At 72.5% G+C, this 53,366-nt stretch carries 42 protein-coding genes, 1 pseudogene and 1 riboswitch; of the genes and pseudogenes, 30 read left to right on the top strand and 13 right to left on the bottom strand.

From position 1 onward, the window contains the following. The first annotated feature begins 996 nt into the window (after positions 1–996). From GT045_RS00705 to GT045_RS00680, 6 genes are all read left to right on the top strand, one after another. The gene (locus GT045_RS00705; RefSeq protein WP_161332954.1) at positions 997–2,937 is read left to right on the top strand and encodes a glycogen debranching N-terminal domain-containing protein; all 1,941 of its coding nucleotides are present in this window, start codon (positions 997–999) and stop codon (positions 2,935–2,937) included. A 151-nt stretch (positions 2,938–3,088) separates the two neighbouring features. Next, on the top strand, positions 3,089–3,847 hold the full coding sequence (locus GT045_RS00700; protein ID WP_161293610.1) for an NUDIX hydrolase: 759 nt from the start codon (positions 3,089–3,091) through the stop codon (positions 3,845–3,847). A 185-nt stretch (positions 3,848–4,032) separates the two neighbouring features. Further along, on the top strand, positions 4,033–6,600 hold the full coding sequence (locus GT045_RS00695; RefSeq protein WP_161332953.1) for an ATP-binding cassette domain-containing protein: 2,568 nt from the start codon (positions 4,033–4,035) through the stop codon (positions 6,598–6,600). A 162-nt stretch (positions 6,601–6,762) separates the two neighbouring features. Next, positions 6,763–7,650, top strand: a complete 888-nt coding sequence (locus GT045_RS00690; protein ID WP_161295817.1) for a FadR/GntR family transcriptional regulator — start codon at positions 6,763–6,765, stop codon at positions 7,648–7,650. Between the two features lie 449 nt (positions 7,651–8,099). Next, positions 8,100–9,641 (top strand): RNA polymerase sigma factor, encoded by a 1,542-nt coding sequence (locus GT045_RS00685; RefSeq protein ID WP_161332952.1) that lies wholly within the window; start codon positions 8,100–8,102, stop codon positions 9,639–9,641. Positions 9,642–9,762: 121 nt separating this feature from the next. Next, the gene (locus tag GT045_RS00680) at positions 9,763–10,620 is read left to right on the top strand and encodes a serine protease (protein ID WP_161297561.1); all 858 of its coding nucleotides are present in this window, start codon (positions 9,763–9,765) and stop codon (positions 10,618–10,620) included. Positions 10,621–10,719: 99 nt separating this feature from the next. Here the strand turns inward: GT045_RS00680 and GT045_RS00675 are convergent, their stop codons facing one another. Continuing rightward, the gene (locus tag GT045_RS00675) at positions 10,720–10,950 is read right to left on the bottom strand and encodes a hypothetical protein (RefSeq protein ID WP_161297560.1); all 231 of its coding nucleotides are present in this window, start codon (positions 10,948–10,950) and stop codon (positions 10,720–10,722) included. 441 nt (positions 10,951–11,391) lie between these two features. Here GT045_RS00675 and GT045_RS00670 point away from each other — a divergent pair, with 441 nt between their 5' ends. From GT045_RS00670 to GT045_RS00645, 6 genes are all read left to right on the top strand, one after another. Then, positions 11,392–13,515, top strand: coding sequence for a DNA topoisomerase IV subunit B (locus GT045_RS00670; RefSeq protein WP_161332951.1), 2,124 nt, complete (start codon positions 11,392–11,394; stop codon positions 13,513–13,515). A 461-nt stretch (positions 13,516–13,976) separates the two neighbouring features. Further along, positions 13,977–14,498 (top strand): DUF1453 domain-containing protein, encoded by a 522-nt coding sequence (locus tag GT045_RS00665; RefSeq protein ID WP_161332950.1) that lies wholly within the window; start codon positions 13,977–13,979, stop codon positions 14,496–14,498. After that, positions 14,495–15,646: a histidine kinase gene (locus GT045_RS00660; RefSeq protein WP_161332949.1), complete on the top strand. Its 1,152-nt coding sequence runs from the start codon at positions 14,495–14,497 to the stop codon at positions 15,644–15,646. Before GT045_RS00665 ends, GT045_RS00660 begins: the two co-directional genes overlap by 4 nt. Continuing rightward, positions 15,643–16,332: a response regulator transcription factor gene (locus GT045_RS00655; RefSeq protein WP_161332948.1), complete on the top strand. Its 690-nt coding sequence runs from the start codon at positions 15,643–15,645 to the stop codon at positions 16,330–16,332. Before GT045_RS00660 ends, GT045_RS00655 begins: the two co-directional genes overlap by 4 nt. Before the next feature lie 69 nt (positions 16,333–16,401). Then, positions 16,402–16,950 (top strand): DUF485 domain-containing protein, encoded by a 549-nt coding sequence (locus GT045_RS00650; RefSeq protein ID WP_202526731.1) that lies wholly within the window; start codon positions 16,402–16,404, stop codon positions 16,948–16,950. Next, positions 16,947–18,542: a cation acetate symporter gene (locus GT045_RS00645; protein ID WP_161297555.1), complete on the top strand. Its 1,596-nt coding sequence runs from the start codon at positions 16,947–16,949 to the stop codon at positions 18,540–18,542. The genes GT045_RS00650 and GT045_RS00645 overlap by 4 nt, the downstream gene beginning before the upstream one ends. A gap of 43 nt (positions 18,543–18,585) precedes the next feature. Here GT045_RS00645 and GT045_RS00640 read toward each other — a convergent pair whose 3' ends face one another. The 4 genes from GT045_RS00640 to GT045_RS00625 all read right to left on the bottom strand — a co-directional run bounded on the left by GT045_RS00640 (position 18,586) and on the right by GT045_RS00625 (position 23,416). Continuing rightward, complete coding sequence (locus tag GT045_RS00640) at positions 18,586–19,266, bottom strand: response regulator (RefSeq protein ID WP_161332947.1); 681 nt, start codon at positions 19,264–19,266, stop codon at positions 18,586–18,588. Next, complete coding sequence (locus GT045_RS00635; RefSeq protein ID WP_202526729.1) at positions 19,266–20,948, bottom strand: sensor histidine kinase; 1,683 nt, start codon at positions 20,946–20,948, stop codon at positions 19,266–19,268. Before GT045_RS00635 ends, GT045_RS00640 begins: the two co-directional genes overlap by 1 nt. A 210-nt stretch (positions 20,949–21,158) precedes the next feature. Next, complete coding sequence (locus tag GT045_RS00630; protein WP_161332946.1) at positions 21,159–22,100, bottom strand: sucrase ferredoxin; 942 nt, start codon at positions 22,098–22,100, stop codon at positions 21,159–21,161. Between the two features lie 53 nt (positions 22,101–22,153). Then, a complete protein-coding gene (locus tag GT045_RS00625; RefSeq protein ID WP_202526727.1) occupies positions 22,154–23,416 on the bottom strand; it encodes a citrate synthase in 1,263 nt (420 codons plus the stop codon). Between the two features lie 113 nt (positions 23,417–23,529). Between GT045_RS00625 and GT045_RS00620 the strand changes: the two are divergent. Both GT045_RS00620 and GT045_RS00615 read left to right on the top strand, forming a co-directional pair. Continuing rightward, positions 23,530–24,695: pseudogene (locus GT045_RS00620) on the top strand (citrate synthase/methylcitrate synthase). Positions 24,696–24,783: 88 nt separating this feature from the next. Further along, on the top strand, positions 24,784–25,857 hold the full coding sequence (locus GT045_RS00615; RefSeq protein WP_161332944.1) for a GTP-binding protein: 1,074 nt from the start codon (positions 24,784–24,786) through the stop codon (positions 25,855–25,857). Between the two features lie 189 nt (positions 25,858–26,046). On the opposite strand, the gene GT045_RS00610 is transcribed toward GT045_RS00615, so the two are convergent. Continuing rightward, complete coding sequence (locus GT045_RS00610) at positions 26,047–28,506, bottom strand: DNA topoisomerase IV subunit A (protein ID WP_161332943.1); 2,460 nt, start codon at positions 28,504–28,506, stop codon at positions 26,047–26,049. A 317-nt stretch (positions 28,507–28,823) separates the two neighbouring features. Between GT045_RS00610 and GT045_RS00605 the strand changes: the two genes are divergently transcribed. The 4 genes from GT045_RS00605 (at position 28,824) to GT045_RS00590 (ending at position 33,632) form a co-directional block, all read left to right on the top strand. Then, on the top strand, positions 28,824–30,221 hold the full coding sequence (locus GT045_RS00605) for a pitrilysin family protein (protein ID WP_161298055.1): 1,398 nt from the start codon (positions 28,824–28,826) through the stop codon (positions 30,219–30,221). Beyond that, complete coding sequence (locus GT045_RS00600; protein ID WP_161298056.1) at positions 30,218–31,606, top strand: pitrilysin family protein; 1,389 nt, start codon at positions 30,218–30,220, stop codon at positions 31,604–31,606. Before GT045_RS00605 ends, GT045_RS00600 begins: the two co-directional genes overlap by 4 nt. A 212-nt stretch (positions 31,607–31,818) precedes the next feature. Beyond that, positions 31,819–31,979: riboswitch (cyclic di-AMP (ydaO/yuaA leader) on the top strand. 12 nt (positions 31,980–31,991) lie between these two features. After that, positions 31,992–32,747: a M23 family metallopeptidase gene (locus GT045_RS00595; RefSeq protein WP_161298057.1), complete on the top strand. Its 756-nt coding sequence runs from the start codon at positions 31,992–31,994 to the stop codon at positions 32,745–32,747. 198 nt (positions 32,748–32,945) lie between these two features. Then, the gene (locus GT045_RS00590; RefSeq protein ID WP_161332942.1) at positions 32,946–33,632 is read left to right on the top strand and encodes a GntR family transcriptional regulator; all 687 of its coding nucleotides are present in this window, start codon (positions 32,946–32,948) and stop codon (positions 33,630–33,632) included. 166 nt (positions 33,633–33,798) lie between these two features. On the opposite strand, the gene GT045_RS00585 is transcribed toward GT045_RS00590, so the two are convergent. Beyond that, a complete protein-coding gene (locus tag GT045_RS00585; protein WP_030563197.1) occupies positions 33,799–34,080 on the bottom strand; it encodes an HPr family phosphocarrier protein in 282 nt (93 codons plus the stop codon). 179 nt (positions 34,081–34,259) lie between these two features. Here GT045_RS00585 and GT045_RS00575 point away from each other — a divergent pair, with 179 nt between their 5' ends. From GT045_RS00575 to GT045_RS00560, 4 genes are all read left to right on the top strand, one after another. After that, positions 34,260–37,076, top strand: a complete 2,817-nt coding sequence (locus tag GT045_RS00575; protein WP_161332941.1) for a bifunctional GNAT family N-acetyltransferase/acetate--CoA ligase family protein — start codon at positions 34,260–34,262, stop codon at positions 37,074–37,076. 96 nt (positions 37,077–37,172) lie between these two features. Next, the gene (locus GT045_RS00570) at positions 37,173–37,769 is read left to right on the top strand and encodes a DUF5998 family protein (RefSeq protein ID WP_161286859.1); all 597 of its coding nucleotides are present in this window, start codon (positions 37,173–37,175) and stop codon (positions 37,767–37,769) included. Then, positions 37,769–38,959: a nucleotide pyrophosphatase/phosphodiesterase family protein gene (locus GT045_RS00565; protein WP_161286858.1), complete on the top strand. Its 1,191-nt coding sequence runs from the start codon at positions 37,769–37,771 to the stop codon at positions 38,957–38,959. The genes GT045_RS00570 and GT045_RS00565 overlap by 1 nt, the downstream gene beginning before the upstream one ends. A gap of 48 nt (positions 38,960–39,007) precedes the next feature. After that, positions 39,008–39,658 (top strand): thymidine kinase, encoded by a 651-nt coding sequence (locus tag GT045_RS00560; protein WP_161286857.1) that lies wholly within the window; start codon positions 39,008–39,010, stop codon positions 39,656–39,658. A 4-nt stretch (positions 39,659–39,662) separates the two neighbouring features. On the opposite strand, the gene GT045_RS00555 is transcribed toward GT045_RS00560, so the two are convergent. After that, on the bottom strand, positions 39,663–40,454 hold the full coding sequence (locus GT045_RS00555; protein WP_161332940.1) for a VOC family protein: 792 nt from the start codon (positions 40,452–40,454) through the stop codon (positions 39,663–39,665). Between the two features lie 319 nt (positions 40,455–40,773). Between GT045_RS00555 and GT045_RS00550 the strand changes: the two genes are divergently transcribed. Continuing rightward, positions 40,774–41,625, top strand: coding sequence for a sulfurtransferase (locus tag GT045_RS00550; protein WP_202526725.1), 852 nt, complete (start codon positions 40,774–40,776; stop codon positions 41,623–41,625). Between the two features lie 60 nt (positions 41,626–41,685). Here GT045_RS00550 and sepH read toward each other — a convergent pair whose 3' ends face one another. After that, the gene (sepH, locus tag GT045_RS00545) at positions 41,686–42,726 is read right to left on the bottom strand and encodes a septation protein SepH (RefSeq protein WP_161332938.1); all 1,041 of its coding nucleotides are present in this window, start codon (positions 42,724–42,726) and stop codon (positions 41,686–41,688) included. A gap of 480 nt (positions 42,727–43,206) precedes the next feature. Here sepH and GT045_RS00540 point away from each other — a divergent pair, with 480 nt between their 5' ends. Beyond that, complete coding sequence (locus GT045_RS00540) at positions 43,207–43,989, top strand: hypothetical protein (protein WP_161332937.1); 783 nt, start codon at positions 43,207–43,209, stop codon at positions 43,987–43,989. Here the strand turns inward: GT045_RS00540 and GT045_RS00535 are convergent. Both GT045_RS00535 and GT045_RS00530 read right to left on the bottom strand, forming a co-directional pair. Beyond that, positions 43,913–45,241, bottom strand: coding sequence for a D-arabinono-1,4-lactone oxidase (locus GT045_RS00535; RefSeq protein ID WP_161297288.1), 1,329 nt, complete (start codon positions 45,239–45,241; stop codon positions 43,913–43,915). The genes GT045_RS00540 and GT045_RS00535 overlap by 77 nt on opposite strands. Further along, positions 45,201–46,439 (bottom strand): MFS transporter, encoded by a 1,239-nt coding sequence (locus tag GT045_RS00530; protein ID WP_161297290.1) that lies wholly within the window; start codon positions 46,437–46,439, stop codon positions 45,201–45,203. Before GT045_RS00530 ends, GT045_RS00535 begins: the two co-directional genes overlap by 41 nt. A gap of 182 nt (positions 46,440–46,621) precedes the next feature. Between GT045_RS00530 and GT045_RS00525 the strand changes: the two genes are divergently transcribed. Both GT045_RS00525 and GT045_RS00520 read left to right on the top strand, forming a co-directional pair. After that, a complete protein-coding gene (locus GT045_RS00525) occupies positions 46,622–47,749 on the top strand; it encodes a ferrochelatase (RefSeq protein ID WP_161297292.1) in 1,128 nt (375 codons plus the stop codon). 8 nt (positions 47,750–47,757) lie between these two features. Continuing rightward, positions 47,758–48,573, top strand: a complete 816-nt coding sequence (locus GT045_RS00520; protein ID WP_161332936.1) for an inositol monophosphatase family protein — start codon at positions 47,758–47,760, stop codon at positions 48,571–48,573. A gap of 74 nt (positions 48,574–48,647) precedes the next feature. Here GT045_RS00520 and GT045_RS38705 read toward each other — a convergent pair whose 3' ends face one another. Next, on the bottom strand, positions 48,648–48,821 hold the full coding sequence (locus tag GT045_RS38705; RefSeq protein WP_167381439.1) for a hypothetical protein: 174 nt from the start codon (positions 48,819–48,821) through the stop codon (positions 48,648–48,650). Between the two features lie 413 nt (positions 48,822–49,234). Here GT045_RS38705 and GT045_RS00515 point away from each other — a divergent pair, with 413 nt between their 5' ends. From GT045_RS00515 to GT045_RS00500, 4 genes are all read left to right on the top strand, one after another. Continuing rightward, a complete protein-coding gene (locus GT045_RS00515) occupies positions 49,235–49,888 on the top strand; it encodes a response regulator transcription factor (RefSeq protein ID WP_161297296.1) in 654 nt (217 codons plus the stop codon). Between the two features lie 5 nt (positions 49,889–49,893). Continuing rightward, positions 49,894–51,141, top strand: a complete 1,248-nt coding sequence (locus GT045_RS00510) for a HAMP domain-containing sensor histidine kinase (protein WP_161297298.1) — start codon at positions 49,894–49,896, stop codon at positions 51,139–51,141. A gap of 393 nt (positions 51,142–51,534) precedes the next feature. After that, entirely contained in the window at positions 51,535–51,831 is a 297-nt protein-coding gene (locus GT045_RS00505) for a DUF4193 domain-containing protein (protein WP_005481602.1), read from the top strand. Positions 51,832–51,844: 13 nt separating this feature from the next. Beyond that, complete coding sequence (locus GT045_RS00500) at positions 51,845–52,759, top strand: hypothetical protein (RefSeq protein WP_161332935.1); 915 nt, start codon at positions 51,845–51,847, stop codon at positions 52,757–52,759. A gap of 5 nt (positions 52,760–52,764) precedes the next feature. Here the strand turns inward: GT045_RS00500 and GT045_RS00495 are convergent, their stop codons facing one another. Then, positions 52,765–53,229, bottom strand: coding sequence for a DUF3093 domain-containing protein (locus GT045_RS00495; RefSeq protein WP_161332934.1), 465 nt, complete (start codon positions 53,227–53,229; stop codon positions 52,765–52,767). Positions 53,230–53,366 lie beyond the last annotated feature (137 nt).

Genomic DNA, 53,366 nt, shown 5'->3' with positions numbered 1-53,366 from the left:
GGCCGACTCCCGTCCCCGCTCGTCGTCCGCCACGGAGACCGCCCGCCGCGGCACCCCTGGCCCGGTCGACGCGCGCACACGAGCGGTGGACCACCGTGACGCCACGACCGGCGGCGCCCCGTCGGACAGCGCACGCTCGCAGTCCGAGAGGGACGGATGAACACCACCGGGGCCGCCCCCGCCCGGAACCTTCACGGACACGGCCACGGGCCCGCGCACCTTCCCCGGCCGGTCACGCCGCCCGGCAGCCGGCTTCCCCGGCGCGAGCCGTGACCCGGACGAGTTTCCTTCCGTTCACCTGAGTGGCGGAACGCCTGGACGGGTCCCGCCGCCACACTTTCCCTGCTCCAGGGACGACCCACCGGCCGCGCAGCGCGTACGAGCCAGCCGCACCGAGCACCGAAGAAGAGCCACGCCATGCACGAGCAGCCGACTCCGCCAGCCGCCGGCGCCCCGCCACCCCGGGGCCCGCACGAGCCGTTCGAGACGGACGGCGCCGGCCCCCGCCCACCCGGCGCCACCGGCCGCCCACCCGGCGCCACCGGCCGTCCATCCGGCGCCTCGGGCCGCTCGTCCGATGCCTTGGGCCGTCCATCCGGCGCCTCCGGCCGCCCACCCGATGCCTCCGACCGCCCACCTGTACCGTTCGCGATCCCACCCGCCCAGCGCGCAGCCGCTGACGGCGATCGGCCGTCCGCGGATCCGCACCCTCAGGGTCAGCCGTCCGCGGATCCGCCCCGTCACTCCCGCACCGTCAGTGGTCGGCCGTCCGCCCTTTCACCTCCTCGATCCACAGCCGCTGACGGCGGCCAGCCGTCCGCGGATCCGCCCCTTCAGCCCCGCGCCTCCAGTGGCCGGCCGTCCGCGAGTCCGGCTCCGCACCTTTCCGCTCACCTCTCCGCGGACAGCGTCGGTCCGCCCGCCGTCTCCCTCCGCTCCCGGGAGCCGGCTGCGGCCCCACCGCGCACGCCCCCGGGTGGGCGCTCGGCGACCGGGTTGCCGCCGACGCACACGGCGCTGATCTGCGTCGCCCTGCCGGGTCTTGCCATCTCCGACGAGCGGGGTCAGCTGTCCGGTCGGGGGCTGGACGGCTTCTACCGAGGTGGCAGACGACTGCTCTCCCGGTGCCAGGTCCGTGTGGCGGGACGCGAACCTCTGCCGGTGCAGGGCAGGATGACCGGGGCCTCAAGCGCCCGTTTCGTGGGTACGCTGCGGGTTTCGCCGGCCGCCGGCCCCGACCCCGATGTCCTCATCGAACGAACGCGCCATGCCGACGGGACCGAGCGGCTCACGCTCCGCAATACCGGGATGCGTGCGCTGTGCCTGCCTCTCGAGGTCGCGCTCGGCACCGACCTGGCGGAACTCGCCGCCATCGCCGCAGGTGCGGCAGGTCCGGAACTACCGGCCACTGTCCACGCCTCGGGTCTGCGCTGGGCCACCGCCGACGCCACCGCGTGCGTGCTCGCCCAACCGCCGCCGTCCGACTCCCTGGCCTCCGCCGGACTGCTGCGCTGGCAGCTGGAACTGCCGCCGGGCGGGGCGGCAACCGTGGAACTCCGGGTGCGGCCTGCGGGGGCGGGCCCCTTACGGGCCGCCGGGCACGCCGCCACCAGCCCCTTCGCCCCCGCGCAGGCGGAGGGCGACGACTCCCGGGCGGCCCCACTGCTGCGCTCGGCCGTCGCCGACCTCCAGGCACTGCTCCTGCGGGATCCCGCACACCCCACCGACCTCTACCTCGCGGCGGGCGCGCCCTGGCGCTGTGGCATGGCCCCCGCCGAGGCCCTGGCCGCCGCCCGCATGACGCTGCCCCTGGGCACCCGCCTCGCCGCGGGCACCCTGCGCGCTCTGGCCCGTACCCAGCTCCCGGGCCCCGGCCCCCGGGCCGGCCTCATCCCCGGCCCACGGCGCGACGCCGGCCCCCACCTCCCCCCGAGCTGCACGGGAACGGAGGCGACACTGCTCTTCCCCGTCCTGCTCGCCGAGGCCCGCCGGTGGGGGTTGCCCGACCAGGAGACGGAAGAACTGCTGCCCACGGCCGAACGCTGCCTGACCTGGCTGCGGACCACCGTCGGCGACGGCCCCTATCTGTCCGACTCACCCCAGGGAGGCCCAGCGCGCTGCGAGACCCAGGCGTACGCGCACCGCGCCGCCCTGCTCGGTGCCGATCTCCTCGACGCCTATGGCAGACCGGGCGCCACGGAGTTGCGCCAGTGGGCTCAGACCCTGCGGACGGTCTTCCAGACCGGCTTCTGGGTCGAGGACCGCAGCGGCGGCCGCCCGGCCGCGGCCCTGGAACCGGACGGCAGACCCGTTCCCCACCTGACCGCCGGCGCCGTCCACCTCCTCGACACGGGCCTGCTCGGAGCCGGCCGGCTCGCCCCGGGCCTGCTCGACAAGGTGCACACCCAGCACCTGGCCCGGCTGCTCGGCGCCCCCGCCATGGACACGGGCTGGGGACTACGGGGGCTCGGTACCAAGGAGGCGGGACACAATCCGTTCGGCCACCGGGCCGGAGCGGTGCGGGTCCAGGAAACCGCACTGGCGGTCGCCGGACTGGCGGCGGCCGACTACGAGAAGGAGGCCACCGGCCTGCTGAAAGGCTTGCTGGACGCGGCGGAGCACTTCGGACACCGATTGCCGGAGATGTTCGCGGGTGAACAGCGCACCGCCGGTTCCGCACCGGTTCCGCACCCCGCGGCCTGCCGCCCGGTGGCCACCGCGGCGGCCTCTGTGATCCTGCTGCTGACGGCCCTCGCCGGGATCCGCCCCGACGTTCCGGCCCGCACGGTCACCCTGCGTCCCGTGCGGAGCGCCCCGCTCGGCGAACTCGGCCTCAACGGTCTGTGCGTCGCGGGCGCCTCCTTCGGTGTGCGCATCAGCCGACTGGGACTCGCTCTGGTGGAGGAGGCCGCGGACGGTCTGCAACTGGGCGCGTGACGCCCGGACGAGGGCGATGACCTCGCACGAAGCCACCGGGGCGACGGAACGGCGGCGGGATCCGCACCCCGTCGCCGTACGAAGCGGAACAGCCACCGATGCGGCCGACCAGGGACGTGTTTATCGTCAGGCAGACGACTATGATCGCGGCATGCCCTACGACCCGTCAGCCTTTCCGCCCTTCGCCGTCACCGTGGATCTGGTCGTGCTGACCGTGCGCCGCCATGCCCTGTGCGCGCTCGCGGTACGCAGGGGCGAGCCTCCCTTCCAGGGGCGCTGGGCGCTGCCCGGCGGCTTCGTCAGGGCCGACGAGGACCTGTCCCAGGCGGCGGCACGCGAGCTGGCGGAGGAGACCGGGCTGTGCGCCCACGACCCCTCGGTCCCGGCCCAGGACAACGGAGCCCACCTGGAGCAGCTCGCCACCTACGGCGACCCCAAGCGGGACCCGCGCATGCGCGTGGTCAGCGTCGCGCATCTCGCGCTCGCCCCCGACCTGCCCGCGCCCCGCGCGGGCGGCGACGCCAGCAACGCACGCTGGGCCCCCGTCGAGGAACTGCTCCAGCAAGGCGGTTACGGCCGCGACGGCGAACCCGTGGCACCGCTCGCCTTCGACCACGCCCAGATCCTCTCCGACGGAGTGGAGCGCGCCCGCTCCAAGATCGAGTACTCGTCGCTGGCCACGGCTTTCTGCCCGCCCGAGTTCACCGTCGGGGAGCTGCGCCGGGTGTACGAAGCGGTGTGGGGCGTAGCGCTCGACCCGCGCAATTTCCACCGCAAGGTCACCGGGACCCCCGGATTCCTCGTTCCGACGGGAGGGACGACCACGCGCCAGGGCGGCCGGCCGGCCCAGCTCTTCCGAGCCGGTGGAGCCACGTTGCTCAACCCGCCGATGCTGCGTCCCGAGGTGTGACGGACGGCGGGACCACACCGTTCGGCGGCGGGCAGTACACCCAGTAGGGCTACGGCTGGACGGGGGCCCGTGGGGACGGCCCGTTCCCTCGAACGGCGGACAAGAACGGGTTCGGGCCACGCGGCATCGTCCCGCAAGCCGCCTTATACCGGAAAAAACGGATATGTCGCGCTATCTTGCTGCAGGTGATCCAGGCCTTCGGACTGACCAGCAATCCCCGCAAGGCGCATCCGCCCGCCGTCGACGACATCTCCTTCGAAGCGCGTGCCGGGCATGTCACCGCGCTCCTCGGAGGCGCCGGCGCGGGCAAGACGACAACGCTCAGACTGATGCTTGAGCTCCAACACGGGCGCGGCATCACTTACTTCAGGGACCGGCCCCTGCACCGGATCCCGCATCCGTCGCGGGAAGTCGGCGTGCTCCTCGGTGACGTGCCGGGCCATCCGGCCCGTTCGGTCCGCGGCCACCTGCGGATGCTGTGCGCTGCTTCGGGAGTTCCCGCGCGGCGAGCCGACGAAGTCCTCGAAGTGGTCGGTCTCGTCAGCCTCCGCGAGGAACGCCTCGGCACGCTGTCGCGCGGCATGGACCGCAGACTCGGCCTCGCCTGCGCCCTGCTGCCCGACCCGCACACGCTCGTTCTGGACGAACCCGCGGACGGCGTCTCCGCCCGCGAGGCCCAGTGGCTGCACGGCATGTTGCGGGCCCATGCGAACCAGGGCGGCACGGTGCTGTTCACCACGGCCGACCCCAAGGAGGCCGCACGCACCGCCGACCGGGTCGTCACGATCGACGGCGGCAGGCTCGTCGCCGACCAGGAGGCCAGGGCGTTCGCCCGCACCCGGCTGCGCCCGCGCGTGGCCGTCCGCAGCCCGCACGCCACACGTCTCGCGGCTCTGCTGACCAAGGACGCCCGCACCGCCCGCCGCTCCGTCGAAGTCGTGCGTGAGGGCGGCAACCGCCTCTCGGTGTACGGCAGCACGACCGCCGACGTCGGCGAGATCGCCTACCGGCACGGAATCCTCGTCCACCAACTCGCCGACGAGGTAGGAGACATGGGTCCGGGCGCCGGAGCCGACGGCGACGGCGGGGCATCAGCCTCCGAGCCCTGGCAGTCCGAGCAGGGCGCACCGCGGGCCGACCGGCAGGCGCGACCGGAGCACAGAGCGGCACAGGAGCGTCCGGCCGCCCCCGACGCCCGGCGGGGGGAGCCGGAGCGCGCCCCGGCCGACCCGTCGGAGCCGGCGGCCGTAAGGGCTGGAAACAGCCCGCACCCGCACCACGACGAAGGACGCCCGGCGTCCGGCACCCCGGCGCCGGAACGGGTGCCGGCCGGAGAGTGCGCGCGGACCGAGCATGTCCACTCCTCCGAGCCGCAGGCCGGCCCGCACCGCACGGCGGTCGCCTCCGATCCCGCGGCCGGTGCTGCGCTGCCTTCCACGGCGGCCTCCTCAACCGACGACACAACGCACGACCTCATGACGGCCGCCGGGCAGAGCAGGACCGACATGACGGCCGCGGGGGCGAGCAGGACCGACATGACAGCCGCGGGGGAGAGCAGGGCCGGCATGACGGCCGCCGGGCAGGGCAGGGCCGACAGGACGGCCACCGGGATGAGCACGGCTGACAGGGCCGCTGCGGGGAAGAGCAGGGCCGACATGACGGCCGCCGGCAGGAGCACGGCCGACATGACAGCCCCGGGTGGGAGCACGGCCGACGCGGCGGCGGGCGAGGTCGTCGGCCGGTCCGCCGACTCGCCTCCCGCCCGTGGGGCCGGCCCCGGCGGGTCGGCGTCGCACACCGAGTCGCGGACGGGACGTACAGGAGCCCCCGCAGCGACGATCGCCGCCGCCCGCGCCCTGCTCCCCGGTGCCAGGAACCCTGGCGTCCGGCAGCCGCGGACCGGCCACGCCACCCGTCACGACGGTGCCCGCACCGTCGCCGCTTCCTCCTCCCCTCTTCCGCCCCCCATCTGCGTCCGCCCCGCTCCCAGCCCTCTGCGACCGCTCCGCTACGAACTCCGGCGCGCCGCCGGTGTCGGCACCGGCTTCCTCACCTGCGGTGCCGTGCTGATCGTGTCCGCGCTCACGGCCGTACTCCTGGCACGCATCGGACACACGCCACAGGCGCGGCTGTTCGCGGCATGGCCCCGCCAGCTGCCGCTGCCGCCGGCGGCGCTCGCGGCGGGGCTGCTCGGCGCGCTGGCCTTCGGGGACGAGTTCCGCCACCCTGCCCTGGCCGCGGACCGCGGCACCGTCCCCCGCCGACTGGGACTGCTCACCGCCAAGCTGCTCGTCTCCGGAGGCACCGCCGTGCTGATCGCCTTCCTCACGGTGGGCTGTGACGCCGAGGTGCTCTACATCGTCTACGGACGGGCGATGACGGAAGTTCCCGCGGACTGGCTGGCCGCGACCGCGAGTTGGTTCGGCCTGGTCGTCGGCTGCGCCTGGGCCGGCGTGCTGGCCGCGGGCGTGTTCCGCTCCACGACGGCCGGACTGGCGGCCGTCCTCGCCGTACCCGTTCTCGTCGTCCCCGTCGTGCACAAGGCACTGCAGGGTCCGGCCGTGCGGATGGCGGCCGACTTCCCCCTGCGGATGCGGGAGGTCCTCCTGTTGCAGTGGCCCTTCGGAGGGGAGCGGTACCTGCTCGCCGTCGCGCGTGTACTGACTCAACCGGTGGGCAGCGCACTGGCGTTGTCGCTCACGGGACTGCTCTGCGCGTATCTCCTGACGGTCCTGCGCACCAGATGGCGATGACAATCACACGCACACTTCTGGTCCTGCTCTGCGCACAACTCCCCGGAGAAAGCCCATTTCTTTCCGATAAGGCGTCAATTGCGACGGTGTGAGCGATCACCCTTTCGTGTGCTTTTCACCAAAGACCTCAAGGGAGTTGAAGACGACGCCGACAAAGGACTCGTGAGTACCCTTGCGCACACCATGATGACCGCCGCCCGCTCCACCGACTCCGGTCTGGCCGGCCCGGGCGAACTCGACCGCTACCCCTACGCCGAAGCCCCGGTGGCCGACCGCGTCGGTACGCCTGCCTGGGACGGCGGTGAGCCCGAGCTGGGCCGCGTCGGCCGGCGGGCGGCGGGCAGCCGCGGACGCGGACTGCACGGCCAACTCGTTCAGCAGTTGGGACAGATGATCGTCTCCGGAGACCTGGGCGCGGACCGCCCGCTGGTGCCGGAGGAGATCGGCCAGCGCTTCGAGGTCTCCCGGACCGTCGTCCGCGAGTCCCTCCGGGTCCTGGAGGCCAAGGGCCTGGTCAGTGCCCGCCCGAACGTCGGTACGCGCGTGCGTCCCGTCAGTGACTGGAATCTCCTCGATCCCGACATCATCGAATGGCGGGCCTTCGGGCCGCAGCGCGACGACCAGCGCCGGGAACTGAGTGAGCTGCGCTGGACGATCGAGCCGCTCGCCGCCCGCCTCGCCGCCGGCCATGGGCGCGAGGAGGTGCAGCAGCGCCTCTGCGACATGGTGGAGATCATGAGCCACGCCATGGCCCAGGGTGACGCCCTCACCTACTCGCGCGCCGACACCGAGTTCCACGCGCTGCTCATCCAGATCGCGGGCAACCGCATGCTGGAGCACCTCTCCGGAATCGTCTCGGCGGCGCTTCAGGTCTCCGGCGGCCCGGTCACCGGCTGCGACCGGCCGAACGAGGCATCCCTCGCGCAGCACGCGCGGATCGTCGACGCCCTCGGCACCGGCGACGGCATGGCGGCGGAGACGGCCATGCGCCAGCTGCTCACGGTCCACCCCGAGGTGGAGCGCGTGGTGCCCGCCCCTCGCGAGCACTGACCTCGCGAGGAATGCGGTGCGGTCGCCGGTGTGCGGCGTCCTCGTGGTGCCCGTGGCGGCGCCGGTCCTGGGCACCGGTCGTCGCCGGGCCCTGCCGGACCTTCTGGAGTCCGGCGGGGCCCGGCGGGGTCCGGTGGCGCGCCGTTCCGCCCCGGCCATGGGTGCACGGCCGGGGCAAGAGCCAGTGATGATCTCTTCTGTGCGTGTCTGACCGCTTTTGACCGCTTACGGGGTGTGACTCGGGCCACGCAGATTGGGCGTAACGCTTGTGGAGACAGCGCGATGACCTAAGAGGTGATAGCCGCGGAGGGAATACGGACGCCGAGCAAGGCGCTGTGCATCTCCCCGGCCCCCGCCCGCGCCGTCGGCCCATCCCCAGGCCGGTGGTCGGCTCCTGTCCGCAGTGGACGGTGCCGGAAGCCGTTTTCCAACGTTCCGAGAGGTTGTTCGTGTCGGCCAGCACATCCCGTACGCTCCCGCCGGAGATCGCCGAGTCCGTCTCTGTCATGGCGCTCATTGAGCGGGGAAAGGCTGAGGGGCAGATCGCCGGCGACGATGTGCGTCGGGCCTTCGAAGCTGACCAGATTCCGGCCACTCAGTGGAAGAACGTACTGCGCAGCCTCAACCAGATTCTTGAGGAAGAGGGTGTGACGCTGATGGTCAGTGCCGCAGAGCCCAAGCGCACCCGCAAGAGCGTCGCAGCGAAGAGCCCGGTGAAGCGCACCGCCACCAAGACGGTCGCGGCGAAGACGGTGACCACCAGGAAGGCCACCGCCACCACGGCCGCCCCCGCGGCGCCCGCCGCCCCGGCCGTAGCCGATTCCGCCGAAGAAGCCGCACCCGCCAAGAAGGCCGCCGCCAAGAAGGCGACTGCCAAGAAGACGGTCGCCAAGAAGGCCGTCGCGAAGAAGACGGCCGCCAAGAAGACCACGGCCAAGAAGGACGACGCCGAGCTCCTCGAGGAAGAGGTGCTCGAGGACACCAAGGTCGCCGACGAGCCCGAGGGCGCCGAGAGCGCCGGTTTCGTCCTGTCCGACGAGGACGAGGACGACGCGCCCGCGCAGCAGGTCGCCGCGGCCGGTGCCACCGCCGACCCGGTCAAGGACTACCTGAAGCAGATCGGCAAGGTCCCCCTGCTCAACGCCGAGCAGGAGGTCGAGCTGGCCAAGCGCATCGAGGCGGGCCTGTTCGCCGAGGACAAGCTGGCGAACGCCGACAAGCTCGCCCCGAAGCTCAAGCGCGAGCTGGAGATCATCGCCGAGGACGGCCGCCGCGCCAAGAACCACCTTCTGGAGGCCAACCTCCGTCTGGTGGTCTCCCTGGCCAAGCGCTACACCGGCCGCGGCATGCTCTTCCTGGACCTCATCCAGGAGGGCAACCTCGGTCTGATCCGCGCGGTCGAGAAGTTCGACTACACCAAGGGCTACAAGTTCTCCACTTACGCCACCTGGTGGATCCGTCAGGCGATCACCCGCGCCATGGCCGACCAGGCCCGCACCATCCGTATCCCGGTGCACATGGTCGAGGTCATCAACAAGCTCGCGCGCGTGCAGCGCCAGATGCTCCAGGACCTGGGCCGCGAGCCCACCCCGGAGGAGCTGGCCAAGGAACTCGACATGACCCCGGAGAAGGTCATCGAGGTCCAGAAGTACGGCCGCGAGCCCATCTCGCTGCACACCCCGCTGGGCGAGGACGGCGACAGCGAGTTCGGTGACCTCATCGAGGACTCCGAGGCCGTGGTCCCCGCCGACGCCGTGAGCTTTACGCTCCTGCAGGAGCAGCTGCACTCCGTCCTGGACACCCTGTCCGAGCGCGAGGCCGGCGTCGTCTCCATGCGCTTCGGCCTCACCGACGGTCAGCCGAAGACCCTTGACGAGATCGGCAAGGTGTACGGCGTGACGCGTGAGCGCATCCGCCAGATCGAGTCCAAGACCATGTCGAAGCTGCGCCACCCGTCGCGTTCCCAGGTGCTGCGCGACTACCTCGACTAGTCGCGGTCGTACGACGCCGAAGGCCCGGATCCCCACGCGGGAGCCGGGCCTTCGTGCTGCGCGCTCGCGTGTCGTGGATCACTCTTGGTCCCCCAGGAAGACCTCAGAGTGAGGAGCATGCATGCGTCGTTCCGTTGCCCGAGCCCTTGTCCGGCCGCTGGCCGTGGCGGCCACCGTCGCCTCGATACCCCTGATGAACCCGGTTCCGGCGGTCGCCGACAGCGTGGTGGTCGGAGGGTTTCCGATCGATGTCTCCCAGGCCCCGTGGACCGTGGCCCTGGCCAGCCGTGACCGGTTCGGGGGTACCCGGGCGGGGCAGTTCTGCGATGCCGTGGCCGTCGGCCGCGACACGGTGCTCACCGCGGCCCACTGCCTGTCCGAGGAGGTCCTCGGATCACCGCCGGGCCAGGTGCCTGACCTCAAAGTGATCGCCGGCCGTACGGACCTGCTGTCGGCCCGGGGCGAGGAGATCGCCGTCCGGGACGTCCGGGTCAACCCCCGGTACGACGCCGCGGCCAATTCCGGCGACTTCGCCGTCCTGACGCTCGCCGGAGCGCTGCCGCAGAGTGCGGTCGTCGCCATGGCGGGCCCGGGAGACCCGGCCTACACCCCGGGTACGGAGGCGCTGGTGTCCGGATGGGGCGACACGACCGGCGGAGGGGACTACGCGCGCCGGCTGCACGCCGCACACGTGCACGTACTCTCCGACGATCTGTGCGCCCGCGCCTACCCCGGCGGTCCCGACGGCACCTACCAGGCCGACACGATGCTGTGCGCCGGTGAGGCCGCAGGCGGGCCCGACGGCTGCCAGGGGGACAGCGGAGGCCCTCTGGTGGCCGGAGGACGGCTGATCGGTCTCGTGTCGTGGGGGAGCGGCTGTGGGCGGCCGGGGCTCCCGGGCGTCTACACGCGCGTCTCCGAGGTCGTACGGGCACTGGAGCCGGGCACGGACACCGCTGAGCCCCGCAGGCGCCCCTGAGGGCGTATGCGGGCATGAACGCGGGCGGCCGCTCCTGGGAGGGGAGCGGCCGCCCGTTCACCGGCCTGTGCCGGCGCTGGCTCGTCGTGGGTGCGAGATTCAGCGCTCTTCTTCGGAAGCGGTGTCCGGAACGGACGTCAGCCGCTCCGTCTCGTCCTGTATCTCAGCGGCGATCTTCTTGAGTTCCGGCTCGAACTTGCGACCGTGGTGGGCGCAGAAGAGCAGTTCTCCGCCGCTGAGCAGGACCACGCGCAGGTATGCCTGGGCGCCGCAGCGGTCGCAGCGATCGGCGGCCGTCAGCGGGCTCGCGGGGGTCAGAACAGTAGTCACGTCGCCTCTTCTCTAGCTCGACGAGCTGTCGTACCAGGGTCAACATCCAACCAGCCCGAAAACGTTCCCGCTCGTGGCTTTTCTTCGAAAAAATCTTTCCGGGGCGGCTGCCTGCTGCCGGTTGGCGGCGAATGTGCCGTATTGCGTGTCTTGTGCGCTTACGGGTTCGCGCTTGTCTTGCTGTCTCATCCTCCCGGCTGGGTTGCCGGTTGTTCATGAGGACGTGCCCGGAGCCTAAATGGTTCATGCCCCGAAGGGAACGTGATATGTACTTCACTCCATCGAGGGATCGAACACGTATACGAGCCTGGACTAGTGTGAGTTCCCCGCGAGGGTGGCGTTACACCGGCCCTACCAGGGCTCGGTACCCTCTGAGCGGCGACCGAAGCCGCCCCCTTACCCAGAAGGGGGCCACCTGAAATTCAGCGAGGAGCGAACCGCGTGACCGCCGATACGTCCGTGCCGTCCACAGCGCTGCTGGCAGGAGCAGACCGGGACGGTTCCAACTACACCGCGCGGCACCTGCTCGTCCTCGAGGGCCTCGAAGCCGTGCGCAAACGCCCCGGCATGTACATCGGCTCGACCGACAGCCGCGGCCTCATGCACTGCCTGTGGGAGATCATCGACAACTCCGTGGACGAGGCCCTCGGCGGCTACTGCGACCACATCGAGGTGATCCTCCACGACGACGGCTCCGTGGAGGTGCGCGACAACGGCCGCGGCATCCCCGTGGACGTGGAGCCGAAGACCGGCCTGTCCGGTGTCGAGGTCGTCATGACCAAGCTGCACGCCGGCGGAAAGTTCGGCGGCGGCTCCTACGCCGCCTCCGGCGGCCTGCACGGTGTCGGCGCCTCGGTGGTCAACGCGCTCTCGGCGCGTCTCGACGTCGAGGTGGACCGTGGCGGTCACACACACGCCATCAGCTTCCGCCGGGGTGTACCCGGTGCCTTCGCCGGCGGCGGCGCCGACGCGAAGTTCGAGGCCGGGAGCGGCCTGCGCAAGGCCAGGAAGATCCCCAAGTCCCGCGTCGGCACCCGCGTGCGTTACTGGGCCGACCGGCAGATCTTCCTCAAGGACGCCAGGCTCTCCCTGGAGAACCTGCACCAGCGCGCCCGGCAGACCGCGTTCCTCGTGCCCGGCCTGACCATCGTCGTCCGCGACGAGTTCGGTCTCGGCGAGGGCGGCAGCAAGGGTGAGGAGTCCTTCCGCTTCGACGGAGGCATCAGCGAGTTCTGCGAGTACCTGGCGAACGACAAGGCGATCTGCGACGTCCTCCGCTTCTCCGGCAAGGGCACCTTCAAGGAGACCGTCCCGGTCCTGGACGAGCACGGCCAGATGACGCCGACCGAGGTCACCCGCGAGCTGGGCGTCGACATCGCCCTGCGCTGGGGCACCGGCTACGACGCCAAGGTCAGGTCGTTCGTCAACATCATCGCCACCCCCAAGGGCGGTACGCACGTCACCGGCTTCGAGCAGGCCCTCACCCAGACGATGAACGACGTGCTGCGCGCGAAGAAGATGCTGCGCGTGGCCGAGGACAACATCGTCAAGGACGACGCCCTGGAGGGCCTCACCGCCGTCGTCACGGTCCGGCTGGCCGAGCCGCAGTTCGAGGGCCAGACCAAGGAGGTCCTCGGTACTTCGGCGGCCCGCCGCATCGTGAACAACGTGGTCACCAGCGAGCTGAAGGCGTTCCTGACGGCCACCAAGCGTGACGCGGCGGCTCAGGCCCGTGTCGTCATGGAGAAGGTGGTCGCCGCCGCGCGCACCCGGGTCGCGGCCCGCCAGCACAAGGACGCGCAGCGCCGGAAGACCGCCCTGGAGTCCTCGTCCCTGCCGGCCAAGCTCGCCGACTGCCGCAGCGACGACGTCGACCGCAGCGAGCTGTTCATCGTCGAGGGTGACTCCGCGCTCGGAACGGCCAAGCTGGCGCGGAACTCCGAGTTCCAGGCCCTGCTGCCGATCCGGGGCAAAATCCTCAACGTACAGCGGTCCTCGGTGACCGACATGCTCAAGAACGCCGAGTGCGGTGCGATCATCCAGGTCATAGGAGCGGGCTCGGGCCGCACCTTCGACATCGATCAGGCCCGCTATGGCAAGATCATCATGATGACCGACGCCGATGTGGACGGCTCCCACATCCGCTGCCTGCTGCTCACGCTGTTCCAGCGGTACATGCGGCCCATGGTCGAGGCCGGCCGGGTCTTCGCCGCCGTACCGCCGCTGCACCGCATCGAGCTGGTCCAGCCGAAGAAGGGCCAGGAGAAGTACGTCTACACGTACTCCGACCGCGAGCTGCGCGACAAGCTCATGGAGTTCCAGAGCAAGGGCGTCCGCTACAAGGACTCCATCCAGCGCTACAAGGGTCTGGGCGAGATGGACGCCGACCAGCTGGCCGAGACCACGATGGACCCGCGCCACCGCACCCTGCGGCGCATCAACCTCTCCGACCTGGAGGCCGCCGAACAGGTCTTCGACCTGCTGATGGGTAACGACGTGGCTCCCCGCAAGGAGTTCATCTCCAGCTCGGCGGCGACGCTGGACCGGTCGCGCATCGACGCGTAGCCACGGGCCGGGCCGGCCAGGAGCTGGGCCTGCTGACCCCGCTGTCGGCCCAGCCATGGACCGGGCCGACCGCGGGCGCCTGGGCTCGCTCGGCCGTGAACTGGGCCGGCTGGGTGGCCCGCGCTGGCTAGGTGGCCCGGGCTGGCTAGGTCATGGGGCTGGCTAGGCCATGGGGCTGGGCCGGCTTGCCCACGGGTCGGCACGGGCCGACTGCGGGGGTCCAGCCCTGCTCGGCCCGGGCCGGCTGCGGGCGCAGCCCTGCCCACCCCCCACGGCCCGGCCACCCTCGCGTCCCGTACCGGGCACCCACCGGGTTTCTCCACCCGCGGGTGGAGCCGGCACGGGCAGAGGTTCCACCCGTGATCCACCCGGGCTCCGATCCCCCGACCAGCGAATCTCCGTAGCTTCGAAGGTGTCGGCAGCACTCGCTCCGGCACCACTTCTCGCCCACGGAGGCGCTGATGTCCGGGCTCGTCAACGCGCTGGTGATCGTGGCGGTCGTCGCCATAGTGATCGCACGGCAGTTCCGTGCCCAGCCGATCGACACGGACCGCCGCTGGTGGCTGCTGCCCGTGATCCTCGCCGTCATGGCGCTGCGCGAGCCCGGCGTCCTCGACGCCCACCACCGGGTGGAATCGGGCGCGCTGCTCGCCGTCGAACTGCTGACTGGCCTGGCCACCGGTGCCGGCTGGGCTTGGACCACACGTATATGGACGTCTCCGGACGGCGTGGTGTGGACCAAGAGCACCAAGGCGAGCGGCGCCGTGTGGGTCGTGGGCATTGGTCTGCGGGTGGGTCTGTACGCCGCCGGTACCGCGCTCGGCGTGCACCAGGACAGTGCCGCACTGATGCTCGGTCTCGCCGGCACCCTGCTGGTCCGCGGCGGGATCCTGGTCCGGCGGGCGCGGTCCCGGGGCGCCGTCGGCCCCTCCGCCCCGGCGTACGGTGACGACAGCAGGCCGGCGTGGAAGGAGAGCGTGTGATCGGGAGCGTCTGGACACGCTGGCCCTCGCGGGAGGCTCTGGGCCGGGAGCGGAACTCCCGTCCGCGGCGGTTGCTCGCCTGGGCCGTCCGTGTGCTCGTCCTCGCCGTCCTGCTGTGGAGCGCCTTCGCCCACCGGACCGTCGGGATCTGGGGAGCGCTCGCTGCGGCAGCGGGAGTCCTTGTGGTGGGCTTCGCCGCCTGGGCCTTCTTCCGCACGACCTACGCTCACCGGCTGGTGCCCTCGTTGGCCCTCGCCGGGTGGCTGCTGGCCGTGGCGCTCGCCGCCCAGGCCACGGGGTTCCGAGTGCCGGCCCTGGTGATCTTCTGCGGTTGCGGGATCATCGCGCTGGAGAGACTGCCCCTCGCCGCGGCCGGCCCGGTGACAGCGGCGGGCCTCGCCGCGTACGCCGTCTTCAACACCGACGCCTGGCTCACCACGGCGGTCACCGTGGCGGGCATGGCGCTCGGCGGGTACGTCCTGCGTCTGGACGCCGAGGCCCGGGGGAACGCACAGCGGCTGCACGCCCAGGAGCGGGCCGCTCTGGCCGCCGAAGCCGAGTCCGCCGCGCTGACCGAGCGGGCACGGATCGCCCGGGAGATCCACGATGTGCTCGCCCACAGCCTCTCGGCCCAGCTCGTGCACCTGGAAGCGGCACGCCTGCTGATCGAGAACGGCGCGGACCGCGAAAGGATCCTGGAGCGGGTGGTGGCCGCCCGCGGGATGGCCCGGGACGGCCTCGCCGAGACCCGGCAGGCGCTGTCCGCGCTGCGGGGCGAGCTGACCCCCCTGGAGGACTTCCTGACCGAACTCGTCAGCGCGGCCGACGGCGCCGAGGTCACCGTCACAGGTGAACGCAGACACCTGCCGGCCGAGGCGTCCCAGGCCGTACGCCGGGTCGCGCAGGAGGCGCTGACGAACGTCCGTAAGCACGCCTACGGCGCCAAGGTGGATGTGCGGCTCGACTACAGCGAGCACGAAGTGACACTGAACGTCCGCGACTCGGGCGGACGGCCGGGCGAACTCGACGGATCCGGCGGCGGGTACGGTCTGCTCGGCATGCGGGAACGCGCCGAACTGCTGGGCGGTTCGCTGGACGCGGGTCCGGACGAGGAGGGGTTCGTGGTGACGCTGAAGGTGCCCGTATGACGGAGACCGAAGGGGAGAAGAAGCCCGCGCGCGTGGTGGTGGCCGACGACCAGACCGTCGTGCGTGAGGGCATTGTCATGCTGCTCGGGCTGCTGCCGGGCGTGGAGGTCGTGGGAGCGGCGGGGGACGGCGAGGAAGCGGTGCGGCTGGTCGGGGAACTCGCGCCCGACGTCGTCCTGATGGACCTCAGGATGCCCCGCTGCGACGGGGTGGAGGCCACGCGGCGGATCCGGGCGCAGTACCCCGCGACCCAGGTCGTGGTGCTCACCACCTACGCGGACGACGAGTCGTTGTTCCCCGCGCTGCGGGCCGGTGCCCGGGGGTATCTGACCAAGGACGCGGGCGGTGACGAGATCGTCCGAGCCGTGCACAGTGTGCTGTCGGGGGACGCGGGACTGTCCCCCAGCGTCCAGCGCCGCCTGCTGGAGCGGCTGTCGCAGCCGGAGACCGCGGCCGCCCCGGCACCCGGTGAGGCGCTCGACGGCCTCACCGCACGGGAGACCGAGGTCCTGGTGCTGATCGCCGACGGGCTCAGCAACCAGGAGATCGCCCGCAGACTGCACGTGTCGACCGCGACGGTCAAGACACATATCAACAACCTCTTCGCCAAGACCGGTCTCAAGGACCGGGCGCAGGCCGTGCGTTACGCCTACAGCAAGGGGCTGGTGCGGCCGCCCACCGGCTGAGTCACCTGATGGGGTGAAGAGCGGGAGGAAGAAGAGTCAGAGATGCTCCCGTTCTGTCCATCCTTGGGCATGCAGTCAAGCAACGGTCGTTCCCGCGGACCCGGGGACGGTCCCGAGAGTTCGGGCGGGAACCAGGAAGACCAGGGCGCGCCCTCCCGCGACGTGACGTACGAGGACCCCTGGTACGACACCCTGGCCGGCGGCTGGGGTGAGCTGGACGGGGCGGGCATGCCGGCGCCGGCCGTGCCGCCCGCACGGAGTGAGTCCGGCGTGCCGCCGATGCGCGCCCGCGACGTGTACGTCCAGGTGCAGCGCAGTCAGGCGTTCCAGGAAGTGCGGGGCAGGTACCGCCGGTTCGTGGTGCCGGGGACGGTCGCCTTCCTGGTCTGGTACGTGGGGTACGTGGTCGCGGCGACGACCGCGCCCGGACTCATGGCGCGGCCCGTCGCGGGGGCGGTGAACGTGGCGATGGTCGCCGGGCTCGGGCAGTTCCTGACGACGTTCCTGCTCACCTGGGCCTACGCCCGGCATGCGCGGCTGCGCCGTGACCGGGCCGCGCTGGAACTGCGCTGGGACACCCAGGAACTGGCCCGCGGAGCGCGGAGGGGAACCCTGTGACGGGCGACCATCAGACACTGGCGCTGCTGCTGTTCAGCGGGTTCGTGGCGGTCACGCTCGGGATCACGACCTGGGTGAGCCGCCGGCGGCACGGTTCGGCGGAGGAGTTCTACGCCGGCGGGCGGCTGTTCAGCCCGATGGAAAATGGTTTTGCCATCGCGGGTGACTACATGTCGGCCGCTTCCTTCCTCGGGATCTCCGGCCTCATCGCGCTGTACGGGTACGACGGACTGCTGTACGGCGTGGGCTTCTTCGTGGCGTGGCTGGTCGTGCTGTTCCTGGTCGCGGAACTGGTCCGCAACTGCGGCCGGTTCACCCTGGCCGACGTGGTGGCTGCGCGGATGAGCGAACGGCCGGTGCGGATCGCCGCCGGGACGTCCTCGGTCATGGTGTCCGTCCTGTACCTGGTGGCACAGATGGTCGGCGCGGGCAGCCTCGTGGCGCTGCTGCTGGGGCGGACGAGCGGTGCGGCCCAGGTGTGGGCGGTCATCGGCGTCGGCGCGCTCATGGTGATCTACGTGTCGTTGGGAGGCATGCGGGCCACCACCTGGATCCAGATCGTGAAGGCGGTCCTGCTGCTCAGCGGCACGGTCGTGCTGACCGTGCTCGTCCTGCTGCGTTTCCACGGGGATGTCGACCGGCTGCTGCTCACCGCGGCGGACCGCAGCGGTCACGGCAGGGCGTTCCTGGCGCCGGGGCTGAAGTACGGCGGGGACTGGACCGCGCGGCTCGACTTCATCAGCCTGGGCCTCGCGCTGGTGCTGGGCACGGCGGGCCTGCCGCACATCCTGTCCCGCTTCTACACCGTGCCGACCGCGCGGGCCGCCCGGCGTTCCGTGGTGTGGTCCATCGGCCTGATCGGCAGCTTCTACCTGATGACGATCGTCCTCGGATTCGGTGCGGCGGCGCTGGTGGGGCCGGGGGCCGTGCGCGCGTCCAACGCCGCCGGGAACACCGCGGTGCCCCTCCTCGCCCTCGACGTGGGCGGCGGGGCCGGCTCCACAGGTGGCACCGTGCTGTTCGCGGTGGTCGCCGCGGTGGCCTTCGCCACGATCCTCGCCGTGGTCGCGGGCATCACGCTCGCCTCCTCCGCCTCGGTCGCGCACGATCTCTACGCGTCGCTGCGACGCCCCGGCGCGAAGGCCCCGCGCGGCGAGGTGGCGGTGGCCCGGTGGGCGGCGGTGGGGATCGGCGTCGTGGCGATCGCGCTCGGCCTGCTGGCCCGCGATCTGAACGTCGCCTTCCTCGTCGGCCTCGCCTTCGCGGTCGCCGCGTCGGCGAACCTGCCGGTCCTGCTCTACTCCCTCTTCTGGCGCGGCTTCACCACACGTGGCGCGGTGTGGGCGGTGTACGGCGGTCTGCTCCCGGCGATCGGGCTCGTCCTGCTGTCCCCGGTGGTGTCCGGCAGCCCGGACTCGCTGTTCCCGGGCGTCGACTTCCAGTACTTCCCACTGGAGAACCCCGGTGTGGTCTCCATCCCGCTGGGTTTCCTCGCGGGCTGGCTGGGCACGGTCACGTCGGACGAGGAGGCGGACGAAGCCGGGTACGCGGAGACGGAGGTGCGTTCGCTGACCGGGGCCGGCGCCGTGTAGACGGCCGTCGAGACCGCCGCGCGGCTCCCCCGACGCATGCCGCTCAGGCGCGGGTTGCCCACACGTAACGGTGTTCCGGGCGGCCCGCGTCGCCGTACTTCAGGGTGAGCCGGGCCCGGCCGGTGCGCTCCAGCAGCTTCAGGTACCGCTGCGCGGTCTGCCGGCTCACCCCCGTCCGCTCGGCGATCTCCTGGGCCGACAGCGGGCGTTCGGCGGTCAGCAGAGCCTGGCGCACCAGCTCCGCCGTCGTGGGGGAGTGCCCCTTGGGCAGGCCGGGCTCCGAGGAGGCGGACAGGGCGCCGAAGATGCGGTCCACCTCCGCCTGCTCGGCCTCGCCGCCGCCGTCCAGGGTGCGCCGCAGCTCGGCGTACGCCTCCAACTTGGACCGCAGGCCGGCGAAGGCGAACGGCTTCACCAGGTACTGCAACGCTCCCTGCCGCATGGCGGCCTGCACGGTCGACACGTCCCGTGCCGCCGTCACCATGATCACGTCGGTCTGGTGGCCGCGCCGGCGCATCTCCTGGACGACCGCGAGACCGGTGCCGTCGGGCAGGTAGTGGTCCATCAGGACGAGGTCGAGGCGGGGCAGGGTCTCCACCTGACGCAGCGCATCGGCCGCGGTGTGCGCCTCGCCGGCCACATGGAAGCCCGGCACCTTCGCCACATAGGCGGCGTTGACCCGGGCCACGCGGGTGTCGTCGTCCACGACCAGCACCTCGATCATCACGCCTCCTCCTGGGCGGTGGCCGGACGGTCCGCAGTCTCCACGGGCCCGGTGAGCGCCGGCTTCGGTGCCGGTCCGCCGAGCGCCTCGGGCAGGACCACGGTGAACCGCGCACCGCCGCCGGGAGCCGTGCCCACGGTCGCGCTCCCGCCCTGCCGTTCGGCGAGCCGGCGCACCAGGGAGAGCCCGATGCCCCGCTTGCCGTGGGCGGGAGGCTCCTTGGTGGACCAGCCCTCGGTGAAGACCAGGTCCCGTCGGTCCTCCGGGATTCCGGGACCGGTGTCGGACACCCGCAGGACGACCGTACGGCCCTCCGCGCGCGACTCGACCTCCACGCGCGCGTGCGGCGTGCCCGCGACGGCGTCGAGGGCGTTGTCCACGAGGTTGCCCACGATGGTGACCAGCCCCCGCGGATCGATCAGCCGGTCCGGGAGCCGGGTACGCTCCGACACCCGCAGGGCGACCCCGCGTTCGGCCGCCACGGTCGCCTTGCCGACCAGCAGCGCGGCCAGCAGCGGGTCCTCGATCCTCTCCGTGACCTGCTCGGCGGTGGCCCGGTGGTCACCGACCACCTCACCGACGAACTCCACGGCGTCGTCGTACATCTCCAGCTCCAGCAGTCCCAGCAGCGTGTGCATGCGGTTGGCGTGCTCGTGGTCCTGGGCGCGCAGGGCGTCGATCAGCCCGTGCGTGGAGTCGAGTTCGCGTCCCAGCTGCTCCAGTTCGGTGCGGTCGCGCAGGGTGGCCACGGCGCCGCCGTCGTCGGTGGGCATGCGGTTGGCGACGAGGACACGCCGGCCGCGCACGGTGAGCAGGTCGGTGCCGGTCACCCGGCCGGCCAGCACGTCGGTCGTACGGCCCGCGCCGAGTGCCTCGTCCGGGGTCCGCCCGACGGCCTCGTCCCCGATGCCCAGCAGCCGGCGCGCCTCGTCGTTGAGCAGGCGGACCCGCCCGCCGCGGTCGAGCGCCACCACGCCCTCCCGGATGCCGTGCAGCATCGCCTCGCGCTCCGCCAGGAGGGCCGAGATGTCCGAGAAGGCCAGGTCCCGGGTCTGCCGCTGGACCCGGCGCGAGATCAGCCACGCGGCCAGCGCGCCCACCGCGAGCGCGCCTCCGGCATACGCGAACAGTCCCGGGATCGCACTGATCAGCCGGGCCCGCACGCTGTCGTAGGCGATGCCGACGGAGACCGCGCCGACGACGTGGTGGCCGGCGTCGTACAGCGGCACCTTGCCGCGGGCCGAGCGCCCGAGGGTCCCCTCGTCGATCTCCATGACCTCCTCGCCGCCCAGGGCGTCGGAGGGGTCGGTGGACACGGTGCGGCCGACCTGCGAGGGCGTGGGGTGCGACCAGCGCACCCAGTGCCGGTCGAGCACCACGATGTACTCCGCGTGCGTGGCCTTCCGGATCCGTTCGGCCTCCCGCTGCACCGGGCCGTCACTGGTCGGCGGGGTACGCAGGACGCCCTCGGCCAGCTGCGGGTCCTGTGCCGTGGTCTCGGCTATGGCGAGCGCGCGGCGCATCGCCTCCTGGTCCAGCTGCCTGCTCAGTGGCGCCAGGAAGAGCCCGGTCGCCAGCACCGCCACCCCCGCGGCGATCGCCACCTGCATCAGCAGCACCTGCGAGAACATCCGCCGGGGCAGACCGAGGCGCAGGCGGCGCGCGGGGGGAGTGGGGCTCATGCCCCCGACGGTACGTGGGACGGGCGGACGCACCCCAGCGGATGTGGCACGGATCGCTTGGCCTTCTGCATGGTCCCGGAAGCCGATCGTTGACGGACGCCGTACGGAGTGGACGGAGCAACATTGACCGTCGACCTGTTGACCGGGCACGGCGGTTTGACCGGGCATCGCGACGATCATGGCCGGGGGCCGCGCCTGCACCCGGCCGGGCTAGCTCGCCAGCGCCGTTCGCCCCAGTTCGCGCACGTCGATCACGTCCATCCGCGCGGGGGTCCCCAGCACCGCCGCGCCGCAGCTCTCCGGGCGGGGCGGCAGCGACGCCCCCTGCGCCACGGTGACCCGCCATCGGCGGCCGTCGGCGTGGGCCACGGTGACCTCACGGCGCGCGGCCGGCCCCTCGGTCCGTACGACGCTCAGCACGCCCGCCCGGTACTCGCGCGCCGCCGACCGTACGGCCAGCTCCGCCGCCTGGCCGGGCCGGTCCCACGCGGAGCACCCCCGGCATCCCTCGACCACCACGCGCCCCTCCCGGACGCCGTGCAGGGCCTCCTTGACGGTGTGCGCCTCCGCGCGGCCGTAGGCGTAGCCGTACGGCAGGACGAGCACCGTCGGGGCGAACCGATGTCCACCCAGATGGGTGACCTCCCAGACGCCCGGCACCCCGGACGCGACCAGCTCCGTGGCCAGGGGACGGCCCAGCAGGGCGCAGCAGCGGTCGCGCTTGCTGTTGGTGCACACGAGCGCCAGCGGGTCACCCCGGTGGGGCAGGCCGTCGAGGGCGGCGCCGAAAGAACGGTGGTCGCCCGTCCCGAGGGCACCGAAGTCGAGACCGAGCAGCCGCCGCGGATCCCGGGTGGTGGCGCTGTGCAGCCACACCCGGCCGGGAACGGTGTGCGCGGCGTAGACCTGCCGCATCGGCGGCGTGCCGGGATCGGCGTGGCGTCCGGGGCGGCGGATGAGCGCGATCCGGACGCCGGTTCCCTCGGCGGCGGCCTCCAGCGCCCGGCCCAGCGCGGGGTCCAGATGGCTGGAAGTGAGCGCCTTGGCGCCCCAGGGGCCGGGCTGTTCCAGCAGCAGCCATGTCGTCGCCAGGGCAGCCGTGCCGGAAACCGGCTCGTCAAGGCTGCGGGAGACGGTCGCGCACCTACTCACAGAGGTGAGCCTAACCTGACTCCGCGCGGAGGGACTTCCGGCCCGGGGGTGTCCTACTCCGGGAGGGGCTGGGGCGGGCGCGGGCCGACGTAGTGGCCGCTGGGCCGCATGCGCAGCGGACGCTCGCCGTACTCCTCCAGGGCGTGGGCGATCCAGCCCGCCGTCCGGGCGACGGCGAAGATCGTCTCACCGGCCGTGGCAGGCATGCCGCAGGACGCGGTGAACACCGCCAGGGCCAGGTCCACGTTGGCGTGCAGCGGGGTGTGCCGGGCGGTCGTGGCGACGACGTCCCGGGCCGCGAGCAGCGCGGACTCCGCGCCCGGGACCTGCTCCAGCAGTTCGAACAGCACCCGCGCGCGGGGGTCCTCGCCCGGGTACAGACGGTGGCCGAGACCGGGCACGCGACGGCCGGCGCGCAGTTCCTCGGCGATGACGGGGACCGCGGTGCCCTGGTCGAGCACGTCCAGCAGCATCCGGTGGGCCAGGCCGCTGGCCGCGCCGTGCAGCGGGCCCTCCAGCACGCCGAGCCCGGCCGAGACGGCCGCGTACGCGTGTGCCCGGGCCGAGGCGGCGACCCGGACCGCGAGCGTGGACGCGGCCAGGTCGTGGTCGGCGAGCAGCGCCAGCGCGGTGTCCAGGACGCGCAGGGACGCCTCGTCGGCCGGGCGGCCGGTCAGCCGGCCCCACAGCCGGCGGGCCAGCGGGCTTTCGGCGTCTTCCCGGTGGTCGTGCCCGTTCCGCGGCAGGGCGGCCACCAGGGTGGGGATGAGGATGCGCGCGGTGCTCAGCACGGCCGCCTCGGACAGGTCGAAGCGCAGCGGGTCCTCGGCCGCCATGGCGACCGCCGCCACCCGCAGCCGGTCGACGGGCGAGGCGTGTTCGGACAGGGCGTCCACCGCGCGGCGGGCGACCTTGACGGTGCCCTCGGGTGCCGTGAACGTCACCCCGGGGGTCAGCCCGCCGGTCCACAGCCACTCCGCGACCTCCTCGTAGGAGTGCCGGAGGGCCAGTTCGACGGCGTCCACGCCCCGGAAGTAGTACCGGTCCCGCTCGATGAGGGTGATCCGGGTGCGGACGGACAGGTCACCGCCGGAGCCCTGGCCCCCGGCCGCCTCACGCCGGTTGCGGCGGGCGAGGGCCTCCACCTCCTTGGCCTCGAAGGTGCTGGCCCGGCCGCCGGGTTCGCGCCGGCTGCTGAGCAGACCGCGGCTCACGTACGCGTAGACCGTCTCGGGCTTCACACCGAGCAGCTCGGCGGTCTCCTTGGTGGTCAGCCGGGGCCCCGGACGGTGGGGAGCGGTGTCGTGATCGCGCATGAGGGCCACCGTAGTCCCCTGTGCACAGCTTGATGGCTATACATTGATCGAATCAATATTGACACGCCGTGAGTCAAGCATGGACAGTCGGATCAAGCTCAGGGAGGAAAGTCATGCGCATCAACAGGGCCGCCACCCCGCTCATCGACGCCCCGCGCGGTCTCGCGGGTGTCGTCGTCGCCGAGACGCAGGTCGGCGACGTCCGCGGCAGGGAGGGCTTCTATCACTACCGGCAGTACTCCGCCGTCGACCTCGCGCGCGGCCGCGGCTTCGAGGACGTCTGGCATCTCCTGGTCCACGGCACGCTCCCCGACGCGTCGCGCGGCGCCGCCTTCGCCGCGGAGACGGCCGCCCTGCGGCACCTGCCGGGGGACGTCCGCGCGGTCCTGCCCGCGATCGCCGCCGCAGGCCGGCTGTCCGGGCCCCTGGCCGGGCTGCGCACGGCGCTGTCCCTGCTGGGTGCCGCGCGCGGTCTGCGGCCCGTGTACGACATCGACACCGACCGGCGTCGCGCCGACACGGTGGCTGTCTGTGCAGCCGTACCCACCCTGCTCACCGCGCTGTACCGGCTCGGGCGGGGGCTCGACCCGGTCGAGCCGCGTGACGACCTCCCGTACGCCGCCAACTACCTGTACATGTTGACCGGTTCGGAACCGGATCCACGTCGGGCACGTGCGGTCGAGCAATACCTGATCTCCACCGTCGACCACGGATTCAATGCGTCAACCTTCACCGCACGCGTCATCGCCTCCACGGGCGCCGACGTCGCGGCTTGCCTGTCCGGTGCCGTCGGCGCCCTGTCCGGACCGCTGCACGGAGGCGCGCCCAGCCGGGCCCTGACACGCTGGACGCCATCGGCACGCCCGACCGCATCGACCCCTGGATCCGCGAGCGGGTCCTCGCCGGTGACCGGATCATGGGCTTCGGGCACGCCGTCTACCGCACGGAGGACCCCCGCTCGCGGATGCTGCGGGAGATCGCCCTCGGCTTCGGCGGCCCCCGGGTGGAGTTCGCGGTGGAGGTCGAGCGCCGGGTGGAGGCGATCCTCGCCGAACTGAAACCCGGGCGCGAGCTGCACACCAACGTCGAGTTCTACGCCGGGGTGGTCATGGAACTCTGCGGTCTGCCCCGGGAGATGTTCACCCCCACCTTCGCGGCGGCACGCGTCGTGGGCTGGAGCGCCAACGTCCTGGAACAGGCGGCCGACTCCAAGATCATCCGCCCGGCTGCGCGGTATGTGGGACCCCGGGCGCCGGTGGCGGTGCCCGCGGCCGGCTGACGCAACGACCCCGAGGACCCTCTTATCCTGGGCCGAAGCCGAAGCCGAAGCCGGTTCACAGGAGAGAGGTCACCCCTTGGGGAACAGCATGGCGAACAGCCAGGACACCAGCCGTGCTCCGCAGCAGATCCCGGTCGTCGTGCTCGCCGGGTTCCTGGGCTCCGGGAAGACCACGCTCCTCAACCACCTCCTGCACCGCAGCGGAGGCAGCCGTATCGGGGCGATCGTCAACGACTTCGGGGCCATCGAGATCGACGCGATGGCGGTGGCCGGCGCGCTCGGCGACTCGACCGTCTCACTCGGCAACGGCTGCCTGTGCTGCGCGGTCGACGCGGGTGAACTCGACCTCTACCTGGACCGGCTCGCCGCGCCGGCCGCCGGCATCGACGTGATCGTCATCGAGGCCAGCGGGCTCGCCGAGCCGCAGGAACTCGTGCGCATGGTGCTCGCCAGCGAGCACCCCGGCATCGTCTACGGCGGACTCGTCGAGGTCGTCGACGCCGCCGAGTTCGACGACACGCGCGCGAAGCACCCCGAGATCGACCGGCACCTGGCCCTCGCCGACCTGGTCGTCGTCAACAAGCTCGACCGTGCCGCCGACGCCGGCCGGGTCCTCGGACTCGTCCGTTCCCTCACCGACCGTGCGGCCGTGGTCCCCGCCACCTACGGGCGGATCGACCCCGAGTTCCTCTTCGACTGCCGGCCGAGCGAGGAGCGCGTCGGGCAGTTGTCCTTCGACGACCTGCACGAGCACACCGCTCCCGCCGGACACCTGCACACCGGCTACGACAGCCTGTCCTTCCCCTCCGATGTCCCCATGGAGCCGCGTCGGCTCATGCGGTTCCTGGACAGCCGGCCCGAGGGGCTGTACCGGATCAAGGGGTACGTCGACTTCGGGCCGTACGACCCGGCCAACCGTTACGCCGTCCACGCCGTCGGCCGGTTCCTGCGCTTTTATCCGGAGCCCTGGCCGCCCGGCGAGGCCCGCCGCACCCAGCTCGTGCTGATCGGCTCGGGCATCGACACGGACGCTCTCGGCAAGGAACTGGAGGCGTGCGCGGACGACGCCCCGCACGCCGACGAACACGGCATGTGGGGCGTCCTGCGCTACGTACGGGGTCCGGCCGGAGCGGAAGCCGACCCGGCGGACCCGCCCGTCTGAAACACCGAGCCCACCACGACAGCGGCCCTGCCGGATCGCCGACCCGCTGGAGCACCGGCCCGCTGGAGGACCGGCCCGCTGGAGCACCGGCCCGGTGACCCGGCGGAGCCATCCGCCCGGAACACCGGCCCTCCCGGGGACATCGGCCCCGCTGGAGCACCGACCCGGTGACCCGGCGGACCCGCCCGTCTAGGACACCGGCCCCGCCACCACCGCGACCGTCTTCGGCAGCGACGTGCCCGAGCCGTCCCGGCGCGGGTCCGGCTCCGGCAGCTCCACCGGCGTGCCGTTCTTCTGGGCCGCGCGCGCGGGCAGCGGGCCCGCCCAGCCCAGGGACAGGCAGTCCTCGCCCTTCAGGAACCGCTGGCAGCGCACACCGCCGGTGGCCCGCCCCTTGCGCGGGTACTGGTCGAACGGCGTCAGCTTGGCCGTCGTCTGCACCGAGTCGTCCAGCGTGCCGCGCGAGCCCGCCACCGTGAACACCACCGCGTCGGCGGCCGGGTCGATCGCCGTGAAGGAGATCACCTTCGCGCCCTCGGTGAGCTTGATGCCCGCCATGCCGCCCGCCGGGCGGCCCTGCGGGCGGACGACGGAGGACTGGAAGCGCAGCAGTTGCGCGTCGTCCGTGATGAACACCAGGTCCTCCTCGCCGGTGCGCAGCTCCACCGCGCCGACGATCCGGTCGCCCTCCCGGAGCGAGATGACCTCCAGCTCGTCCTTGTTGGACGGGTAGTCGGGCACCACACGCTTGACGACACCCTGCTCGGTGCCGAGCGCCAGGCCGGGGGAGGACTCGTCCAGCGTGGTCAGGCAGACCACCGTCTCGTCACCCTCCAGGGAGACGAACTCCGCCAGTGGGGCCCCTCCGGAGAGGTTCGGTGCGCCCGCCGCCTCGGGCAGCTGCGGCAGGTCGACCACGTTGATGCGCAGCAGGCGGCCGGCCGAGGTCACCGCACCGACCACGCCGCGCGCGGTCGCCGGCACCGCCGAGACGATCACGTCGTGCTTGACGCGCTTGGCGCCCGCCGCCTCCGGGAACGGCTCGTCGGTCGCCGTACGGGCCAGCAGGCCCGTCGAGGACAGCATCACCCGGCACGGGTCGTCGGCCACCTGGAGCGGCACGGCGGCCACCGGGGTGCCCGCGGACTCCAGCAGGACCGTGCGCCGGTCGGTGCCGAACTTCTTCGACACCGCCGCGAGTTCGGCCGAGACCAGCTTGCGCAGCTCCGCGTCCGACTCCAGGATCCGGGTCAGCTCCTCGATCTCCGCGGTGAGCTTGTCCTTCTCCGCCTCCAGCTCGATCCGGTCGTACTTGGTGAGCCGGCGCAGCGGGGTGTCGAGGATGTACTGCGTCTGCACCTCGCTCAGCGAGAAGCGCTCCATCAGGCGTTCCTTGGCCTGGGCGGAGTTCTCGCTGGAGCGGATGAGCCGGATGACCTCGTCGATGTCGACCAGCGCGGTCAGCAGGCCCTCGACCAGGTGCAGCCGGTCGCGCTTGCGGCCCCGGCGGTACTCGCTGCGGCGCCGGACCACGTCGAAGCGGTGGTCGAGGTAGACCTCCAGCAGCTCCTTCAGGCCCAGGGTGAGCGGCTGGCCGTCGACCAGGGCGACGTTGTTGATGCCGAAGGACTCCTCCATCGGGGTCAGCTTGTACAGCTGCTCCAGGATGGCCTCCGGCACGAAGCCGTTCTTGATCTCGATGACCAGGCGCAGGCCGTGCTCGCGGTCGGTGAGGTCCTTGACGTCGGCGATGCCCTGGACCTTCTTGGCGTTGACCAGGTCCTTGATCTTCGCGATGACCTTCTCGGGGCCCACCGTGAACGGCAGTTCGGTGACCACCAGACCCTTGCGGCGGGCGGTGACGGTCTCGACCGAGACCGTGGCGCGCATCTTGAAGGTGCCGCGCCCGGTCGCGTACGCGTCCCGGATGCCGTCCAGGCCGACCACCCGGCCGCCGGTGGGCAGGTCCGGCCCCGGGACGTGCTTCATCAGCGCGTCCAGGTCGGCGGCCGGGAACCGGATCAGGTGGCGGGCGGCGGCGATGACCTCGCGCAGGTTGTGCGGGGGCATGTTCGTCGCCATCCCGACCGCGATGCCCGAGGCGCCGTTGACCAGCAGGTTCGGGAAGGCGGCGGGCAGCGCCAGCGGCTCCTGCTCCTGGCCGTCGTAGTTCGGCGCGAAGTCGACCGTGTCCTCGTCGATCGACTCGGTCATCAGGCTCGCCGCTTCGGCCATCCGGCACTCGGTGTACCGCATGGCGGCCGGCGGGTCGTCGTTGCCCAGCGAGCCGAAGTTGCCGTGCCCGTCGACCAGCGGTACGCGCATGGAGAACGGCTGCGCCATGCGCACGAGGGCGTCGTAGATCGACGCGTCGCCGTGCGGGTGCAGCTTGCCCATGACCTCGCCGACGACACGCGCGCACTTCACGTACGAGCGTTCGGGGCGCAGGCCCATCTCGCTCATCTGGTACACGATCCGGCGGTGCACGGGCTTGAGGCCGTCACGGGCGTCCGGCAGGGCGCGCGAGTAGATGACCGAGTACGCGTACTCGAGGTAGGAGCCACGCATCTCGTCCACGACGTCGATGTCGAGGATCCTCTCCTCGAACGAATCGTCGGGCGGCGGGGTCTTCGTGCTGCGGCGGGCCATCGCTGCCGGCTCCTCCTGATCTGGTCGCTCGCCGTGGGGGCGCGCACCCTCCGGCTCGCTCTTGCTGAAGCGAAAGACGGATCTGTCGCGGACCATTGTGGACCGCGGCACTGACAACCCGGGCCACGACCCGGTCTGCACGGGCCCGCCCCGCGCCCGGAGGGCGCCCGCGGGGGGCCGGACGCAGGCTACGCGATCCGCTCTGGGCGTACGTCCCGCGGGAACTTCTCCGAGGCCGCGCACGCTTTGCATACAGTGGCAGGAACGGCAGGACAACCGCGGTTTCCACAACCGCCTCCGCTCGCGAAGGGACGTACATGCCCATGGGTCACACGACCACAGCCGAGGCAGGCTCCGGGGGCCTGACAGCGACCGAGCACCGCCTGGCCAACGGTCTGCGCGTGGTGCTCTCCGAGGACCACCTGACCCCGGTCGCGGCGGTCTGCCTCTGGTACGACGTCGGTTCCCGCCACGAGGTCAAGGGACGTACCGGCCTGGCTCACCTTTTCGAGCACTTGATGTTCCAGGGCTCCGCCCAGGTCAAGGGCAACGGCCACTTCGAGCTGGTGCAGGGCGCCGGCGGCTCGCTCAACGGCACCACCAGCTTCGAGCGCACCAACTACTTCGAGACCATGCCCGCCCACCAGCTGGAGCTCGCCCTCTGGCTGGAGGCCGACCGCATGGGCTCGCTGCTGGCCGCGCTCGACGACGAGTCCATGGAGAACCAGCGGGACGTCGTCAAGAACGAACGCCGCCAGCGCTACGACAACGTGCCGTACGGCACCGCCTTCGAGAAGCTGACCGCCCTGTCCTACCCGGAGGGCCACCCCTACCACCACACGCCGATCGGCTCGATGGCGGACCTGGACGCGGCCACCCTGGAGGACGCCCGCCAGTTCTTCCGCACGTACTACGCGCCGAACAACGCGGTGCTCTCCGTGGTCGGCGACATCGACCCCGCCCAGACCCTCGCCTGGGTCGAGAAGTACTTCGGCTCGATCGCCTCCCACGACGGCAAGCCCGCCCCGCGCGACGGCTCCCTGCCGGAGGTCATCGGCGAGCAGAAGCGCGAGGTCGTCGTCGAGGAGGTCCCGGCGCGCGCCCTGATGGCCGCCTACCGGCTCCCGGAGGACGGCACGCGCGCGTGCGACGCGGCCGACCTCGCCCTGACGGTGCTCGGCGGGGGCGAGTCCTCCCGCCTGTACAACCGGCTGGTGCGCCGCGACCGCACGGCCGTCGCCGCCGGCTTCGGCCTGCTGCGCCTGGCCGGCGCGCCCTCCATGGGCTGGTTGGACGTGAAGACCTCCGGCGACGTCGAGGTGCCCGTCATCGAGGCCGCCATCGACGAGGAGCTGGCCCGGTTCGCCGAGGAGGGCCCCACGCCCGAGGAGATGGAGCGGGCCCAGGCCCAGCTGGAGCGCGAGTGGCTGGACCGGCTGGGCACGGTGGCCGGCCGCGCCGACGAACTGTGCCGGTTCGCCGTCCTGTTCGGCGACCCGCAGCTCGCCCTGACGGCCGTCGAGCGTGTCCTGGAGGTGACCCCCGAGGAGGTCCGGGAGGTCGCCAAGGCGCGTCTGCGGCCCGACAACCGCGCGGTCCTCGTCTACGAGCCGAAGTCCCCGGTGTCCGTCGAGGACGCCAGGGTCCCCGAGGACCCGGAGCAGGAAGCGACCGTAGAGGCCGGCAACGAGAACGACGAGGAGACGGCCAAGTGACCGAGCTCGCCACCATGGAGTTCCACCCCCAGCCGCAGCCCGGCGACGCCAAGCCCTGGGCGTTCCCGGCCCCCGAACGCGGCACGCTGGACAACGGCCTGACCGTGCTGCGCTGCCACCGGCCCGGCCAGCAGGTCGTCGCGGTGGAGGTCCTGCTGGACGCGCCCCTGGACGCCGAGCCGGCCGGCCTGGACGGCGTCGCCACGATCATGGCGCGCGCCTTCTCGGAGGGCACCGACCGGCACTCCGCCGAGGAGTTCGCCGCCGAGCTGGAGCGCGCGGGCGCCACCCTGGACGCGCACGCCGACCACCCCGGGGTCCGGGTCAGCCTGGAGGTCCCGGCCTCCCGCCTGCCCAAGGGGCTCCACCTGCTGGCCGACGCCCTGCGCGCGCCCGCCTTCGCCGAGAGCGAGGTCGAGCGGCTGGTGCGCAACCGCCTGGACGAGATCCCGCACGAGCTGGCCAACCCCTCCCGCAGGGCCGCCAAGGAGCTGTCCCGGCAGCTGTTCCCGGCGGCATCGCGCATGTCCCGCCCGCGCCAGGGCACCGAGGACACGGTCGAGAAGATCGACGCCGGGGCCGTGCGCGCCTTCTACGACCGCCATGTGCGGCCCGCCACGGCCACCGCGGTGGTCGTCGGCGACCTGACCGGTGTCGACCTGGACGCGCTGCTCGGGGAGACCCTGGGGGCCTGGACCGGCACGCCGGGCGAGCCCCGCGCGGTGCCGCCGGTGACCGCCGACGACACCGGGCGCGTGGTCATCGTGGACCGTCCCGGTGCCGTCCAGACGCAGCTGCTCATCGGCCGTATCGGCCCCGACCGGCACGACCGCGTGTGGCCCGCCCAGGTGCTCGGCACCTACTGCCTCGGCGGCACCCTCACCTCCCGCCTGGACCGCGTCCTGCGCGAGGAGAAGGGCTACACCTACGGCGTGCGGTCCTTCGGCCAGGTCCTGCGGTCCGCCCCGGACGGCACGGGCGCCTCGATGCTCGCCATCAGCGGCTCCGTCGACACCGCGAACACGGGCCCGGCCCTGGACGACCTGTGGAAGGTGCTGCGCACCGTCGCGGCGGACGGCCTCACCGACGCCGAGCGGGACGTCGCCGTGCAGAACCTCGTGGGGGTGGCGCCGCTGAAGTACGAGACCGCGGCGGCCGTCGCGAGCACGCTGGCCGACCAGGTCGAACAGCACCTGCCCGACGACTTCCAGGCGACGCTGTACCGGCAGCTGGCCGCCACGGGCACGGTCGAGGCCACCGCGGCCGTCGTGAACGCCTTCCCGGTGGACCGTCTGGTGACCGTCCTGGTCGGCGACGCCGCGCAGATCAAGGCACCGGTCGAGGCGCTCGGCATCGGTGAAGTGACCGTGGTGACGGCCGAGTAGCGGCCCGCGCGCGGACGGGGCCCTGACGGCCTACGGGTCGTCAGGGCCCCTGTTGTTCCACTCTTTCTCCCAGATGCCCGATTTGGGGCGGAGGTTGCCCGTCTGACCTGTGGGATGCGCTACAAAAACCCGGATGAGTTTGAGGATTGAAAGCGTGGCCCCTTAGCGTCGTCCAGGCTGTTCGTCAGGCAGTGCGCCGCGCCCGCGGCACCGGACAGTCATCGCCGAGTCCCCGTACGGCGCGAGCCAGGGGAGCCGGGGACCCATCGTCCCTGGGGTGAATCGGGCGCCCGCGCGGCAGCGGGGGAGCCCGTAGGAGACCTTCCTGCTCCGAACCCGTCAGCTAACCCGGTAGGCGAGAGGGAAGGAAAGGACCAGCCACTTCATGGCGTTCATGTGCGCCACCGGGAAGCACCGCAAGCCCGGCCGGGTCAAGCGGACCACCGCCCAGGCGGCCGGTATCGCGGCCCTCACCACCACCGGTGTGATCGGCACTCTCGCCGCCTCCCCGGCCCTCGCCGCCGAGACCCCCGGCGAACAGACCGGCCTGATCCCCGTCCTCGCCGCGACCGATGACGTCGCCGCGCAGATCGACGCTCAGGCCGCGGCCCAGCAGCACGCCGCCGACCAGAAGGCTGCGGAGAAGGCCGCGGCGAAGGCCGCCGCCAAGCGGGCCGAGGCGATACGGGCGGCCAAGGCCCGTGCCGCCCGGGAGGCGGAGCGCCGGCGGCTGAACGCCTTCGTCGCCCCCGTCGCGCACTCCTACGTCTCCACGGGCTACCAGGCCAGCAGCTCCCTGTGGTCCTCCGGCTCGCACACCGGCATCGACTTCCACGCGGCCAGCGGTACGGCCGTCCACGCGGTGGGCTCCGGCACGGTCGTCTCCACGGGCTGGGGCGGCGCGTACGGCAACCAGATCGTGATCCGGATGGCCGACGGCATGTACACCCAGTACGGCCACCTGTCCTCCATCGGCGTCACCGTGGGCCAGAAGGTCGTCCCGGGCCAGCAGATCGGCCTGTCCGGCGCCACCGGCAACGTCACCGGCCCGCACCTGCACTTCGAGGCGCGGACCGGCCCGGACTACGGCTCCGACGTCGACCCCGTCGCCTACCTCCGCAAGCACGGCGTGAACATCTGACCCGCACGGCACCGCCCTGCGAAGCCCCGGCTCACCGAGCCGGGGCTTTCGTCGTTTTTCCGCGGTATCCGCCGGACGCCTGTCCAAAAAATATCCATGGATTAGGGCCTGCCGTCGGAAATTCTGGTTCATTGGAATAGAGTCGCGGAACAGGTGTCCATCGCCGGCGTTTCACGGGGATTAAGACGGAGGTCGGTCATGCGTATTCCGGCGCACTCGGTGTGCACCGCGGTCCGGGACGACATCGTCGCCGGTGTGTACGAGCGCGGCAGCCGCCTCACCGAGGAAGTCCTGGCCCGCCGCTACGGCGTCTCGCGCGTCCCCGTGCGCGAGGCGCTGCGCACGCTGGAGGCCGAGGGCTTCGTGGTGACGCGCCGGCACGCGGGCGCGTGCGTGGCCGAGCCGACGGAGCAGGAGGCCGCCGACGTGCTGGAGATGCGGGTGCTGCTGGAGCCGCTGGGTGCCGCCCGGGCCGCCCGGCGGCGGACGGAGGCCCATCTCAAGGTGCTGCGCGGCCTGGTGCGGCTGGGGCAGGAGCGGGCCAGGAGGGGCCACAGCGACGATCTGCGTTCGCTCGGCGGCTGGTTCCACGAGACGCTCGCCCAGGCGTCCGGCAGCCCCTCGCTGATCGCGGTGCTGACCCAGCTGCGGCACAAGATCGCGTGGATGTACGCCGTGCAGCTGCCGCCGGGCCCGGCGGATTCCTGGGCGGAGCACGGCGCGATCACGGATGCCGTGGCACGGGGGGACGCCGAACGCGCGCGGGCGCTCACGGCGCTGCACGCCGAGCGCGCGGTGGGCGCGCACCGGCTACGCTTTTCCGCGGCGGTGGACCGCGTGAGGACTTCGCAACACGTCGTAAACATGTCGGGGCCGCGCCTTTAACACGGGCGCCGTATACAAAGAAGAGTTGTCCGCGACGGCGGCTTTCCGTGCTGCCCTATTTCGCGCCGTGAAATTCGGGCCGACCGGACCCGGGGTGTCCGAGGGCAATTCATAAAACACGGAAGCCGCGCCGCCCGGTACGGACGGCGCGGCTTTCCGGCCCCGCTCAGACGGTCTCGGGCAGCTCTTCCAGGCCCTCGGCGACCAGCTTGGCCAGACGGTCCAGGGCGGCGTCCGCGCCCTCGGCGTCGGAGGCGAGCACGATCTCCTCGCCACCCTGGGCGCCCAGGCCCAGGACAGCCAGCATGGAGGCCGCGTTGACGGGGTTGCCCCCGGCCTTGGCGATCGTCACCGGGACGCCTGCGGCCGTGGCGGCTCGGACGAAGATGGAGGCGGGGCGGGCGTGGAGACCCTCGGCCCAGCCGACGTTGACGCGGCGCTCAGCCATGTGTTGCTGCCCTTCGGTGTACAGGGTTGTCTAGACCAGTTTCCCACACCGTGAAGCGTGCCCGGGGAGGGGCTGCCCCGCGCCCCGGTGCGAGCCCGGACCGCGGCCTCGGTCCGGCGCTCCGGTCCCTGACAGACTGCCTCGCGCCGCCCGCGAACGCGAGCCGTACTCTGGGGCGCATGCAGACCTCGGCGGACCGGCAGGACCGGCACCAGTACCCCGCCCACTGGGAGGCGGACGTGGTGCTGCGCGACGGCGGTACCGCACGCATCAGGCCCATCACCGCCGATGACGCCGACCGCCTGGTCAGCTTCTACGAGCAGGTCTCGGACGAGTCCAAGTACTACCGCTTCTTCGCGCCCTACCCGCGGCTGTCCGCCAAGGACGTCCACCGCTTCACGCACCACGACTTCGTGGACCGGGTGGGGCTCGCCGCCACCGTCGGCGGCGAGTTCATCGCCACCGTACGCTACGACCGCATCGGCGCCGACGGCATGCCCGCCTCCGCGCCCGCGGACGAGGCCGAGGTCGCCTTCCTGGTGCAGGACGCCCACCAGGGCCGGGGGGTCGCCTCCGCCCTGCTGGAGCACATCGCCGCCGTGGCGCGCGAGCGCGGCATCCGCCGCTTCGCCGCCGAGGTGCTGCCCGCGAACAACAAGATGATCAAGGTGTTCACGGACGCCGGCTACACCCAGAAACGCAGCTTCGAGGACGGCGTCGTCCGCCTGGGGTTCGACCTCGAACCCACCGACCGGTCCGTCGCCGTGCAGCGCGCGCGGGAGCAGCGTGCCGAGGCCCACTCGGTCCGGCGGCTGCTCGTACCCGGCTCCGTCGCGGTCGTCGGGGTCGGCCGCACGCCGGGCGGGGTGGGCCGCGGCATCCTCGGCAACATCCGCGACGCCGGCTACCGCGGCCGGCTGCACGCCGTGAACCGGGCCTTCCCCGAGGACCTCGCGGAGGTCGACGGGGTGCCCGCGTACCGCTCGGTGCGGGACATCGAAGGGCACGTGGACCTCGCCGTCGTCGCCGTACCCGCCGCACACGTGCCGGCCGTGGTCGCCGAGTGCGGCGCACACGGCGTGCAGGGGCTGGTCGTGCTCTCCGCCGGCTACGCCGAGAGCGGACCCGAGGGACGCGAACGGCAGCGGGCCCTCGTCCGTGCCGCGCGCGCGTACGGCATGCGGATCATCGGGCCGAACGCCTTCGGGGTCATCAACACCGCCGCCGACGTCCGGCTGAACGCCTCCCTCGCCCCCGAGATGCCCCGCCCCGGCCGCATCGCGCTGTTCGCCCAGTCCGGAGCCATCGGCATCGCCCTGCTGTCCCGGCTGCACCGGCGCGGCGGCGGGGTGACGGGCGTCACCGGCGTGTCCACCTTCGTGTCCGCCGGCAACCGCGCCGACGTCTCCGGCAACGACGTCCTGCAGTACTGGTACGACGACCCCGGGACCGACGTCGTCCTCATGTACCTGGAGTCCATCGGCAACCCCCGCAAGTTCACCCGCCTCGCCCGCCGGACGGCGGCGGCGAAGCCGCTGGTGGTCGTGCAGGGAACCGGAACCGCGCCGCCGGGCCACACGGTACGGGCCACCCGGCTGCCGTACGCGACCGTCTCCGCGCTGCTCCGGCAGGCCGGCGTGATCCGGGTCGACACGATCACCGAACTGGTCGACGCGGGGCTGCTGCTGGCCCGCCAGCCCCTGCCCGCCGGCCCGCGCGTCGCCATCCTCGGCAACTCCGAGTCCCTGGGCGTGCTGACGTACGACCGGTGCGTCGCCGAGGGACTGCGTCCGGCGCGCCCGGTGGACCTGACCACGGGGGCGACCGCGGCGGACTTCCACCGGGCGCTCGCCGCCGCCCTGGCGGACGGGACGAACGACGCCGTCGTCGTCACGGCAATCCCCGCGATCGGGGAGGGCTCGCCCCCGGACGCGGAGCTGGCGCAGGCGCTGCGGTCGGCGGCGGCCTCGGTGCCGGGGAAGCCGGTGCTGGTGGTCCACGTGGAGCTGGGCGGCCTCGCGGAGGCGCTGTCGGCCGCGGCGAGCACGGCCCCGTGGGCCGCCGACAAGGCCCGCCCCGCCGAGCGGCCGCCCACCGCGGTACGGCCACCGGACGACTCCCCTCCGGAAGGCACCCACCTCATCCCCGCCTACCCCGCCGCCGAACGTGCCGTGCGTGCCCTGTCCGAAGCCGTCCGGTACGCGCAGTGGCGGCGGGAGGCCGCCGACCCCGGGAAGGTGCCCGAGTACGACGACATCGACGAGAAGGGGGCCGCCCGGCTGATCCAGGGGCTGCTGGAGCGCGGGGAGGGGTTCACCATCTCCGCCGGTGAGACCTGCGAGCTGCTCGGGAAGTACGGCATCCCCGTCCGCCGCGCGGTCCCCGCGCCCACCCCGCACGCCGCCGCCGAGGCCGCCCGCGCGCTCGGCTACCCGGTGGCCCTCAAGGCCACCGCGCCACACCTCAGGCACCGCGCCGACCTGGGCGGCGTACGGCTGGACCTCGCCGACGAGGAGCAGCTCCTGCGCGCGTACGCCGAACTGACCGGACTGTTCGGGCGGCCGGAGGAGCTTCGGCCGGTCGTGCAGGCGATGGCCCCCAGAGGCGTCGACACCGTCGTCCGCGCGGTGATCGATCCGGCGGCCGGGGCGGTGCTGTCCTTCGGTCTGGCCGGGGCCGCCTCCCATCTGCTCGGCGACATGGCCCACCGGCTGATCCCCGTCACCGACCGGGAGGCCGCCTCGCTCGTGCGCTCGATCCGCACCGCACCGCTGCTGTTCGGCTGGCGCGGCTCCACCCCCGTGGACACCCCCGCGCTGGAGGAACTGCTGCTGCGGGTGTCCCGGCTGGTCGACGACCACCCCGAGGTGGTCGCGGTCACCCTGGAGCCGGTCGTCGTCGCCCCGCACGGCGTCAGCGTCCTCGGCGCCACCGTGCGGATCGCACCCCCGCCCGCCCGCGACGACCTCGGCCCGCGCACGATGCCGGCCTACTGACCCGGACGGGACCGGTCCCGCGGCGGGCGCGCCCGGTCGCCCGGCCCGCCCCCGGTGCCCGCGACTGGCCCGGACCGCCCTTGCCCACGGATTAGGATGGACGCCATGGCCAAGACCAGTACGACGACCCAGGGGCTGCGCGCGGCGATCGAGCGCAGCGGCTACTACCCGGCCCTCGTGGCCGAGGCGGTGGAGGCCGCTGTGGGCGGCGAGCCCATCCGGTCGTACCTGGTCCACCAGGAGACGACGTTCGACCAGAACGAGGTGCGCCGGCACGTCACCGTGCTGGTGCTGACGGGCAACCGCTTCATCGTCAGCCACACCGACGAGCAGGCCGCCGACAGCACCTCCCCGACGCCGTACGCCACCACCTCCACCGAGTCCGTGAAGCTCGACCGGGTCTCCTCGGTCGTGGTCAGCCGGGTGGTCGCGAACCCCGAGCAGTACAAGCCCGGCACGTTGCCCCGCGAGGTCGTGCTGACCATCGGCTGGGGCGCCGTCAACCGCATCGACCTGGAGCCCGCCGCCTGCGGCGATCCCAACTGCGACGCCGACCACGGCTACACGGGCAGCTCCACGGCGGACGACCTCAGCCTGCGCGTCAGCGAGGCCGGGGACGGTCCGGAGACGGTGCGCCAGGCGCTCGTCTTCGCCCAGGCCATCTCGGAGGCGACCGCGGACCTCACGCGCTGATGTCCCAGCTCTCCGCCTGGGACCACCCGGAACCCCTCAGCCTCGACACCGCGCCGCTGCCCGAGTACGGCAGCGGCTCCCTGGCCGACCTGCTGCCCACCCTGGCCGCCGGCATGGGCGTACCCGGCCTGACCGCCACGATCGAGGAACTGACCCCCGCCGACCGGGTCTGCGTCTTCCTGATCGACGGGCTCGGCTGGGAGCAGCTCAGGGCCCACCCGGACGAAGCCCCGTTCCTGACCTCCCTGCTCGGCAGCTCGCGCGGCGGCACCGGGCGCCCGCTGACCGCCGGCTACCCGGCGACGACCGCCACCTCCCTCGCCTCCGTCGGCACCGGCCTGCCTCCCGGCGTCCACGGCCTGCCCGGCTACGCGGTGCGCAACCCCGCCACCGGCGAGCTGATGAACCAGCTGCGCTGGCACCCGTGGACCTCGCCGCGCCTGTGGCAGCCGTACCCCACCGTCTTCCAGCTCGCCCACGACGCGGGCGTGCACGCCGCCCAGGTGTCCTCGCCCGCCTTCGCGCAGACCCCGCTCACCAAGGTCGCCCTCAGCGGCGGCGCCTTCCACGGCCGGCTCACCGGCGAGGAGCGCATGGACCTCGCGGCCGCGCAACTGGCCGCCGGGGACCGCTCGCTGGTGTACACGTACTACGCCGAGCTGGACGGCTCCGGGCACCGCTACGGCGTCGCCTCCGACACCTGGCGCGGCCAGCTCATGTGCGTCGACCGGCTCGTCCAGCGGCTGGCCGAGCAGCTGCCGCCGCGCAGTGCCCTCTACGTCACCGCCGACCACGGGATGGTCGACGTACCGTTCGACGAACAGCACCGCATCGACTTCGACGAGGACTGGGAGCTGAGCGCCGGCGTCGCCCTGCTGGGCGGCGAGGGCCGGGCCCGGCACGTGTACGCGGTGCCGGGCGCCGCGAACGACGTCCTGACCTGCTGGCGCGAGGTGCTGGGGGAGCAGTTCTGGGTGGCCTCGCGGGACGAGGCGATCGCGGCCGGCTGGTTCGGGCCGAGCGTGGACGAGCGGGTCCGCCCGCGGATCGGCGACGTGGTCGCCGCCGCGCACGACGACGTCCTGCTGATCGCCTCCGAGCGGGAGCCCAAGGAGTCCGCGCTGGTCGGCAACCACGGCTCCATGACCCCCGCCGAGCAGCTCGTCCCGCTGCTCGAAGTACGCTCCTGAACCTCCGCCTCCCGCCACGACGACCTGCCGAAAGGTGCTCAACTCCTCATGCCCGAGCTGGTGTTCTTCTCCGGAACGATGGACTGCGGGAAGTCGACGCTGGCTCTGCAGATCGAGCACAACCGGTCCGCGCGCGGACTGGTCGGCATGATCTTCACCCGGGACGACCGCGCGGGCGAGGGCAAGCTGTCCTCCCGGCTCGGCCTGGTCACCGACGCGGTGGAGGTCGAGGACGGCCAGGACGTCTACGCCTACCTCGTGGACCATCTCTCACAGGGCGGCCGGGCCGACTACGTGATCGCGGACGAGGCGCAGTTCCTCGCGCCCGAGCAGATCGACCAGCTCGCGCGCGTGGTGGACGATCTCGGTCTTGACGTGTTCGCCTTCGGCATCACCACCGACTTCCGCTCCAAGCTCTTCCCCGGCTCCCAGCGGCTGGTGGAACTGGCCGACCGGATCGAGGTGCTCCAAGTGGAGGCGCTGTGCTGGTGCGGCGCCCGCGCCACGCACAACGCCCGCACCGTGGGCGGCGAGATGGTGGTCGAGGGCGCCCAGGTGGTCGTCGGTGACGTCAACCAGGCCGCGGGAGTGGTCGGCTACGAGGTGCTGTGCCGCCGCCACCACCGGCGCCGGATGACCGCCGCGTCGGCGCGCGCGGCGGCCCTGTCCCCGGACGTGCTGCCCGTCGCGTCCTCCTGAGGGTTCAGCGCGGGTCCTGCACCACCGCGAACTCCGCCCCCTCCGGGTCCGCCACCCTCGCCACCCGGCCGTGCGGGCTGTCGTGGGCCGGCCGGAGGATCCGGCCGCCCAGGCCGGTGACCTGCCGCAGCGTTTCGCCGAGGTCGGCGACCTCGAAGTACGTCTGCCAGTGCGGTCCCCGGTCCCGGGGCAGACCGTGGCCCAGGCCGTGCAGCCCGGCCACCGGACGCCCGTCCAGGCACAGCGTCAGGTAGTCGAGGTCGGCGGAGACCACCGGTTCCTCCGCGTAACCGAAGACGCTTCTGTAGAACTTGGCGACGCTCTCCGTCTCGAAGGTCAGCAGTTCGTTCCAGACGGGTGTACCGGACACCCCGGTGACGGCCGTGCCGAGATGCGCGGAACCCTGCCAGATCCCGAACACCGCCCCGGAGGGGTCGGAGGCGATCGCCATCCGCCCGGCCTCGGCGGCGTCCAGCGGGCCGACGGCCACCGTGCCGCCGCACAGCCGTACCGTGTCGGCGGTCTGGTCCACGTCGTCCGAGGCGAGATACGGCGTCCAGGCGACCGGCAGCCGGCGGTCCGGCGGCAGCTGGCCCATGCCCGCCACCTCCCGCCCGTCCAGCAGCGCCCGCACGTACGGGCCGAGCTGCTGCGGGCCGGGCCGGAACTCCCAGCCGAACAGCTCACCGTAGAACTCCTCGGTGGCGTCCAGCCCGTGCACCATCAGGCTCACCCAGCAGGGCGTGCCGGGTGCGTGCCGCATGTGCGGACCGGCCGGATCCCGTGCCTCGGTCATCGATCACTCTCTCCCCGGCCCCTCGCGGTGGCCGTGTCGCTTCCGCTCCCCGGAAGGGGTGTCCCACGCCGCCGGCGCGTACGCCCGTGCCGGTGCCCGCGTCCTGCGCGGTGCCGCGGCGCGTACCGCGCCGCTCGGCGATCCTTCCGAGAGGATGCCCGATCTGCCGTCTTTCGCCGCTTCCTGACGATGGCCGACGGGTGTCCGACATCTGTACAGCCTGTGCCCGATCCCGTACGCCTCGTGATCGACACTGCCCGGCCGAGCAGAGTAGCCGGACCTGGACGCCGCGGCCACCCCTGGCGTATGGATGGACGCCATGACAGCCATCATCACCGCATCCGAACTCGCGCAGGAGCTGACCGGGGGCCGCCCGCCCGTGCTGCTCGACGTGCGCTGGCAGTTGAGCCTGGCGAAGGCGGCGGGCGCGCCGCCCTTCGACGGCCGGGCCGAGTACGCGGCCGGGCACATCCCCGGCGCGGTCTTCGTCGACCTGGACCGGGAACTGGCCGCCGCGCCCGGTGCGCGGGGCCGGCACCCGCTGCCCGACCTCGCGGAGTTCGGCGCAGCGATGCGCCGCGCGGGTGTGTCGGCCGGCCGGCCGGTCGTCGTGTACGACGGCGGACAGGGGTGGGCGGCCGCGCGCGCGTGGTGGCTGCTGCGCTGGACGGGTCACCCGGACGTGCGGGTCCTCGACGGCGGGTTGCCGTCCTGGCCGGGCGAGCTGTCCACCGTGACCCCGGACCCGGCGGCGGGCGACTTCGCACCGGTGCCGGGGGCGGGGGGACGGCTGGACGCGGACGCGGCCGCGGCGCTGGCCCGGACCGGTGTGCTGCTGGACGCGCGCGCGGGGGAGCGCTATCGCGGGGAGGTGGAGCCGGTCGACCGGGTGGGCGGGCACATCCCGGGCGCGGTGTCCGCGCCGACGACGGAGAACGTCGGCCCCGACGGCCGCTTCCTGCCCGCGGCGGAGCTGAGGGACCGTTTCAAGGCCCTGGGGGTGTCCGAGGACACCGAGGTGGGCGTGTACTGCGGTTCGGGCGTCTCCGGCGCCCACGAGGTCCTCGCGCTCGCGGTGGCGGGCATCCCGGCGGCCCTGTACGTCGGTTCCTGGTCCGAGTGGTCCTCGGACCCGTCCCGGCCGGTGGTGGTGGGGGCGGATCCGCAGTAGCGGGGCAGCCGTGGCGGGGGGGCACGCGCGCGCGTGCCCCCCCGCCACGGTCCCGGAGACCTACTCCTGCTTCTTGCGGCGGGTGCCGAACACGATCTCGTCCCAGCTCGGGACGGCCGCGCGGCGGCCGGGGCGGACGCCGTCCGCCTCGGCCTGGCGGTCGGTGGCGCCGACGAGCCGGTCACGGTGGCTGCCGACGGAGCGCGGCATGAGGACGTCCGCATAGGCGGAGCCCGCCGACGCGGCGGGCGCCGGCGGTTCCTCGGCGGCGGGCTCGTCCTCGGCCTCCTCCGTGGGATCCGCCGGCCGCTCCGGGACCACCAGGTCGCCCCTGAAGCTCGGTACGGCCTCCAGCAGGCTGGTCAGCGAGTCGCGTTCGCCCGCGCTCTCCTCGTCCGGCTCCGGCGGCGGCGCGGGCAGTCCGGGCCGCTCCCGGTCGACACGCTCCAGTGCGCGGTCCATCGAACGCTCGCGCGGCAGCCGGGCGATGCGCGGGACGAACGGGAAGCTCGGCTCGGGCACGGCCAGGTCGTCGGTCTCGCCGATCAGCGAACGCGCCTCGTCGTCGACGGCCTGGACGAGCCGCCGGGGCGGGTCGTACGTCCAGCTCGCCGAGTGCGGTTCGCCCGCGACCCGGTAGACGAGCAGCACCTCCCAGGTGCCGTCGTCGCGACGCCAGGAGTCCCACTGCACGGTGTCCTTCTCGGCACCGCGCAGCAGCAGCCGTTCCTGCACCGTCTCACCGAGCATCGGCCCGGAGTTCTCACCGGGGCGGCGGACCGGGGTCTTGCGGGCCCGCTCGGCCATGAAGGCACGCTCGGCCAGCACGGGCCCCTCGAAGCGCCGTACCCGGTCGACGGGGATGCCGGCGAGCTGCGCGACCTCTTCCGCGGTGGCACCGGCACGTATCCGCGCCTGGATGTCGCGGGGCCGCAGATGGCTCTCGACCTCGATCTCGATCTGGCCGAGGCGGGGCCGGTCGCCGCGCACGGCGGCGCGCAGCCGTTCGTCGATCGGAAGTGTGTACTCCGTTGCGTCGGCAGCCTTCAGCACCAGCCGTGTGCCGTCATTCGAGACGGCCACGACACGCAGTTCGGGCATGGGGACCTCCCGGGTGGTGCCTGCCGACGTCACGTGCGTCGCTGCTTCCGCTAGTCGAGTGTGGCCTGCCCGGGTGCAGCCTGCCACAACCTTGCCGAGTTGCCCGGCGTGTCGGGCACGGGCCCGGGACCGCCGTTATGGCACGGTTACCTGTTCGCAACGCTAAGTGACGAACTTCGTCACCCTGTGCAACTAGCCCCCTCCCGGCGGTCCTGCAGAGCCGCGGGCACCCTGGTGGGAGACCGGACCCAGGGCTCGCAACAGTACTCCATTCGGGCCATGTGCGTGGATCGGCGCGCTGCCCAACTTCTGGCAAGGGAGGGGAGTTCGCCCTCCGCAACCGGTTTTGTGGATCACCGACGTGGCGAACTTCACGCAATCGCCAGAAACGGAACTATTGGTTTCGTCCGTACGTCCCCTTCTCGTGCAGTCGGTTGAGCAATGTCGACCAAGTACGGGAAAGGCAGGCAAGTTCCGGGTATGCGTGAGACACCCGATACGGGTCGGAAACGGATCGATCTGAGCGTCCCCCAGGTCGCGGGCAGCGCCCTGGCGGCGGTCGTGGCGGCCAAACTGGCTTCGTACTTCGGGGTGTACGGCACGATCATCGGGGCCGGAGTGGTGAGCGTCGTCGCCACCTGCGGCGGCACCCTGTTCCAGCACTTCTTCAAGCGGACCGGGGAGCAGTTCCGGGAGAAGAGCACCGTCGCGGTCCGGCCGGGTCGGCGGACGGCACCGTCCCCCGGCGAGTTCACCGCGGGCACCGTCTACCGCGCGCGGGTGAAGAGCTGGCGCCGCCCGCTGGTGGCCGCCGCCCTGGTCTTCGGCGTCACGCTCGCCGGCATCACCACCTACGAGCTGGTGTCCGGCAGCAGCTTCAGCGGGGGCGGGGGCACGACGGTCAGCGACGCGGTCACCGGCCGCGGCTCCTCCGCCCACAAGTCCGACGACACGCCCGCCCCTTCGGACGCGCCGTCACCGGAGCACACACCGCCCGGCGGTACCGGCGTGCCCTCCGGCGGCGCGCCCTCCGGGGACACGCCCGACGGCACGTCCCCGCTGCCCGGCGACTCCCCGAGCGGCGACCCGGGCGGGGAGCCGAGCCGGAGCCCCGGCGGCTCCCCGAGCGGCGACCCGGCCGGCCCCACGCCCTCGCCCGGCGCGCCCAGCCCGTCGGCCGCCACGCCTACGCCCCCAGAACCCTCCGCAAGTAGTCGTTCTGGAACAGGCGTTCCGGGTCGAGACGGTCCCGCAGAGCGGTGAACTCGCCGAAACGCGGATACACCCGGGAGAGGTACTCCGCGTCCCGGGTGTGCACCTTGCCCCAGTGCGGACGTCCTTCGTGCGCGGTGAAGATGCGCTCGGCGGCGGTGAAGTACGCCTGGTACGGCGTGCCCCGGAACATGTGCACGGCGATGTAGGCGCTGTCCCGGCCGGACGCGGTGGACAGGGTGATGTCATCGGCCGGGGCGGTGCGCACCTCCACCGGGAAGCTGACCCGCAGACCCGAACGGTCGACCATCGTCCGCAGCTCGCGCAGCGTCTCCACCAGCGCCGCGCGCGGGACGGCGTACTCCATCTCCACGAAGCGCACCCGGCGCGGCGAGGTGAAGACCTTGAAGGGGATGTCCGTGTACGTCCGCGCGGACAGGGCCCTGCTGGAGATCCGCGCGATCCCGGGGACGGTGGCCGGGACGGCACGGCCGGCCCACTGGACCGCCTGGAACACCCCGTTGGAGAGGAACTCGTCCTCGAACCAGCCGGCCAGCCGCCCCACCGGCCGCTCCGGGCCCGCGCTGCGGTTGTTGCGCTTGGTGTTGGTGCTGTCGGTGTGCGGGAACCAGTAGAACTCGAAGTGCTCGTTCTCGGCCCACAGCTGGTCGAACTCGGCGAGCACCCGGTCCAGGGGCATCGGCTCCTCCCGCGCGGTGAGCAGGAAGAGGGGCTCGACGGCGAACGTGATCGCGGTGACGATACCCAGGGCGCCGAGGCCGATGCGAGCCGCGGCGAAGAGGGCGCGCTCCTCCTCCGTCCCCTCCGCCGAGCAGGTGAGCACCGAGCCGTCGGCCGTGACGAGTTCCAGCCCCCTGATCTGCGCGGCGATGGAGCCGGACTCACGGCCGGTGCCGTGCGTGCCGGTGCTGACGGCTCCGGAGACGGTCTGCTCCATGATGTCGCCCATGTTGGCGAGCGAGAGGCCCTCGCGCGCGAGAGCGGCGTTGAGCCGCTTGAGCGGGGTGCCCGCCTCCACCGTGACCGTCATGGATTCCCGGTCGATGCCGCGTATGCCGGTCAACAGTTGAGGACGTATCAACACACCGTCGGTGGCGGCGATCGAGGTGAAGGAGTGCCCGGTCCCGACCGCCTTCACCTTCAGGCCGTCCTCCCGGGCCCGGCGCACCGCCGCCGTCAGCTCCTCCACCGAGGCCGGCGCGACCTGCCGGACGGGCCGGGCGGAGACGTTGCCGCCCCAGTTACGCCAGGTGCCGTTCTTCCCGCTCGCTGTGCTGCTCAACGGTGCCTCCCCGACCCGCGGCCGGCCTGCGCAGCCGGCGGTACCCGAGGAAACCGACCGCGACCGCGACGGCGCCGGACACGACCGGAACCCCGTACCCGGCCCGCGCCCCGGCCGCGTCGATCACCCAGCCGGCCGCGGAGGAGCCGAGCGCGACACCGACCGCGAGGCCGGTGCTCACCCAGGTCATGCCTTCGGTGAGCTGCGCGCGAGGTACGTGCTCTTCGATGAGGGACATCGTCGTGATCATCGTCGGAGCGATGGACAGACCCGCAACGAACAGCGCCACGGCCAGAAGCGGCAGGTTTCCGACCAGTAGGAGGGGGATCATACTCACGGCCATCGCGGCCACGCCCAGCAGCCAGCGGCGCTCCGGAGCACCGCTGAACCGCAGCAGCCCGTAGACCACGCCCGAGGCGCAGGAACCCGCCGCGTACAGCGCCAGGACCAGGCTCGCGGCGCCCTTGTGGCCGCGCTCGTCGGCGAAGGCGACGGTGACCACGTCCACGGCTCCGAAGATCGCCCCCGTCGCCACGAAGGTGGCCACCAGGACCCGGAGCCCCACCGCGCGCAGGGCGCTGCCGCCGCCGGACTGCCCGCGCGGGTGCGGCTCCGGCTCGGTGGCGCGCTGGGCGGTCAGCCAGAAGACGCCGACCGCCAGGAAGCAGGCGGCCAGCAGCGGGCCCGCCTCCGGGAACCAGGCGGTGGACAGGCCGATGGAGATGATCGGCCCGAAGATGAAGCAGACCTCGTCCACGACCGACTCGAAGGAGTAGGCGGTGTGCAGCTCGGGCGTCCCCCGGTACAGCGCCGCCCAGCGCGCGCGGATCATCGCGCCCAGGCTCGGCACCGCCCCGATCCCGGCCGCGCACACGAACAGCACCCAGTCCGGCCACCGGAAGTGGGCGGCGAGCAGCAGACCTGCCCCCGCGGCCAGGGCCACCAGGGTCGCGGGGCGCAGCACCCGGCGCTGGCCGTGCCGGTCCACCAGCCGGGAGATCTGCGGCCCGAGCGCGGCGGCGGACAGCGCGATGGTGGCCGACAGCGCGCCCGCGAGACCGTACCGCCCGGTGAGCTGGGAGATCATCGTGACCACGCCGATGCCCATCATGGACAGCGGCATCCGGCCGAGGAATCCCGCGGCGGAGAAGGCCCTGGTGCCGGGCGCGGCGAACAGGGCTCTGTAGGGGCTGGGCACGGGGACTCCGAAGCGGTCGGTAAGGCGCGAAGGCTGGAGATACAGATTACAAGTTAGGTGACCCTAATCGCACGGGCTGTGCGCTCGGACAATCACCGGGAGGAATCACCCCTGATCACCTCGAACGCGACTCTTCGTCCCGCTGTTTCCCCGGTGTCGGTGCCGAGTGGCAGGATCGACTCATGCCAGACGCGCTCGATGCCACCCCGTACGACGCCCTGCTCCTGCTCTCCTTCGGCGGCCCCGAAGGCCCGGACGACGTGGTCCCGTTCCTGGAGAACGTCACGCGCGGGCGCGGCATCCCCAAGGAACGCCTCAAGGAAGTCGGGCAGCACTACTTCCTGTTCGGCGGGGTCAGCCCCATCAACGACCAGAACCGCGCCCTGCTGGACGCCCTGCGCAAGGACTTCGCCGAGCACGGCCTCGACCTGCCGGTCTACTGGGGCAACCGCAACTGGGCCCCGTATTTGACGGACACCCTGCGCGAGATGGCCGCCGACGGCCGCCGGCGCATCCTGGTCCTGGCCACCAGCGCCTACGCCTCCTACTCCGGCTGCCGCCAGTACCGCGAGAACCTGGCCGACGCGCTGGCCGCCCTGGCGGAGGAGGGGCTGGAGCCGCCGACGACCGACAAGCTGCGGCACTACTTCAACCACCCCGGATTCGTCGAGCCCATGATCGACGGCGTCCTGCGCTCCCTCGCGGACCTGCCCGAGGACGTCCGCGCGGGGGCCCACATCGCCTTCACCACGCACTCCATCCCGACCTCCGCCGCCGACACCTCCGGCCCCGTCGAGGCCCACGGCGACGGCGGCGCCTACGTCGCGCAGCACCTGGAAGTGGCCCGGCTGATCGCCGACGCCGTCCGCGAGCGGACCGGCGTCGACCATCCCTGGCAGCTCGTCTACCAGTCCCGCTCCGGCGCCCCGCACATCCCGTGGCTGGAGCCCGACATCTGCGACCACCTGGAGGAGCGGCACGCCGCCGGCGCGCCGGCCGTGGTCATGGCTCCCATCGGCTTCGTCTCCGACCACATGGAGGTCCTCTACGACCTCGACACGGAGGCGACGGCCAGGGCCGGGGAACTGGGGCTGCCGGTGCGCCGCTCGGCCACCGTGGGCGCGGACCCGCGGTTCGCCGCGGCCGTGCGCGAGCTGATCCTGGAGCGGGCCGCCGTGGAGCGCGGCCAGGACGTCACGCCCTGCGCCCTGGGCGCGCTCGGCCCCAGCCACCAGCTCTGCCCGGTCGGCTGCTGCCCGGCCCGCGCCCCCCGCCCGGCCGCCGCGGGCGCCGACAGCCCCTACGCGTGAGGAGCCCCGTGAGCGACGCCCTGCACCGGGACCTGCTCGCCCTGGCCCAGGAGGCCGCCCGCCGCGCGGGCGCACTGCTGAGGGACGGCCGCCCGGCCGACCTGGCCGTGGCGAAGACCAAGTCCAGCCCGATCGACGTCGTCACCGAGATGGACATCGCCGCCGAGAAGCTGATCACCGATCTGATCTCCGGCCGGCGCCCCGACGACGGCTTCCTCGGCGAGGAGGGGGCCTCCGTCCAGGGCACCAGCGGCATCCGCTGGGTGATCGACCCGCTGGACGGCACCGTGAACTACCTCTACGGGCTGCCGACCTGGGCGGTGTCCATCGCGGCCGAGCGGGACGGCGAGACCGTCGTCGGGGTCGTCGCGGCCCCGATGCGCGGTGAGACGTACCACGCCGTCCGTGGCGGCGGCGCCTGGGCCACGGGCGCGTGGGAGGGCGAACGAGCGCTCGCCTGCCGTCCCGCGCCCCCGCTGGACCAGGCACTGGTCTCCACCGGGTTCAACTACGTCACCGAAGTGCGTGCCCACCAGGCCGGGATCGCCGCCCGGCTCATCCCCCTGCTGCGGGACATCCGGCGCGGCGGCTCGGCGGCGGTCGACCTGTGCGACGTGGCGTGCGGCCGGCTCGACGGGTACTACGAGCGGGGTCTGCACGCGTGGGACCACGCCGCCGGGGACCTGATCGCCCGGGAGGCGGGCGCCCTGACCGGTGGACGGCCCGGAGAGCGCCCGTCGCGGGAGCTGACGGTGGCGGGTGCGCCCGGGGTCTTCGAGCCGCTCCAGCGCCTGCTGGAGGACTTCGGGGCGTGGCACGACTGACCCGGGGCGGCGGCATGCGCAAGGGGACCCAGGCGCTGGATTCGCCGGGGTCCCCTCTTGCGCTGCCGAGCCGATCAGACGCGTGACGCGCCGACCTCCACACCGTGTTCGGCGGCGAGGCGTCGCAGGTCGTCGAGCTCTGCCTGCTCCACCTCGACCAGGAAGTCGTCGCCCTCGTCACGAGCCCGCGACAGGTCGGACTCGGTCGCCTTTATGCGCTGCAGAAGTCCTGCGGTGAAAGCGTCCATGCTGCGCCCCCTCGTCCAGGGTCGTGGGTCGGTGGCACGGGGGTGTGCCGGTAGGGAAGGGGCGATCACGGCTCTCGCAGGTGCCCAGCGCTGCCCGGCTGAGCGGCGGCGGTGCCGGACACCCGCGCCCGCTCTGCCAAGCGGAAGGCGGAGTACCGCATGGTGCTGCGGCACATGCAGAGCGTGATCGCGGGGTGTAAAGCCGTCCTCCCCCCGCTCCTCTCCCGAGAAACCTAAGCGGCGGAGAATTTCTCGTATTCCCGCCGCGTCACCCCCGTCCCTGCGGCCCCGCCCCCGCCTTACAGCCGACTTATGGCCGAAAAGGGCAGGATGGGGGTCACACCCTACGGAGACCCCTGGCCCGCGCGCGCCCACGGCGCGCTGCCCGGGTGGACACAGGAAGGACAAGCGACGTGCGCGTACTCGTCGTCGAGGACGAGCAACTGCTCGCCGATGCGGTGGCCACCGGACTGCGCCGGGAGGCCATGGCCGTCGACGTCGTGTACGACGGTGCGGCCGCCCTGGAGCGCATCGGCGTCAACGACTACGACGTGGTCGTCCTCGACCGCGACCTCCCGCGCGTGCACGGCGACGACGTCTGCCGCAAGATCGTCGAGCTGGGCATGCCCACCCGCGTGCTGATGCTCACTGCGTCCGGCGACGTCAGCGACCGCGTCGAGGGCCTGGAGATCGGCGCGGACGACTACCTGCCCAAGCCGTTCGCGTTCAGCGAGCTGATCGCGCGCGTGCGCGCCCTCGGCCGCCGCACCAGCGTGCCGCTCCCGCCGGTCCTGGAGCGCGCCGGCATCAAGCTCGACCCCAACCGCCGCGAGGTCTTCCGGGACGGCAAGGAGGTCCAGCTCGCGCCGAAGGAGTTCGCGGTGCTGGAGGTGCTGATGCGCAGCGAGGGCGCGGTCGTCTCGGCCGAGCAGCTGCTGGAGAAGGCGTGGGACGAGAACACCGACCCCTTCACCAACGTCGTGCGCGTCACCGTCATGACCCTGCGCCGCAAGCTGGGTGAACCGCCGGTGATCGTCACCGTGCCCGGCTCCGGCTACCGGATCTGATCCCGGTGGCCTCGACGCCCGCGCCCCCACAGGCGCCACCGAAGCCCACCTGGGACCCGAGGCGGCCGCAGGCCCCGTTCCCCTGGCTGCGCCCCACCATCCGCATACGCCTCACCCTGCTCTACGGCGGCATGTTCCTGATCGCCGGCATCCTGCTGCTGTCGATCATCTACCTGCTGGCCGCGCAGGCGATCAGCACCGGCAACCAGCCGTTGTTCAAGATCGTCGCCTACCAGGAGCTGAAGGTCTCCAGCGGCAACTGCCCCGCGATCAACACCACCAGCCTGTCCCTGCCGGACTTCAACGACGCCATCGCCCACTGCGTGGACCAGCAGCGCCAGACGGCCCTGGACAACCTGCTCAGCCGCTCCCTGCTGGCCCTGCTGGGCCTGGCGGTGATCGCCTTCGCGTTCGGCTACGCGATGGCCGGCCGCGTGCTGTCCCCGCTCGGCCGGATCACCCGCACCGCCCGCCAGGTCGCCGGATCCGACCTGTCCCGCCGGATCGAGCTGGACGGCCCGGACGACGAGCTGAAGGAGCTGGCGGACACCTTCGACGACATGCTGGAGCGGCTGCAGCGGGCCTTCACGGCGCAGCAGCGGTTCGTCGGGAACGCCTCGCACGAACTGCGCACCCCGCTCGCGATCAACCGCACGCTGCTGGAGGTCCACCTGTCGGATCCGGGTGCGCCGGTGGAGTTGCAGCAGCTCGGCAAGACCCTGCTGGCCACCAACGAGCGCAGCGAACAGCTGGTCGAGGGGTTGCTGCTGCTCGCCCGCAGTGACAACCAGATCGTCGAGCGCAAACCGGTCGACCTGGCCGAGGTCGCCACGCAGGCCGTGGACCAGGTGCACGCCGAGGCCGAGGCGAAGGGGGTGGAGATCCGCGGCGAGCGGAAGCCGGCCGTGGTGCAGGGCAACGGCGTGCTGCTGGAGCGGATCGCCCTGAACCTCGTCCAGAACGCGGTGCGGTACAACGTGTCCGAGAATGGCTGGGTCGAGGTGAACACGGAGGTCCAGCACGGGCAAGCTGTGCTGACCGTGTCCAACACCGGGCCGGTGGTGCCGGCGTACGAGATCGACAACCTCTTCGAGCCCTTCCGGCGGCTCCGCACCGAGCGGACGGGCAGCGACAAGGGCGTGGGTCTCGGCCTGTCCATCGTCCGGTCCGTGGCCCGGGCGCACGGCGGGCACATCCTGGCACGGCCCCGGGAGGGCGGCGGGCTGGAGATGCGCGTCACGCTGCCGCTGTGATCCGGAACCGACACACGCGGTGGTTGTTCGCTGAACGCGGAATTATTCGACCACCGGACGGGGTTCTTCCTGTGTGATCGATCACATGGGCGGAATTCCGGCCATGTACGCACGGTGATCATGACAGAAGGTGGAAAGCCGGGAAAGTCCTGGTTTTCAGGGCTCTTGATCACGGGAAGTACACGGTGAGGCGCCTTTGAGGTGCGGCATTCGAACCGTGTACGGTCCTCACCGCCATCCAAGCCGATCACTCTTGAGGGGTCGGGTTGGGTGTCGATTGAGTAACAGACCTTGATGTGAGGCAAAATCTCCGCCTCAGGTCGGGCACAAGTCCGGCCTCTCACGCGTTACGTGCGCTGGAGACACCGCAGACACCCAGAGGGGGAGAGCGATATGGCAACCGATTACGACACTCCACGCAAGACCGACGACGACGTCGACTCGGACAGCCTTGAAGAGCTGAAGGCCAGGCGGAACGACAAGTCCACCTCGGCGGTGGACGTCGACGAGTTCGAGGCCGCCGAGGGCCTCGAACTGCCCGGCGCCGACCTCTCGAACGAGGAACTGGCCGTCCGGGTGCTGCCCAAGCAGCAGGACGAGTTCACCTGCATGAGCTGCTTCCTGGTGCACCACCGCAGCCAGCTGGCCAGGGAGAAGAACGGCCAGCCGATCTGCCGCGACTGCGACTGAGGACGGGTCGGCCATGTCCGGCTCGACCCCTCCCCGGAAGCGCCGCTTCTCCTTGGGGAAAGCGGACCATGGGCCGTCCGACGGCTCGCACGGCGCGCGTGACGACGAGCGGGGCTCACCTGGAGCGGGAGCCCCGCTCGTACCGGCGGCCGACCGGCAGGACCAGCCGGCACCGGCGCAGCGGCCCACGCCCGTCGCGCGGCGCCGGGCCGCGGTGATGGGTGGCAAGGCCCGCGATCTGGCCCGGGAAGGCGCCCGCAGGGGCGGCAGCCGGGCTCGCGAGGGGCTGGCGTACCTCGCGGACCGGATCATCGAGATCGCCCCGCGCGTACCCGTACGCGACCTCGCCGACCTGCGCAGGCAGTTCCCCGGTCTCGGACCCGAGGAGCTGGCCGACAAGCTGGTGGCGGGCGCGGCGGCCGGCACCTCGACGGTCGGGGCCGGGATCGGCGCGGCGGCCATGCTGCCGGTGCCGCCGGCGATGCCGACCGAGCTGGCCGCGGAGATCACCGGGGTCGCCGCGATCGAGCTGAAGCTGATCGCCGAACTGCACGAGGTCTACGGCGTACGCCCGCCGGGGAACCTCAGGACCCGTTCCGCCGCGTATCTGTCCTCCTGGTCGGGGGAGCGCGGCATCGACGTGACGAAACCGTCGACGTACGACACGGCCCTCGGCGGCCGGATGAAGCGCGAACTGCGCCAGCAGATCATGAAGCGGATGGTCCGCGACCTGCCCAACCTGATGCCGTTCATGGTCGGCGCCGCGGTCGGGGCGGTCATGAACCGCCGGGACACCAAGAGGCTCGCCGCACGCATCCGCGCCGATCTGCGCAAGACCCAGGTGCCGTGGGACGAGCTGCCGGACCTGCCGCCACTGGAGAGACCGGCGCAGCCGCTGAAGATGCGTGACCTCCCGAAGGAGCCCTGAGCGCTCTAGGCGTGCGCCTCGCGTGCCGCCTCGATCGCCGCGGCCAGGTTCTCCGGCTCCCGCGTCGACAGGTACAGGTACGGCGTCGGGTCCTGCGGGTCGGTGACCTCCACGCGCAGTGCCCTGGGGATGTACGCGCGCAGCAGCAGGAAGGCGCGGGTGTCGGCCTTGTACGTCCGCCAGGCGCGGGCCTCCTCCGCGTCCAGCACCTGTGCCGCGCCGAGCGCCGACACCGGGATCTTCGCCTCGCCCGCGATCAGGAGGCCGCCCACGACCCGGATGCGCGGCGAGCCGTAGGCACTGGCCACCACCGCCGCCACGGCCGTCCCGCCGACCAGGCCGCCCAGCAGCGGCAGGGTGCCGAACGGCAGCAGGATCAGGGCGAGGGAGACGCCCACGAGGAAGCTGATCAGCCACCACGAGCGGGGGGCGGTGAGGCGTTCTTCGTAGGGGGTGGCGGAGAGCTGCATGAAGCCAAGCTTGGCACGGGAGCCGCGCCGGGCGGCTGCGAGGGGTGCCGGTCGGACGCGCCGCCGTCGGGCCGGTCGGTGACGGGTGGCGGACGGCGGGTGAGGGGTGGCGTTGCTGTGCCGGTGGGACGCGGCGC

The sequence above is a fragment of the Streptomyces sp. SID486 genome, from assembly GCF_009865385.1.
Classification (GTDB): Bacteria; Actinomycetota; Actinomycetes; order Streptomycetales; family Streptomycetaceae; genus Streptomyces.
Note: the sequence above shows the minus strand (reverse complement) of the source record. Positions and strands in the feature narration are given on the sequence as shown.

Excerpts from the sequence above, each read along its gene's own strand:
- GT045_RS38705 (WP_167381439.1), bottom strand. The coding sequence starts at position 48,821 with ATGGACGCTTTCACCGCAGGACTTCTGCAGCGCATAAAGGCGACCGAG.
- GT045_RS00560 (WP_161286857.1), top strand. The coding sequence starts at position 39,008 with ATGCCCGAGCTGGTGTTCTTCTCCGGAACGATGGACTGCGGGAAGTCG.
- GT045_RS00525 (WP_161297292.1), top strand. The coding sequence starts at position 46,622 with ATGCCAGACGCGCTCGATGCCACCCCGTACGACGCCCTGCTCCTGCTC.
- GT045_RS00555 (WP_161332940.1), bottom strand. The coding sequence starts at position 40,454 with ATGACCGAGGCACGGGATCCGGCCGGTCCGCACATGCGGCACGCACCC.
- GT045_RS00505 (WP_005481602.1), top strand. The coding sequence starts at position 51,535 with ATGGCAACCGATTACGACACTCCACGCAAGACCGACGACGACGTCGAC.
- GT045_RS00565 (WP_161286858.1), top strand. The coding sequence starts at position 37,769 with ATGTCCCAGCTCTCCGCCTGGGACCACCCGGAACCCCTCAGCCTCGAC.
- sepH (WP_161332938.1), bottom strand. The coding sequence starts at position 42,726 with ATGCCCGAACTGCGTGTCGTGGCCGTCTCGAATGACGGCACACGGCTG.
- GT045_RS00570 (WP_161286859.1), top strand. The coding sequence starts at position 37,173 with ATGGACGCCATGGCCAAGACCAGTACGACGACCCAGGGGCTGCGCGCG.
- GT045_RS00575 (WP_161332941.1), top strand. The coding sequence starts at position 34,260 with ATGCAGACCTCGGCGGACCGGCAGGACCGGCACCAGTACCCCGCCCAC.
- GT045_RS00680 (WP_161297561.1), top strand. The coding sequence starts at position 9,763 with ATGCGTCGTTCCGTTGCCCGAGCCCTTGTCCGGCCGCTGGCCGTGGCG.
- GT045_RS00615 (WP_161332944.1), top strand. The coding sequence starts at position 24,784 with ATGGCGAACAGCCAGGACACCAGCCGTGCTCCGCAGCAGATCCCGGTC.
- GT045_RS00495 (WP_161332934.1), bottom strand. The coding sequence starts at position 53,229 with ATGCAGCTCTCCGCCACCCCCTACGAAGAACGCCTCACCGCCCCCCGC.
- GT045_RS00655 (WP_161332948.1), top strand. The coding sequence starts at position 15,643 with ATGACGGAGACCGAAGGGGAGAAGAAGCCCGCGCGCGTGGTGGTGGCC.
- GT045_RS00500 (WP_161332935.1), top strand. The coding sequence starts at position 51,845 with ATGTCCGGCTCGACCCCTCCCCGGAAGCGCCGCTTCTCCTTGGGGAAA.
- GT045_RS00540 (WP_161332937.1), top strand. The coding sequence starts at position 43,207 with ATGCGTGAGACACCCGATACGGGTCGGAAACGGATCGATCTGAGCGTC.
- GT045_RS00625 (WP_202526727.1), bottom strand. The coding sequence starts at position 23,416 with ATGCGCGATCACGACACCGCTCCCCACCGTCCGGGGCCCCGGCTGACC.
- GT045_RS00635 (WP_202526729.1), bottom strand. The coding sequence starts at position 20,948 with ATGAGCCCCACTCCCCCCGCGCGCCGCCTGCGCCTCGGTCTGCCCCGG.
- GT045_RS00590 (WP_161332942.1), top strand. The coding sequence starts at position 32,946 with ATGCGTATTCCGGCGCACTCGGTGTGCACCGCGGTCCGGGACGACATC.
- GT045_RS00640 (WP_161332947.1), bottom strand. The coding sequence starts at position 19,266 with ATGATCGAGGTGCTGGTCGTGGACGACGACACCCGCGTGGCCCGGGTC.
- GT045_RS00595 (WP_161298057.1), top strand. The coding sequence starts at position 31,992 with ATGGCGTTCATGTGCGCCACCGGGAAGCACCGCAAGCCCGGCCGGGTC.
- GT045_RS00605 (WP_161298055.1), top strand. The coding sequence starts at position 28,824 with ATGCCCATGGGTCACACGACCACAGCCGAGGCAGGCTCCGGGGGCCTG.
- GT045_RS00665 (WP_161332950.1), top strand. The coding sequence starts at position 13,977 with ATGTCCGGGCTCGTCAACGCGCTGGTGATCGTGGCGGTCGTCGCCATA.
- GT045_RS00585 (WP_030563197.1), bottom strand. The coding sequence starts at position 34,080 with ATGGCTGAGCGCCGCGTCAACGTCGGCTGGGCCGAGGGTCTCCACGCC.
- GT045_RS00550 (WP_202526725.1), top strand. The coding sequence starts at position 40,774 with ATGACAGCCATCATCACCGCATCCGAACTCGCGCAGGAGCTGACCGGG.
- GT045_RS00700 (WP_161293610.1), top strand. The coding sequence starts at position 3,089 with ATGCCCTACGACCCGTCAGCCTTTCCGCCCTTCGCCGTCACCGTGGAT.
- GT045_RS00610 (WP_161332943.1), bottom strand. The coding sequence starts at position 28,506 with ATGGCCCGCCGCAGCACGAAGACCCCGCCGCCCGACGATTCGTTCGAG.
- GT045_RS00650 (WP_202526731.1), top strand. The coding sequence starts at position 16,402 with ATGCAGTCAAGCAACGGTCGTTCCCGCGGACCCGGGGACGGTCCCGAG.